Consider the following 55,718-nt stretch of genomic DNA (forward strand, 5'->3'; position numbering starts at 1 on the left):
TGCGATGGGCGGTCGGGTCGTCGACGATCACGCGCGACAGTCTGGCAGATTGGGCTGCCCGCGCAGCGGGGCGATGCCTGCTCAGGCGGGCAGGTGTGGCAGGCGGTCGGGCCTGGAGCGGCCGGCCTGGCGGCGGTTCTGGCTCAACCGGATCACCGCCCCGGTGTCGTGCAGCGGCGCGGCGAGGGTGCCCGGTCGGCCGCCCGAGCCGCGCTGCATCGCCGCGAGCAGGGTGCCGGACGGCATCGGCCGGGCGAACAGATGCCCCTGGCCGGCGACGCAGCCCAACTCCCAGAGGGCCCGCCGCTGCGGCTCGCTCTCCACCCCCTCGGCCACCACGTCCAGGTCGAGGCTGCGACCCAGGTCGAGGGTGGAGCGGATGACGGCGGCGGCCTCCGCCGAGCTCTCCATCGTCGTCACGAAGCTCCGGTCGATCTTCAGCTCGTGAACCGGGATTCGGGAGAGCAACGAGAGGGAGGAGTAGCCGGTGCCGAAGTCGTCCAACGCCAACCGGACTCCCTCGTCACGTAGTCGGCTGAGCACCCGATCGACCACGTCGAGTTGGCTGAGGGTCAGCGTCTCGGTCAACTCCAGGACCAGCCGGTCCGGTGGTAGGTCGTGGGCGCGGAGGCGGGCCAGCACCGAGCCCGGGAACCGCGCGTCGAGCAGGCTGCGCGGGGACACGTTGACCGCGACCGGTACGTCGAAGCCGGCGTCGCGCCAACTCACCGCCGCGATCAGCGCCTGGTCGAGGATCGCTTCGGCGAAGGCCGGTAGCAGCCCGGACCGTTCCACCGCCTCCAGGAACCGCAGCGGGTCGATCAGGCCGTGGGTGGGGTGGTGCCAGCGGGCCAGCGCCTCAGCGCTGGTCACCTCACCGGTGCCCAGGTCGACGATCGGTTGGAAGTTGACGACGAACTCGTGGTCGGCGACCGCGCGCGGTAGGTCACCGCCGAGGGTGAGGCGACCGAGGTCGGCGGTGTCGCGGGTCGGGGCGTACGTGGAGATCCGCTGCCCGGCCCGCTTCGCCTGGTACATGGCCACGTCGGCGCGGCGCAGCAACTCGGCCATGCCGCCGTTGGACGGGGCGCCGGAGATCCCGCCGCTGGCTTCGACGCTGATTCGCATGCCGTCCAGCTCGAACGGCTCGTGCAGGGCGGCGAGCAGCGTCTCGGCCCGGTGCGCGGCGACCGCCGGGGCCGGCAGACCGCGCATGAGTACGGCGAACTCGTCGCCGCCGAGGCGGGCCACCAGGTCGCTCGGCTGGGCCGCACCCCGCAACCGGTCGGCCACCTGCACCAGCACCTGATCGCCGGCGGCATGCCCGAGCGTGTCGTTGACCTCCTTGAAATGGTTGAGGTCGATCAGCACCAGTGCGGTCACCCCGTCGGCGTGGCGGGTGCTCAACTGTTCGGTGCCCTCGTCGAGGAGGTGCCGGCGGTTGGCCAGGCCGGTCAGCGCGTCGTGTGAGGCCGCGTACGCGTGCTCGTCGGCGACCCGGGCCAGTTCGGCGTACGCCTGGGCGTTGCGGACGGCCGTGCAGAGCGCGGAGGCGAAGGTGCGCAGGGTGTACTGCTCCCGCTCGGAGAGCTGCACCGGGCCGCGGAAGCGCAGTCGAAGCATGCCGACGTCGACCGTCCGGTCGTGGCCTTCCAGCGGCGCGCGGACGACCGTGCCGTCCACGTCGGTGGGCGTGCCGGTCGGGCCGTCGAAGGTGATGCCACCGGTGCCGCCTCGTACGGTGCGGCCGCCGTCGTGCAGCTCGATCTCGACCTCGTCGGCGGAGAACAGCTCGGCGGCCTGGGTGACGGCCGTGGTGAGGACGGTGTCCAGATCGACCACGTTGAGCGCGTCGGTGGTACGGGCGAGCCGCTGCCACGCCTGCTGCTCGGTGCGGCCTCGGATGCGCGCGGAGTAGGCCAGGTGCAGGCTCAGGACCAGGGGCGGAACGGCGAGCAGGAGCCGTGGGTCCATCTGGAGGGTGAGCAGGGTCAGGGCCGCCACCACGAACCGGACCGCGTAGCCGGCCAGGCGGAGATCCAGGTTGCTGCGGAACCGAGTCGAGATCTTGGTGCCGGAGGCGAGCGCGATCACGGGGATCGCCAGCACCTCGTCGAGGAAGGCGGCGAGGAGGTACGCGACCGACAGGACACCCACCAGCTGCGGGGCCTGCATGGCGGGCCAGGTCCAGCCGAGCAGTGCGAAGGCGATGCCTGCCCCGGCCGCGACGAGGATGTTCTTGCCGACGCCGAAGGCCAGCTTGATCGGCGGTAGCCGGGCCGAGGCGATGGTGATCCCGATGCAGGTGCAGAGCACCACCCATGGAACGGGGGCAATGGCAGCCGCGATGACGATTGCCGCCTCGCTCCAACTGATCAGGTGCACAGTGGACCGGACACGCACGCGCGTCTTGACGAACGCACCCAAGGCGATCATGGCGGTCAGCGTGACCAGGGTTGCTCCGTCGGGTGTCGGAGCCTCGGCCGCAGGGAAGGTCAGTCTCAGGGAGGCGAGCGCAACGATCGTGGCAGCAACGACGAGGAGACCGACGATCAGCCGTAGCCGTCGATCGGTCCCGTCATCGCGTCGTTGTGAAGAGGCCACGCAACTCCTGGATTACCTCGCCTGTCGTACCCGCAACCATATCGCTGAGCGATGCAGAAGTCCTGCACCGATGTCAGCCCCACTCGTTTCCGCGCATTTCACCCACCCTCTCCTTCGTGAGGTTGTCGGACTCCGTTGGAGCCGGCTCTCTACGAATGGAGCTTAAATGGGGTTGGCCCTAGTTAGGGATGATAAATGTCGTTATCCTCAACATTAGTTAATCCTGTACGCATAAGTGACATTCTGTTTGCGTTCCGGTGCGGAGAGCGCTGGGATGCTCGCCTGTTGCATCCGGTCCGTTGCGGAATGTCGTGAGCGGTGTCGAGTGATTAGACCGCGTCCCCAGTGTGGGTGCTGTGGTGCCGCAACTCATCCGCCGATTCGGTCGACCGCTGGTCAGCTTCAGCCAGTTGGCCCCTTCGTCGACTGTGGGGGTAACCGTTCCCAGATGAACATTGATGATGGTGGCACTGCCCCGGGCCGTTCCCGGGGTTCGGACCCGAGGTCGGTACCGAAACCACTAGTTGGGGGCTTTCGCTCCAATCTCTCCGTGCTGCGGCAGGAGTCGGGAACGCTGACGCAACCGGTGGTTCTTGCAATGTTCGCATTGCACTCGTCGGCCCGTCGCAGCGGACGGCCGCCTGAGCGTTCGCAGCGGCAGCCTGATTGGCATCAGCCGTTACATCCGGTGCCCGTAAGCTTCGTTGCGTGATCGGCTGAATACCCCGCTGAAGCAGGGGGACGGGTGGAGATTCAACTTCTCGGCGGCCTCTCGGTGCAACTGCTCGGTCGCAAGCTGCACCTGGGTACGCCCAAACAGCAGGCTGTCCTCGCGATGCTCGCGGTCCAACCCGGGCAACTGGTGACCGTCGACGACCTGGTCGACGAGCTGTGGCCGGACGGCCCGCCGCGCTCCGCGGTGGCGAACGTACGGACCTACGCCGCCAATCTGCGCCGAACCTTCGAGGCTTTCGAGTCCGGTCGGGGTGTCCTCGTCAGGCAGCAGAGCGGCTACCGGCTCACCCTTGGGCCGGAAGCTATCGACGTGTTTCGCGTCGAGATGGAGTGTGCTGCGGGTCGCGAAGCCCTGATAGCCGGCCACGTCAACCGCGCCCTGGAACGGTTGGGGTCCGCCGTGGCGCGCTGGCGGGGTGCGATGCTCGCCGGCATAGCGCTCGGGCCTGTGCTCGGCGCGCGCGTGGTGGCCGCCGAGGAGGAGCGCCTGCTGGCCGTGGAACTCCTTGCCGACGCGCAACTCAGGGCGGGACGGGGCGACCAGGCGATCCCCCTGTTACGGGAGGTCATCGCCCGTCATCCCCTCCGGGAAACGGCGTACGTCCTCCTCGCCCGGGCGCTGCACGAGCGCGGCGACCACGCGGGCGCGCTCGTCACGTACGACGAGGTTCGGACGAAGCTGATGGCCGAACTCGGCGTCCTCCCGGGTTCCGACCTCCAGGCTCTCCACCGCACGATCGTTTCGGCGGTGCCATCTCGGCGACCGGCGAACCGCGCCGCATCCCGTCCGGCTGGCCAGAGCGCCCGCCCTGATACGAACTCAACTTCCACAGCCGGTGTCCTGCTCCCCGTAAGAGCGCCTCAGCCCGACCTGGTGGATCACCTTCCCCGAGCGGTCACCGACTTCGTCGGCAGGGAGGACGTGGTGTCGCGGCTGCTGGCGGAGACCTGGCGGGTCGAGGAGCGGGTGCCAGCCGTACACATCATCGACGGCATGGCGGGTAGCGGCAAGACGACACTCGCCGTGCACCTCGCCCGCCGGTTGGCCGATCGATACCCGGACGCCGCGCTGTTCATCGACCTGTGCGGGCACGGCGGAAAGAGCCGGGTGGAGCCGGCGAGTGCTCTGGTCTCCCTGCTACGGCAGTTGGGCGTTCCGGCTGGCCGTGTACCAATGGAGTCCGACGACAGGATGGAGTTGTGGCGGCAGGAGTTGGCCCGGCGGCGGTCGGTGATAGTCCTCGACAACGCGGCGAGCAGCGAGCAGATCATGCCCCTGCTGCCGGTCGAGCCGACCACCGTCGTGCTGGTGACCTCGCGGCGGCGTCTGACCCATCCGCATGTCGGGCCTTCGCAGACACTTCCGCTGCTCAGCCCTCGGGAGAGCGTGGAACTCCTCAGCCTGAGCGTCGGTCGGGACAGGGTCGAAGCCGAGCCGGAGGCGGCAGCCGAGGTGGTGCGCCGGTGCGGGTATCTCCCACTGGCGATTCGGCTGGCCGGTGCCAGGCTGGCGCATCGGCGCGGCTGGCGGTTGGCAGACCTGGTCGAGCAGATGGCTGGCGATGCTCCGGTGCTGCACCACCTGGCTCAGGAGGAGAGCACTGTCACCGGGGCCTTCGCTGCCTCCTACGAGCCGCTTCCACCGCCGACCAAGCGTGTCTTCCGATTCCTGGGTCTGTACCCCGGCAGCCGCTTCAGTGTGCCGGCGGTCGCCGCACTGACCGGTCTGACGATCGCCGAAGCTCGCGCGGCGCTCGACGACCTCGTCGACAGCAATCTGGTGGAGGACCTGGACTCGACGCGATATCGACTGCACGACCTCATTCGGCAGTACTCCATCGAACTGTGTTCGCGTATCGACTCCGCGAGCGACCGAAAGGCCGGGCTGGCTTACCTGTTCGATTTCACTCTGGCGGTGGCACTGAGGGTCGCCAAGACGCTGGAGTTCAACGACCTGGGATCCCGCGTCACACATCTCCCGTTCGGGCGACCCGAGTTGATCGACGCGATCGGGGAACCGACCGCCGACTGGTTGGAGACGGAGCGGGCGGACCTGGTGACGATGGTGCGGTCAACCCTCGATGAGGGCTTCCACGAGCACTCCTGGCGACTGGCCCGCGCTCTCTGGCGATTGTGTTACATCCGTGGATACTTCGAGGACATCATCACGACCCACCGGCACGCGCTGACCGCAGCGGAAGCATCCGGGGACGTCGGCGCAACGGCATTGATGAACAACTACCTTGCTTCCGGATACGTCCGCACCGGCGACAACCGGGCAGCGCTGCACCATCTGACTCGCGCTGTCGCCCTCGCCGGAGACGCACGGGACGTGCTGAACGCCGCCCGATACCGCGCCAATCTCGCCGCCGTCTACTGGTGGAGCGGCAATCTGGCCGAAGCGGTGACAGTCGGTCTGGAGTGCCTGCGTGACTACAAGGGGTACGGCAACGTCAGGGTGCCGATGGTGCTGCCGAATCTGGGCATCGCACTGACGTCCCTGGGGCGTTACGAGGAGGCGTTGCGTATACACCGCCTGCACCTGGCGTGGGCCCGAACGAACTCCGACGAGTTCCACACGCTCAACGCTCTCAGCCACATCGGCGCCGTACGCCTCCGAATGGGTGACCTTCCGCAGGCGATCCGAATTCTCCTGGCCTCGTTGGCGCTGCGCGATCGCACCGGCCACCGGTATGCCGAGGCCGAGGTGCGCAACGACCTCGGGATCGCCTATCGCGGTCTGGGTCGTCTGGTGGAGGCCCAGCAGGAGCACGAGTTGGCCCGGAAGCTGTCGGTCGGTTCGGGGGAGCGACACGTCGAGGCGGCTGCGCTGAACGAACTCGGCCGCACCCTGCTGGCGCAGGGGCGAGGTGGCGAGGCATTCGAGGTGCACCAGGAGGCGTTGCGGTTGGCCACTCGGATCGCGCACCCCCACGAGCAGGGCCGAGCGCTGGCCGGGCTCGCCGAACACTTCGCCCGTATCGACCCGGCCGAGGCGCGGCGGCACTGGGAGCGGGCGTTGGCGATCTTCCGACGGATGGGTGTGCCGGAGCGCTTCGAGGCCGAACGTCGCCTCGCCGAGTTGACTGGAGCGGCAATGGTCGCAAAGCGCTGACCAGCCTGAACGGCGCTTATCGATTTCTTATCGGCAGGCCCGGTAACTTGGCGGCCGTATCGGCGAACGGGGGAGGTTCTGCCAGTGGGCAGAACCGGGTCGTCGACACGCGCCCGCTGCCAGGGCCCCCCAGCGACCTCGGCGGCGGGTCGGTGAGGGAGGAGCGGCGTCGGGACCGTTGCGCCGTCAGCACCCGGTGCGTCGTCAGCGTGACGCCGCTCCTTCCGACCGCCGTCGTACCGCACCGATAGGCTCACGACCGTGACCGAACCCGCGCAGCTCAGCCACGTCGATCGCGCCGGCGCGGCCCGCATGGTCGACGTCTCTGCCAAGGCGGTGACGGGTCGGTTGGCCGTCGCGGCCGGCCGTTTGCGGACCACGCCCGAGGTCATCGACCTGTTGCATCGCGACGGGCTGCCCAAGGGTGACGCGTTGGCCGTCGGGCGGCTCGCCGGAATCATGGGGGCCAAGCGCACCCCTGATCTGATCCCGCTCTGCCACCCGATCGCCCTGCACGGTGTCACCGTCGACCTGGGGCTGACCGCCGACACCGTGGAGATCACGGCCACTGCCCGCACCGCGGACCGGACGGGGGTGGAGATGGAGGCACTGACGGCGGTTGCTGTCGCCGGTCTCGCCCTGGTCGACATGGTCAAGGCGGTCGACCCGGCGGCCTCGGTGGAGGCGGTCCGGGTCCTGCGCAAGGAGGGCGGCAAGACCGGCGAGTGGGTCCGTCCGGAGGACCGGCCGTGATCCGGGCTCGGGTGATCGTCGCTTCCAACCGGGCCGCCGCAGGTGTCTACGCCGACACCAGCGGGCCGCTGCTCGTCGCCGGCCTGCGTGAGCTGGGCTGCCAGGTCGACGACCCGGTGGTGGTGCCCGACGGTGAGCCGGTCGGCGACGCTCTGCGGGCCGCCCGCGCCGACGGTGTCGAGGTGGTGCTGACCAGCGGTGGCACCGGAGTGACCCCGACGGATCGGACACCGGACGTGACCCGGGGTCTACTGGATTACGAGGTCCCCGGCATCGCCGAGGCGATCCGCGCGCACAGTCGTGACCGGGTGCCGGCGTCGGTGCTGTCCCGGGGCCTGGCCGGGGTCGCTGGCCGGATGCTGGTGGTCAATCTGCCCGGCTCGACCGGCGGTGCCCGGGATGGCCTGGCCGTTCTCGGGCCGATCCTCGGGCACACCGTCGACCAGCTCCGCGGCGGCGACCACTGACCGCTTCGCGGCGGCGACCACTGACCGCTTCGCGGCGGCGACCAGTGACCGGTGCGCGGTGGTGACCAGTGACCGGTGCGCGGTGGTGACCAGTGACCGGTGCGCGTCAGGCCCGGGCGGGTGTCGGTCCGTGCCGATAGGCTCGGTCGGTGAGCACGGAAACCGCACCCACAGCGGATCGGGTCACCGCCCCACCGCCAGCCGGTTGGGAAGAAGCCCGTTCTCGGGTCTACGCGGTCGGTCTGGCCGCCGCGCTGCCAGCCGCCACCCGACCACTTGTCGACACCGACGGGTCGACCCTGGCCGAGCCGTTGACCACCCGCACCGACCTGCCGGCGTTCCCGACCTCCAGCGTGGACGGCTGGGCGGTGCGCGGCAGTGGGCCGTGGCGCGTCGTCGGCCGGGTCCTGGCAGGCAGCACCCCCGCGCCGCTCACCGAGGACGACACCACCGTCGAGATCGCGACCGGCGCGATGGTGCCCGAGGGCGCCACCGCCGTGCTCCGCGTCGAGGAGTCCACCGCATCCACCACCGGCCTGATCAGCGGCACTCCCCGGGAGACGCCCGAGTGGCGGAACCCCGGCGAGGAGGCGTACGCCGATGAGGAGTTGTTGCCGGCCGGCACGCCGGTCGACCCGGCGGTGATCGGCCTGGCCGCCGCCTGCGGGCACGACACGCTGCGGGTCCGGCGGGCGCCGCGCGCCGCGCTGCTGGTCTTCGGCGACGAACTGCTGACGGCGGGCCCGCCCGCGGCCGGTCGCATCCGTGACGCGCTGGGCCCTGCGGTGCCGGCCTGGCTGCGACGGTACGGCTGCCAGGTCCGCCCATCCGACGTGGTCGGCCCGGTGGCCGACACGCTACCCGCGCACGTGGCGGCCCTACGCTCGGCGCTGGGCCACGCCGATCTGGTCTGCACCACCGGCGGCACGATGAACGGCCCGGTCGACCACCTGCACCCGACCCTGGAGGCGCTCGGCGCCGACTACGTGGTCAACACGGTGGCGGTCCGCCCGGGCTTCCCGATGCTGCTGGCCCGGCTGACCGGCCCCGACGGGCGAGCTCGGTTCGTGGCCGGGCTGCCGGGCAACCCGCAGTCGGCCATCGTCGCGCTGGTGTCGCTTGTCGCCCCGCTGCTCGCCGGCCTCCAGGGCCGGTCGATGCCGGTGCTGCCGCAGGTCACGCTGGCCGAGGCGGTGCCCGGTCGCGGTGACCACACCCACCTGGCGTTGGTCCGACTGGACCGGTCCGCCGGCGTCGCGTTCCCGGTTCGTCACGTCGGCTCGGCGATGCTGCGGGGCCTGGCCGGCGCGGACGGGTTCGCGGTCATCCGACCCGGCACCAGCGGTGAGCCGGGCGACCGGGTGCCGATCGTGCCACTGCCGTTGTTTCCCGGGGAGCGTGCATCGTGACCGCACCAGCGATCACCTTCGGCGAGGTCACCGACCAGCCGCTCGACCTCGCCACGCACGAGGCGGCGGTCGCTGACCGCCGGGCCGGCGCGGTGGTGTCGTTCCAGGGCGTGGTCCGCGACCACGACCACGGTCGCCAGGTCACCAGCCTGGAGTACGAGGGGCACCCGAGTGCCGCACAGGTGCTGCGCGAGGTGGCAGCCGAGATCGCCGCGGAGCCCGACGTCTACGCGGTGGCGGTCTCGCACCGGGTCGGCCCCCTGGTGATCGGCGACGTGGCGCTGGTCGCAGCGGTGAGCACCGCGCACCGGGCGGCGGCCTTCGCGGCCTGCGCCCGACTGGTCGACGAGGTCAAGGCGCGACTGCCGATCTGGAAGCGGCAGGTCTTCACCGACGGTACCGAGGAATGGGTCAACTGCCCCTGACCGCTCAGCGGCGGCCGTTGACCGCCACGGCCCGGGCGAGCCGGTCGCCGTAGAACGCCGGCTCCGCGCCTGGCCGCCAGGGCAGCGCGGCGACCAGGACGATCAGCGCGAGCGCGAGCGAGTTCTCCATCAGTGCCCCGAACAGGCCATCCTGGTAGTGCGACATTTCCGGCAGTTGGTGCTCGTACGGCCAGATCGGGGAGATCAGGAAGAGCAGGTAGAGCCCGATCGCGGCGAAGCCGTGGCGGAGCCCGGTCAGCGTCGGGTACCAGATCGGCGGGCGGAGCCCGTTGACCCCGGGTAGACCGCCGAAGGCCGACCCCTGGCCGGAGCGCTGCGGCATCCCCCGGCTCGCCTCGCGGCGACGCACGGCGGCGTCGGCCAGCACGATGATCGCCGGGATCACCCAGACCAGGTGGTGCGTCCAGGAGATCGGGCTGATCACGTTCGCGGTGAGACCGACCAACGTGAAGGCGGTCAACTCGTCACCGTCGGCGCGGGAACTGGCCGCCCGGGACAGGCCCAGCGCCAGGACCAGCACCGAGAAGGCGAGCCACAGCAGCCCCGGGGTCTCGATCGAGTCGTACAGTCGGGCGAGGAGGCCGGCGAGGGACTGGTTGGGCGTCATGTCCGCCGCGCCGACCCGTTCGGTCTGCCACAGCACGCTGCCGAAGTAGGTCCGCGACTCGTCACCGACGATCGCGAAGGTCCCCAACGTCACGCCGATCGTGGTGCCGATGGCGGTGGCCGCCACCCGCCACTGGCGGGTGATCAGCAGGTACGCGATGAACAGCGCGGGGGTGAGCTTGACCGCGGTGGCGAGGCCGATGCCGGCCCCCGCCCAGGCCCCGCCGTAGATGAAGCGCAGCAGCGGGCCGTCGGTGGCGGCGTAGTGGGTGCCCCGCCGGGACCGCCAGCGAAGGCCGATCAGGTCAGCCATGATCAAGGCGAACAGCAGGATGTTGACCTGGCCGTAGCCGAGCGTCTCCCGACCTGGCTCGATGGCGACGGCGAGCGGCACCGCCAGGGCCACCGTGAACCACAGTGGCCACCCCAGTCGGTCCACGATGGGCCGGAGCAGCCCGGCCAGCACCAGCGCCAAGGCGGCGATGCTGGCGGCGGCGTTGACCAGGCCGGCCGCGCCGATCGGCAGCTGCGCCATCGGCAACATGACCAGCCCGGCGAAGGGCGGATAGGTGAACCCGAGTGTGGTTTCGGGCGCGATGAACTCGTAGAGCTCGTGACCGCTCGCCCACCACACCACGGCACCGTGGTAGATCTTCATGTCGAAGAAGTTGTACGGCCGCCCGAAGGCGCCGATGGCAAGCCATGCGGCATAGGCGACGGCGGCCACGATGGCGCCCCGTACGACGTTCCTGCGATCGATCCCGCGCGTCACGCGGTCGATCCCGCGTGTCACACGTTGGATTGGGGCGAGGCGGTCCGCCCGTCTACCGACATCCGTCGGCATGGCGTGGCCACCCCCGTACCAAGGTCGTCCTACCCGTCCAGGTCCTGCACGGAGCCTAGAACGGCGCCTCACGTCAGTGCCTCCCGCGTTATGCGACCGTGTCCGATCCCACACATGTTTTTGACATTTCCACCGCGTTAACGCCTACCGGGTGGTTCAGGTAATTCGTGGCCTTAGCGAGGGGTGTGGGTGAGACGGAGACGGATCGACGCAGGTCAGCCGGGGAGTCGACGTGCGGTGGAGGCGGAGCGGACGGCGATTCGGGCCTCGCGGCGGGCGGTCCGGACGGCGCGTTGCATGGAACGTCGAGAGTGGCCGATGCGATGGCCCGTCCGCCACCGCAGACCCGGCTTGCCGCCGGTGTCCGCCGCGGCGAGCAGCAGACCGCCGAGGAGCCCGAGGTTCTTCAGGACATGAATCTGATTGTTGTTCTTGGCGATCGGGTCGTCGTTGTTCCAGAAGGGATGCCCGGCGATGGTGACCGGGACCAGCGTGCCGGCCAGAACCAGCGCGGCGGGTCGGCTGAACCGGCCGGTGGCCAGCATCAGACCGGCGCTGACCTGCACGGCCGCGTTGAGCCGGATCAAGGTCTCGGTCTCGGTGGGGAAGCTCGGGTGTGCCTTTTTCAGCACCGGTGCGACCCTGTCGGTCACCGGTTTGGCGGTCACCGCGAGCCGGCCGGGGTCGCGTAGGTTGCGATACCCGCTGACCACGAAGATGCCGCTCAGCATGGCGCGGGCGAGGGAGCGTACGGGCGTCATGGATCAGTCATACCCCGTCGCGACGTTTGCTACCCCGTCAACCGCAGGATCGGATTGGTGTTCGTACACGTACGCCACGCCGAATCGAGCGACCGTCACGGATGGACGGGCGCTGGCGGGTAACGTCGCGCGGGTGACCACGCTGCGGCTACGCCCCGAGGACCCGGCCGACGCCGGCCCGGTCCGCCGCGTACTGGCCGCCGCCTTCGCCCGCCCGGACGTGGCGACGCCGCCCGAGGTCAGCCTGGTCGACGAGCTACGCGACACCACCGCCTGGTTGCCGGAGTTGGCCATGATCGCCGAGTACGGCGGTGAGGTGGTCGGCTACGCGCTGCTCACCCGGGTGCGGCTGCGGCCGGAGCGAGGCTCGGACGTGCCCGTCCTGGCCCTCGGCCCGGTGGCGGTCGCGCCGCACCGACAGCGTGTCGGGCACGGCACGGCGGTCGTGCAGGCTGCCCTGGACGCCTCCACCGAGCTGGGCGAGCGGCTGGTCGTCGTCCTCGGTGCTCCGGTCTTCTACCGCCGGTTCGGGTTCGGCCCGGCGAGTGAACTGGGCCTGACCGGCCCGTGGGCCGGCCTCGGTGAACCCTGGCAGGCGCTGGTGCTGCCGCCGTCCACCAGCGAGGAGGGGCCCCCGCCTCGCGGTGAGGTGCTCTTTCCGGCGCCCTGGTCCAAGGTCTGACCGGGTCGACGCGATTGTTGGGGGTCAGGCCGGCTGCGTCCGCAGGTACCGGCCGAAGTGCGGGACGGTGAAGGCGACAGTGCCCCGCTCACCGGAGTAGATCAGCCCCTTCTTGATCAGCGCGTCCCGGGCCGGGGACAGACTGGCCGGCTTGCGGCCGAGGGCACGGGCGATCTCCGCGGTGGGCACCGCGGCGTCCATGTCGTCGCGGATCACCGCGCCGGGCTCGCCCTCGACCGCGGACATCATGGCCATCGCCCGCATGTACTCGCGTTCGGCGGGAGTCGCCCGTTCGAACCGGGAACCGAAGAAACCGACCGCCAGCTCGGCCTCCGCCTCGGGCGCGGCGACCCGCACGTCGGCGGCGGTGATGGGCGAGCGTGGCGCGTGGTCCCAGGTGGCCTTGCCGTACGCCTGGACGAAGTAGGGATAGCCGCCGGACTTCTCGTAGAGCAGGTCGAGTGCCTTCTGCTCGTACTCGACCTCCTCGCGCTCGGCGGGCGCGCAGAGCGCCCGATCGGCGGCGATCCGGTCGAGCCGGTCGATACGTTGATAGCGGAACAACCGTTCGGAGTACGACTTGGCGGCGCTGAGCACGGCCGGCAGGTGCGGAAGGCCGGCGCCGACGACGATCAGCGGCGCGCCGAGCTGGGACAGCTCGTGGCAGGCGGCGCAGAGCGCCGACACGTCCTCCGGGCCGAGATCCTGCATCTCGTCGATGAAGATGGCGATGCCGGTGCCAACGTCACTGGCCACGGCGGCGGCGTCACTGAACAGTTCGACCAGGTCGATCTCGATGTCACCGGAGTCGGCCCGGCCGCTGGCGGCCGGCACGTCGATGCCGGGCTGCCACCTGTCGCGCAGCTTGGTGGCCGCACCGGCCCGGCCGGTCGGGTTGGACCGCTGGGCGAACGCCTTGAGGACGCCGAGGAACGCGTCGATCCGGTCCGGTGCGCGGTGGCGGGGGGCGAGCTCCCGGACCGCCATGTGCAGTGCGGCGGCGACCGGTCTGCGCAACGACTGGTCCGGTCGAGCCTCGATCTTGCCGCTGCCCCAGAGCCGGTTGATCGCCTGCGACCGGAGCGTGTTGAGCAGGACCGTCTTGCCGACGCCACGTAGCCCGGTGAGCATCAGGCTGCGCTCGGGTCGGCCCCGGGCGATGCGCTCGAGCACGATGTCGAAGACGTCCAGCTCTCGCCCCCGCCCGGCAAGTTCGGGCGGACGCTGACCGGCGCCCGGCGCGTACGGGTTGCGGACCGGATCCACGCATCGCAGATTATCGGGCCATCTAGCTGCGAGGCTAGACATGGATAGATGGGGCTACCGGCGTGTCGAGGCCATCGACCGTAAACTAGGGCTCTCTAGCGTCCACGCTAGACAGCCCTAGTTTTGGCAATCGGGCCACCGATCGGCCGGATCGGGCTAGCGCTTCTTCAGACAGAGCACGTAGTCGAAGAGGTCGACCGAGTTGTCGTGCACGTAGTTCGCGGTCGCCTGTGGCGCGAGCGTCTCGCACCGGTCGCCGTCCGTGGTCGCCGGAATTCGCAGCAGCACCTGATAGGTGTTCGGGCCGCAGGGCACCTTGCGGAGTTCCGCGTCGGTCTCACTGCCGTCGTTCACCACGCAGTCACCCCTGGCGAACTCCTCGCCCGGAGTCGGGGCGGCCGAGGTCGGGGAGTCGCTGGGCAGCGCGGGTGGAACGCCCGGGGCACTCGTCGACGGGGTACGAGCCGCGTCACTGCCAGCGTCGGCCACCTTCCAGACCGCCCATCCGGCCAGGCCGAGGCACGGACAGAGCACGAGCAGCACCACCACCGTGATGATGAGAGCGACGTTGCGGCCGGTCTTCTTCGCCGGCGCGACGGGCGGCATCCCATAGCCGCCGGCGGGCTGCTGACCCCAGGGCGCGGGTGGTTGACCCGGCATCGGCCCGGCCGGCTGGCCGGGCATCGGGCCCGCCGGTGGGTACGGCCCGGCCGGTGGGAACGGCCCGGGCGGTGGGTAACCCGGGCCCGAGGTGGGCGGCGGCGCCCACATCGGCGTGGTCGGCGGCTCAGGGTTGGTGGGCGGCGGCGCCCACATGGGTGCCGTCGGGGGCTCAGCGCTGATCGACGGCGGGCCCCACTGCTGCCGGGTCGGGTCGTCCGCAGGCTGCGGGGTGCTCTCCTGGGGCAGGGTCGGGTCGACCGGTGGTGAGCTGTCAGGCCCACTGGGCGGGCGCTGGTACGGATCGTCCGGCTGATCGGAACCCGCAGGTCCGTAGGTCGTCATGTCATCCCCGGGGGTGGGTGGTCTCAGCGTTGCTTGAGGCAGAGGACGAAATCGAGAGTGTCCAGCTCACTGTCGAAGAAATACCAGTTGGTGTAGCCCTCGACCTTGCCGCACTTGGCCTCGGCGTCCCGCTCGCCGCTGGTCGGGCCGTCGATCCGGCTCAGCACCTCGTACGACTTCGCGGTACAGCCGGTGATCAACAGCTTCGGCTTGCCGCCGGCGGTGCCGTCGTTGCGGACGCACTGGCCGACCTTCGCGAACCGGGGATCGGCCGACGACTCCGGCGCGGCCGCGCTCGGCGCGGGCTCGACCGCGTCCGCGCTGGGCTCACCGGCAACGGCCGAACTGCTCGGCGCGGCCACCGATGCCGGGTCGCTCTGCCCGCGGCGGAACCAGAACACGCCGGCGACAGCCACCACCAGCAGTACGACGGCCAGTACCGCGATCAGCGGCCCCCGACCGCGCCGGCCCGGTGCCGGATCCTCGCCGTACGGCTCGTCGGGCCGGTACGGCTGCCCGCCGTGCGGCGGGGTCGGTGGGGTCGGCTGGTACGAGCCGCCGTAGGGCGTGCGGGGCTCGTGGCCGTAGGGCGTGTCCGTCCCGCCGCCGTAGGGCGCGCCGGGCGCCGCACCGTAGGGCGGGTTGGGTGGCCCGCCGTACGGGCCGGGTCGTCCCTGCGGTGCGGGCGGGTACGACGGGACCGCCGGCGGGTAGGGCTCCGACGCGGGCGGGTAGGGCTGCTGCGCCGGTCGCCCGGGCGTCTCGTCGGGTCTTTGCCCACGCCACGGCCCTGGGTGGCCGCTCCCCGGTTGTCCGTAGTTCGTCATGCCGCCCTCCTGCACGAGTGGTGAGAGGCCGGCCACCAAAGCGCGACGCGGGCTCCGGGGCCACCGTAGCGTGGTCCACTGATGAGCTCACCTCCACCGAGCACCACGGCCCTCGCCGCCCGTCGTGCCAGCAGCACGCCGACCCTGATCTGGACCGCGTTGATCGTGGTCTACGTACTCTGGGGGTCGACCTACCTGGCCATCCGGATCACCGTGGAGACGATGCCTCCGCTGCTGTCGGCCGCCCTCCGGTTCGCCGTGGCCGGCCTGGTCCTGGCGGTGGTGCTGCGACTGCGTCGAGGCCCCGGCGCGCTGCGGGTGGACCGACGGCAACTCGGCTCGGCCGCGTTGGTCGGGGTGCTCCTGCTCACCGCTGGCAACGGCCTGGTGGTGCTCGCCGAATCGGGGCCGCCGGGAGTGGCGGTGCCGTCCGGGATCGCCGCGCTGCTGGTGGCCACGGTGCCGCTGCTGGTGGTGCTGTTGCGCTCGGCCACTGGGGACCGGCCGCCGATCTGGACGTTCGCCGGGGTCACAGTGGGCTTCGTCGGGCTCATCCTGCTGGTGCTGCCGGGAGGTAGTTCGGCCGCGGTGCCGCTGCTCGGGGCATTGACAGTGGTGGCGGCGGCCACCTCCTGGTCGGTCGGGTCGTTCCTGTCCGGACGGATCCGGATGCCCGCCGACCCGTTCGTGGCCACTGTGTACGAGATGCTGGCCGGCGCGCTGATGCTGGTGGCCCTCGCCGCCGGTCGGGGCGAACTGGCCGACTTCCACCCGGCGGCGGTGAGCGCCCGGTCCTGGTTGGCGCTGGGCTACCTCATGGTGGCCGGCTCGCTGGTGGCCTTCACCGCGTACGTCTGGCTGCTGCACAACGCGCCGATCTCGCTGGTGTCGACGTACGCGTACGTGAACCCGGCGGTCGCGGTGGCGCTCGGCGCGCTGCTGGTGGCCGAGCCGATCACTTCGCAGGTGCTGCTCGGCGGTGCTGTCATCGTCGCCGGGGTCGCCCTGGTGGTGACCACCGAACGGTCGCGTCAGGCGGGCACGGGATCACGATCGGGGGACACGCCGGAGCGCGACCGCCAGTAACGTCCGACCCATGTCGGCCGCCGCGCTGGTGCCGATCGCGCTGCTCGGCGCGCTGGTCGGCCTCGTCGTACCCCTGGTGTCGCGGCGCTTCGCCACGGCGGACGTCCGGCCATGGGCGTTTCCAGGGTCGCAGCCGATCCGACGGCCCTGGGTCGACCCGATGGTGGCGGCCAGCGTCTTTGTCGGCCTTGCCGTCTCCGTGGGTGACGACCCGGCGCTGCCGGTCTTCCTCGCGGTCGCGGCGGTCGGTCTGGTGCTGGCGCGGGTCGACCTGGCCTGCCTGCGGCTGCCCGACCCGTTGGTGCTCGTCGCCGGGTTGCTGGCCCTCGGAGGGCTGACCACCGCGGCGCTGCTGTCCGGCACTCCCGACCGGTTGCTCGGCGCGCTGGGAGGTGCGGCGGTCGCGGTCGCGGCGCACGTGATGCTGGCCCTGCTGCCCGGCTCACGGCTGGGTTTCGGGGACGTGAAACTCGCCGCCGTCCTCGGCCTGCCGCTCGGCTGGTTGGGGTGGGACGCCCTGCTGGCCGGGCTGCTCCTGCCGCACGTGCTGCACGGCGGTCTGGTGCTCGGCCTGCTCGCCGCCCGAAAGGTGCACCGGAACACCCTGCTGCCGCTCGGCCCGGCCCTGCTGGTGGGCGCCTGGCTCGCCTCCCTCCTCAACTGACCGCCCCCGCCCCGCCCCTCACCCTCACCCGTCCCCAGCTTCGTCGATCTTGCACTTTCTGCGCCGGCATAAGGTGCATCCCACGCACAACGACGACCGAAAGTGCAAGATCGACGGGGTGTGGGGTGTGGGGTGTGGGGTGTGGGGTGTGGGGGGCCGGGGTTAGATCAGGCGGAGTTGGCGGTCCTTGGGGCGGCGGGGTTCGGCTTCGCCGAAGCGTTCGAAGAGGCCGGGGTCGATGGTGCCGAGGAACGGTGAAGGTGCGCAGTCGCGCTCGGTGCCGTGCCGGGTGCGGCGGGCGGCGTGACTGACGTACAGCCGGTCCTGGGCCCGGGTCAGGCCGACGAAGAAGAGCCTGCGCTCCTCGGCGACGGCGTCCTCGTCGGGCGTCGAGCCCGGCCAGCGCAACGGCAACAGCCCGTCCTCGACACCGACCAGGAAGACCACCGGGAACTCCAAACCCTTGGCGGCGTGCAGGGTGAGCAGCGTGACCGCCTCGGCGCGCGGGTCGAGCGCGTCCACCTCCGCGCCGGTGGCCAACTGCGACAGGAAGGCCTCCAGGTCGTCACCGCAGCGTCGGGCCAGCGGGGTCAGCAGGTCCACGGCCGAGCGGACGTCCTCGGGACGGACCGTGCTGCCGGCGCCATCCAGGGTGGGTACGGCGAACCGCTCGGCGACCACCTGACCGGCCAGCCGCACCCGGGCGGCCAGTGAACCGGCCAGACCGTCGGCGTGCCGTAGTTCGCGGGCGATGGCGGCCACCCCGGGCCGATCCCGCAGCCGGTCGTGGGAACGCTTCTGCACGGGGATGTTCGCCCGGGTCAGGGCGTCCACGATCGGGGCGGCCTGCGCGTCGGTGCGGTACAGCACGGCGATGTCGGAGAACGACAGCGAGGTGGACCGGCCGTCGATGCGGCCCGAGTCCAGCGAACGGTGCGACAACCCGCCGACCAGATCGTCGACGGTACGCACCACGAAGTCGGCCTCCTCGGCCACCGACGCCGCCGGGTAGCGCCCGACCAGCGGAGCCTCCGGGTCGAGCCGGGCCGGGTCCAGTCGCCGGCCCCGGACCAGCGAGGACGGCGCGATGGCCTGCACGGCGGCGGCCAGGATCGGGGCCGACGAACGGTAGTTGCGGTTGAGCCGGACCAGTCGGGCGTCGGTGAAGTCCTCGGAGAAGCGCAGGAAGTAGCCGACGTCGGCGCCCCGGAACGAGTAGATGGCCTGGTCCGGGTCGCCGATCGCGCAGAGGTTGCCGTCCGCGGGGCTGAGCAGCCGCAGCAGCTCGTACTGCACCTCGTTGACGTCCTGGTACTCGTCGACGAAGATCCAACGCCAGCGGTCCCGGTACCGTTCCACCAACCTCCGGTCGGTCCGCAGCAGTTCCACCGGCAGGGTCACCAGTTCGTCCAGGTCGACCAGGTCCTGCTTGCGCAGCAGCGACACGTACGCGGCGCTGTCGTCGCCGGCCTCGGTGCGTGCTGCCGCCCGCTCGGCGTCGTCGGCGATCCGGAAGTCGGCCGGGAGACCCGCCGCGTCGGCGTTCTCCCGCAGGATGGTCAACCCCAACGCGTGGAACGTACCCACTGTGACGTCCTCGGCGACCGGGCCGAGCAGGCCGTCGAGGCGGTGCCGCAGCTCCTCGGCGGCCCGGCGGGTGAACGTGATCGCGAGGCAGTGCTCGGGGAAGACGTTCAGCTCCGCGCAGAGGTACGCGATCCGGTGGGTGAGCGTCCTGGTCTTGCCGGTGCCCGGACCGGCCACGATGAGCAGCGGGCCGCCGGGCGCGGAGGCGGCCACCCGCTGCATGGCGTCCAGTCGGTCCAGCAGGCCGGTGCCGACCTCCTCCATGCCGGAGAGCATCGGCTCGAACGGCTCGTGCGGAGACGGCGGCGACGCGATCGGCGGCGCGGGCGCCGGGACCGGCTTCCGCTTCGGCTCCGCCTTCGCCGCCGCCGGGCGCTTGGCCGCTACCCGGGGAGCCGACTCCGCGGGTCGTCGCTGGGCCGGCACCGGTACGTCGAACAGCGTCTCCTGCGCGCCCAACTCGGCCGGGTCGAAGAGCGTGATCACGCCGTACTCGCCGTCGTAACCGGGCACCCGGCGGACGTCTCCGCGCCGCAGCCGCCCGATGCCCTCCGCGAGCAGCTCACCACCGGCCTGCTCGATCTCGGTCAGCGGCGTCGTGGTCAGGATCTCCAGCTCGGGGCCGAGCGTGGCCAGCAGCTCGTTGAGCCGTCCCTCGACCTTCTTCGACCGGGCACCCACCTTGTTGATCTCGCCGAGGATCTCGGCCAGTGGCACCAGATGGTTGACGTCCCGGGCGTGCGCGGGCCGGTGCCCGTCCGGGCGGTCCGCCAACTCCTCGATCCGGCTGAGGACGCCCACGGTGAGGGGTTTGCCGCACTCGGGGCAGCGCCCGTCGGCCGCACGGGTGCGCTCCGGAGACCAGTTGATCCCACACAGCCGGTGCCCGTCCGCGTGGTACTTGCCCTCCTCCGGGAAGAACTCGATCGTCCCGGCCAGGCCGTCACCGGTACGCAGCGCCTCCCGAACGGCGAAGTAGTCCCGTTCGGCGGTTAGCACTGTCGCCTCCCGACCGAGCGCCGGCGGCGAGTGCGCGTCCGAGTTGGACACCAGCTGGTAGCCGTCCAGGCTGCCGACCCGCCAGTTCATCGCGGGGTCGGAGGAGAGACCCGTCTCCACGGCGAAGATGTGCTCGGCCAGGTCCGCGTAGCAGTCCGCGATCGCGTCGAAGCCGGACTTCGAGCCCAGCGCGGAGAACCAGGGAGTCCAGATGTGCGCGGGCACCAGGTAGCCGTCCGGGCTGGCCTCCAGGGTGATCTCCAGCAGGTCGCGGGAGTCCAGTCCGAGGATCGGCCGGCCGTCGGAGCCGAGGTTGCCGATCCGGCCGAGCGCGGTGTTGAACCGGGCCACCGCGTCCAGATCCGGCAGGTAGATCAGGTGGTGCACCTTGCGGGTCCGGTCATCCCGCTTGTAGATGGTGGAGATCTCCACGCTCAGCATGAAACGGACCGGGTCCGCCTCCGCGGTCTGTGCGAGCCGGGGTGGCAGCCGACGGGCGACGTCCCGTTCCGCCTCCGGGTCGAGCCGGTAGAGCCCCGGTTCGGCCGGGCGCAGCGTCTCCCGCAGGTGGTCGTACCAGGCGGGGTGGGTGAAGTCGCCGGTGCCGAGCAGGCCGATGCCCTTACGTCGGGCCCACCACGCGAGGTTCGGCAGGGTGAGGTCACGGCTGCACGCGCGCGAGTACTTCGAGTGGATGTGCAGGTCCGCGACGAATGGCGGTAGGCCACCGGGGGGTACGGCGCTGAACGGGGGCACGCCGCATCCTGTCACGCCCGCCGCGCCGGCCACCCGCCGCCACGCGCGGACGTGACCTCCGCTATGCCGAGCGCAGCTCGACCAGACTGATCTGCGGCTCCGCGCCGACCCGGACCGGCGGCCCCCAGAAACCGGCGCCGTTGGTCACGTAGACCTTGGTGCCGTCGACCTCGCCGAGCCCGCTGACCACCGGCTGCTCCAGCCCGACGGCCAGGTTGAACGGCACCATCTGCCCGCCGTGGGTGTGCCCGGACAGTTGCAGGTCGACGCCGTACCGGGCCGCCTCCTTGGCAGCCAGCGGCTGGTGCGCGAGCAGGACCACGGGTCGGCTCGGGTCGCGGTCACCGAGGGCGGCGGCGAAGTCCGGCCCGGCGGCGAGGCCGGTGCCCGCCCCGGTGAGGTCGTTCACGCCAGCCAGGTCGAGCACACCGCCCCGGGCCTGGATCTCCTGCCGCCGGTTCTGCAGCACCCGCAGACCGAGCCGGTCGACCTCCTGGACCCACTCCTCCACGCCGGAGTAGTACTCGTGGTTGCCGGTGACGAAGAAACTGCCGTAGCGGGAGCGCAGGTCGCGCAGCGGCGCGGCGGCCGAGCCGAGCTCGGCCACGGACCCGTCGACCAGGTCACCGACGACCGCGACGATGTCCGCGTCGAGGCGGTTGATCGCGGCGACGATCCGCTCGGTGTGCGCCCGGCCGCGCAGCGGGCCGAGGTGGATGTCGGAGACGGTGGCGATGCGCAGACCGTCCATGCTGCGGGGGAGTTTGGCCAGCGGGATCCGCACCCGGTCGAGATGCGGCGGGCCGAGCGCCGTGCGGATGCCGTACCCGGTGACGCCGGTGGCGGTGAGACCGGCGAAGATGGCCGCCCCACGGGCCAGCAGCAACCGACGGGACGGGTCGTGGTCCGGTGCCGCTACGGCGCCGGCTGCCGGTGGCTCGGTCGGCCCAGCGGCACCCACCAGCACCGGCTCGGGCGCGGCGGCGGTGGGCTCCGCGGCAACCACCCGGCGACGCAGCACCAGCCGGACGACCAGCATCGGGACTTCCAGCACGACCAGTACGACCAGCAGGTAGAACATCAGAGCGAGCCACAGGTAGCCCGGCCAGGCGAGCCAGTAGAGCCCGGCCTGCGTCCCGGCGAGGGTGACCGGCACGAGCAGGGCCAGCACCAGGGCGGCGATCCCGCCGATCCGTCGCCAGCGGCCCGGCGTGGTGGTGTCCCGAACGAGTCGCTTCCACAGGTAGAGGTGGATGAGACCGGTGACCAGCGCCAGGACAGCCACGAACCCCAGAACCGCCATCATGTGTGCGCCTCCCTCAGCCGCCCGCGAACGGGGGCAGGACATCGATCGTGGCCCCGGCCGGTAGGGGTGCCTGACGATCATGACAGGTGACGCCGTTCACGAGGAAACTCGCCACCCGCAGCACCCCGGCGAGCCGGTCTCCGTGGCGCTGGGTCAGCTCGGCCGTGACGTCGTCGAGTGACCCTCCGGCGGGGATGGGCTCCTCGGCGCGGCCGGCGGCGGCGCGGGCGCCGGCGAAGTAGCGGATGGTCAGCGGTGGCCCCTCCACGCTCAGCCTCCGATCGCGGACATCGGGCGGGTCGGCTGGAGGAAGCTGGGGTCGTCGATGCCGTGCCCGGCGCGCTTGCCCCACATCGCGGTACGCCAGCGCCGGGCCAACTCGTCGTCGTCCACGCCGGTGCGCAGCGCGGCGCGCAGATCCGACTCCTCGGTGGCGAAGAGGCAGGCGCGGACCTGGCCGTCGGCGGTCAGTCGGGTGCGGTCGCAGTCCCCGCAGAAGGGGCGGGTGACGCTGGCGATCACACCGACCCGGGCGGGGCCTCCGTCGACCAGCCAGGTCTCCGCCGGTGCCGCGCCGCGCTCGGCCGGGTCGGGGCTCAGATCGAAGACGGTACGCAGCGACGTCAGGATCTCCTCGGCGGTGACCATGGTGTCGCGGGCCCAACCGTGCTGGGCGTCCAACGGCATCTGCTCGATGATCCGCAGCTGGTAGTCGTGATCGAGCGCGAAGCGGAGCAGCGCTGGCGCCTCGTCCTCGTTGACACCACGCATCAACACTGAATTGATCTTCACGGGGCTTAGCCCGGCGGCCGCCGCCCCGGCGAGCCCGGCCAGCACCGCGTCGAGGCGGGGGCGGCGGGTGAGCTTGGTGAACCGGTCCGGATCCAGGGTGTCCAGTGAGACGTTCACCCGGTCCAGGCCGGCCGCTCGCAATGCCGGGGCCAGTCGGTCCAGGCCGATGCCGTTGGTGGTCAGCGAGACCCGGGGGCGGGGTTCGAGGGCGGCGACCGCCGTCACGATGTCGACCAGCCCGGGTCGGATCAGCGGTTCACCGCCGGTGAACCGCACCTCGGTCACGCCGAGCAGCTCGACAGCCACCCGGACCAGTCGGACGATCTCCTCGTCGGACAGCAGCTCCGGGCCGGCCAGCCAGGGCAGACCTTCCGCCGGCATGCAGTAGGTGCAGCGCAGGTTGCACTTGTCGGTGAGGGACACGCGCAGGTCCCGGGCGACACGGCCGTACCGGTCGACGAGGACGCCGTCGGTCCCCGGGGCGACGCTCACCTGTCGACCGTAGCGCGCTCGGCCCGGCTCAGGACGCCACGGGCGGTCTGGACGACCACATCTCGGAAGCTGACGCCGAAGAGTGCGGTGTGCACGAGCAGCAGATGCAGCTGATGCAGGGGCACCCGGTCACGCCAGCCGTCCGGTAGTGGCCAACTCTCCTGGTAGGCGGCCAGCACCCGATCCAGGTGGGGGATGCCGCCGAAGAGGGCGAGCTGGGCGAGATCCGTTTCCCGGTGCCCACCGTGCGCTGCCGGGTCGACGAGCCAGGCCCGGTCGTCGGCCCCCCACAGCACGTTGCCCGGCCACAGGTCGCCGTGGATGCGCGCGGGCGGCTCGTCGCCGCCGAGCCCGTCGAGGCGACCGATCACCTGCTCGACCAGAGCGGCATCGGCGCTGGTCAGCGCGCCACCGTCGACCGAGCGTCGCAGGTAGGGGGCGAGGCGCCGCTCGACGAACCAGGTCGACCAGCGCCCGCCGGTGGGGGTGTTGTCCTGTGGGAGCGAGCCGATGAACCCGGGCCAGGTGGCACCGAAGGCGGTCGCGCCCGCCCGGTGCAGCCCGGCCAACTCCCGGCCGAAGCGCTCCGCGGCCTCCGGCGTCGGTTCGCCGGGCTCCACCCAGTCGAGCGCCAGCAGCTCCGGCAACACCACGATCACCTCGGGTACGCCGACCGCGCCCGCCTCCCGCAGCCAGCGCAGGCCGGCGGCCTCGGCGGCGAAGAAGCCCTCCGGCGCCGGCCGGTCGGCGCCTTCGGGCCAGGATTTGGCGAAGACGGAGTGGCCGTCGTCGAGGGTGAGCCGGGCGGCTGCGCAGATGTTTCCGCCGGCGACCGGCGTCTCCCGGAGCCGCTGATGGGTCCGGAAGGTCGGGAGGTGTGCCGGATGCGCGCGCAGGTACGCCAGGTCCATCAGCGCACGGTAACCGCTCCTTACGACAGCCAGGTGTCGCCCGACGACATCGGCGCTCTTTCCGCACTCGTAGGTGTGGCGTGAGCAGGGAAAACACGTTCAGTGACTGTGGATAAGCCGTGTGTCGTCCACAGGGGTGGCAGGGCCCGGTACGCCCGCCGCAGGCTTCCGACATGACCTCGACCGAACGCCCTCAGCTCGCCGTCCGCTCACCCGCCGACCTGATCGCCGCTGTGCCGTACCTGCTCGGCTTTCATCCCACCGACAGCGTGGTCGCCGTGGCGCTGGTCGGTCGACAGATCGTCTTCGCCGCCCGCGCGGACCTGCCCGACCCGACTGAGCTGGGCGGATTGGCCGGGCACCTGGCCGGTGTGATCCGCCGGCAGGGCGCGGAGGCCGCCACCGTGGTGGGTTACGGGCAACCGGAGCGGGTCACCCCGGCCGTGGACGCGGTGCGCGACGCGCTGAACGACATCGGCCTGCACGTGCTGGACGCGCTGCGGGTGACCGACGGCCGCTGGTGGTCCTATCTCTGCACCGAGCCCGACTGCTGCCCGCCCGAGGGTCGCCGCTACGACCCGACCGTCAACCGGCTGACCGCTTCGGCGGTCTTCGCCGGTCAGGTCGCACTCCCCGACCGGGCCGCCCTGGTGGCGCAGGTGGCACCGGTGGACGGCCCGGCCCGGGAGGCGGCCCGCGCGGCCACCGCCCGCGCCGAGCTGAGACTGGCCGAGCTGGTCGAGCAGGCACCCGCGAGCGATCTGCTCGGGGCGCGGGCGCTGCGCGCCGCCGGGGTGGCGGCGGTCCGCGAGGCCCAGCGCCGGCAGCGGCGTGGTGAGCGGCTCGACGACGACGAGGTGGCCTGGTTGAGCCTGCTGATGACCCACCTGCCGGTCCGCGATCACGCGTGGGAACGCACCGACGGCCGGGACCGGGACATCGCCCTCTGGACCGACGTGCTGCGCCGCGCGGAGCCGGAGGTGGCCGCCGCGCCGGGTGCGCTGCTGGCGTTCGCCGCCTGGCGCGCCGGGCAGGGTGCGTTGGCGGCGGTCGCGCTCGAACGCACGCTGAGCCTGCACCCCGACTACTCGCTCGCCCTGCTCCTGGACGACCTGCTCCGACGGGGCGTGCCCCCGGCCGAGCTGGACGGCTGGCCGTCGGTGGGGATGCCAGGGGTCATCCGTCCGCGCAAGCGCAGCCGACGTGGCCGCCGCTGATCGGCCCCGCCGCGCGGTAATACCGTTGGTGCTACCGGAATTGATACGCTGGAGGACATGACAGTGAAGCGCTCCGTGAGCCTCCCCGACGACGTCGCGGAGTGGCTCGACCAGCAGCCCAACGTCTCGGCCGCCATCACCGCGGCGGTGCGGGCCCAGATGGACGGCACGCACCTCGACGAGGTGCTGCGGCGGGCCGGCATCGAGGTGACCGAGGCGGGCAGGGCGCGGTGGCGGGAGCGGCTGGCGACGCCCATTCCGGCGGACGCTCTGGCCGAGGGGCGCCGGATGTTGGGAGGCGCCGGATGAGCGAGCAGATCGCTGTCGTGTTCGACGCGTCGGCGTTGACGGCCTACATCGAGGGCAACGTCTCGGTGGGGGAGTTGATGCTGGAGGTCGCCGACGAGGGCCGGCAGATTGCCGTCCCTGCGACCTGTCTGGCGGTCGCCATCGCGGGCGCGGGCGACGAGGTGGGCACCGCGCTACTGGCCCTGATGACGACAGCCCCGATGATCCGACTGCTGCCGCTCGACGCCGAGGACGTGCGCGACACCGGCAAGCTGGCCCGCGCCGCGGCCGGAGACATCTCGTTCGGCCAGGCCGCCCGTGCGGCACTCACCCACGAGGCGCACTACGCGACAGTGCAACCCAAGGTGGCGGCGAAGGTGCTCCCCACCAACTGGAGCATTCTCGACCTGGCGTGACGGGTCCTCCGGCGACGCCTCCGTCGAAGGATGTACGCGTTGCTCCTGTCCACGGCCGACGCGGACGGGTCACCGCCGCCGGAGAATGATCTCGTGGCCGTTCTCCGCGTTGGTACGACATGACCCCCGAGTTGCTGCTGTCGCTGGCCGGGCTGGCGTTGATCGACAGCACCAGCATCGGCACCCTCTTCATCCCGGTCTGGTTGCTGCTCGCCCCCGGGCCGGTCAACGTCCGGCGGATCCTGGGCTACCTCGCCACCATCGCGCTGTTCTACCTCGCGGTGGGGCTGCTACTGGTCTGGGGAGGCAGCAGGCTGGGCGACGCGCTGGGCGGCGCTCTGGACAACCGGGGCGTCCTCTGGGCACAACTCGTCCTCGGCGTGGGAATGCTGGCGCTCAGCTTCCGCTACGACGGCAAGCGGCGTCCCCGTACCGGTGGTGTGTTGCGCTGGCGGGACCGGGCCACCGCCGGAGATTCCTCGGCCCGCTGGTTGGTCGGGCTCGCGCTGCTCGCGGCGCTTGCCGAGGTGGCGACCATGCTTCCGTACCTTGGTGCGGTCGGTCTGTTGGCCACCTCGGGGGTGGGGGCGGCGAGCGTGGTGGGGCTGCTCACCGGGTACTGCCTGGTCATGGTGCTGCCGGCGGTGCTGTTGCTGGGTGCCAGGGTGGCCCGCCCGCGACTGGTCGAGCCGGTGCTGGCCCGTCTGAACACCTGGATCGTCACGAAGGCGGGCAGCGCGTTGGGCTGGATCCTCGGCATCGCCGGTTTTCTGATCGCCCGCGACGCCGCCGCGCGGCTGTCTCTGTTCGACCTGATCGACCGGATCGGTCGCTGAGCGTCAGGCTGGCTGCTCCACCGTGATCCGGTGCGGCCCGGTGTAGACGTTCATGGTCCGCCCGCGCAGGAAGCCGACAAGTGTCATCCCCGCCTCGTCGGCCAGTTCGGCGGCGAGGGTGCTCGGGGCGGACACCGCGGCCAGCAGCGGCAACCCGGCCATCCACGCCTTCTGGGTCAGCTCGAAGCTGGCCCGTCCCGAGACCAGCAACAGGTGCCCGGCGAGCGGCAGCCGACGTTCCCGCACGGCCCAGCCGATCACCTTGTCCACGGCGTTGTGCCGGCCCACGTCCTCCCGGAGCACCACCAGCTCACCGTCGGCGGTGAACAGCCCCGCCGCGTGCAGCCCGCCGGTCCGGTCGAAGCCGCGCTGGGCGGCGCGCAACCGGTCGGGAAGCTCGGCGAGCAACGTGGCCGGCACGCTGAGCGGGTCCGCCGCGACCGGGAAGAGCGACCGGGTGCGTACCGCGTCGATGCTGGCTTTGCCGCAGACCCCGCAGGAGCTGGTCGTGTAGAAGTTCCGGGACGGGTCGGTGGTCGGTTCCGGTACGCCGGGAGCGAGCACCATGTCCACCACGTTGTACGTGTTCGGCGTCTCCGCGCCGGCGCAGAGCTGCGCGGTCAGCACGTCGTCGGTCGACCTGATCAGCCCTTCGGTCAGCAGGAACCCGATGGCCAGGTCCAGGTCGTCGCCGGGGGTGCGCATGGTGACGGCGAGTGGCCGGCGTCGGCCGGGGCCGGCCGCGCCGACCCGGATCTCCAGCGGCTCCTCCACGGCGAGGGTGTCCGGTCGGCGGACCGACCCGCGCCCGGCGGTCGCCGCGTCCAGGTCGATCCGGAGTACGCCCCGTCGATCAGTTGCCCGTCCCATCCCGCCATCCTCCACCCCGCCCCGGCACGCCCGCACGACCACCGGTCATCGGGCATCCGGCGGCGCCGTCCGACGGGCGCCCTCCGACCCGGCGTGCCGACGCGTGAGTGACGTCCGCGCCGGGAGGTGCGCCGCTCGGGACGTGATCCACTCGTGTTCCTTGAAGTCGGGGTATTCCCGGCACCGGGACACCGCGATTTCGGCAAATCCGAGTCGATCATGGCGCTCGTCCGCCGTGCCGGGTTCGCGCAGCCGTGTGACACCCGGGTGGGACCAGTCCCGGCTACCGTGACCGAGTGGGGACGTACGCCGCAGTGGTGCTCGCGGGTGGGGCCGCCCGACGGATGGGCGGGGTCGACAAGCCGGCGCTTCCGGTCGGTGGCCGGCCGATGCGTGACCGGGTGCTGGCCGCCGTCACCGACGCGACGCCGCGGGTGGTGGTCGGTGCCACCCACGCCGTGCCGGCGGGGGTGCGGGTCGTCCGGGAGGACCCGCCCGGCGGGGGCCCGGTCGCCGCTGCGGCGGCCGGCCTGGCGCTGCTGCCTCCCGACACCACAGTGGTCGCGCTGCTCGCCGCCGACCTGCCGCTGCTCACCCGGGCCGCGGTCGGTGACCTGCTGAACCACCTCGACCGGGAGCCCCCACCCACCGAACCGGCTCGCGACCGCTCTGCTCCGGCACCGCCGACCCGCGACGGCCTCGCTGCGCCGCTGGTCCGCGACGGCCTCGCTCCGGCACCGCCGGCCCGCAGCGGCTCCGGCGGCAGCGAGCGGGGACCGGACGGGGTGTGCTTCGTGGACGGGGACGGGCGGCGGCAGTCGCTCTGCGGCGTCTGGCGGGTCGCCGCGCTGCGGGCAGCGTTGGCCCGGCTGACCGTCGAGCGGGGCGGCACTCTGTCCGGAGCGCCGGTCCGGGCGCTGCTCGCGGGTCTCGTCGTGCGGGAGGTGGCCTGGTCCGGCGAGGGCCCGCCGCCGTGGTTCGACTGCGACACTGACGAGGACGTACGCCGGGCGGAGGAGTGGGCGCGATGACGGTGATGGACGACTGGGTCACGGCGGTCTGCGCCGAGTTGGATCTGGACCCGGCCGCGGTGCCGGTGCCGGCGGTGCTGGATCTGGCCCGGGACGTCGCCCACCAGGTGCTGCGTCCGGGTGCACCGGTCACCGCGTACCTCTTCGGGTTGGCGGTTGGCCGGGGCGCGGAGCCGGCGGACGCCGCGGCGCGGCTCAGTGCTCTGGCGGGAGCCTGGCCGGTCGGGTTGGACGCCGAGCCCGCGGACCCGACGGCCCCCTGACCGCCGCTGTCCGATCCCGGTCCGGGCTGATCCGGCCCAAGGGCGGCGTGGGTAGGGTGATCGTGACGGACGGAGGCGATCATGACGGCTGACCACCCCTCGGCGCCGCACGGTGAGCTACCCGGTGCTTCGACTGAGCCGGCGGAATCGATCCTGCTCGACGAGCCCAGCACCACCGACCTGCGGGCGAAGGTGACCGAGGCGTGGCGGGAGTTCGCTCGCGCACTCGCCGTACGGCTGCGGGAACTTCCCGTCGGCGCGCACCTCGACGTGACCCTGGACCCCACCGCCTCCGGCACCGGGGACGCCGTCTACTCGATCAGCGTCGACGTGGACGCGGACCGGGTGTTGTCCGCCCGCGCGGTCGGTAACGCCATGCTGCCGGCGGGCTACCGACTGGACCGGGGTGCGGTGGCGGACATGGTCGCGCTCGGCTGGTCTCCGCCCGGGGTGGTCGCCGGCTCCGGCGGTTCCTTCGGGTTGAACGCCACGACGGCCGAGTCGACCCAGGTCGCCACGTTGCTGTCCCGCACGCTGCGGGACGTGTACGGCGCCCCGCACCCGGCCTTCCTCGTCTATCTGGTGCACGACGCCGAGGGTGAACCGCTGGCCGTGGACCCGCTGGGCACCGCGCGCAGCGAGTTCGGCCCGGACGCCGATGTCGAGGCGGACCTGGAGGAGGCGTTGGCCGAGGCGGCTGCCGCGCAGGTCGAGCGGGATGACGTGCTCGACCTGGCCGACCGGGTCCGTACCGTGGTCTCCACGATGTTGAAGTCGGACACCGACCGGTTGCAGATCGACTCGGACGGCGACATCACCATCCGCGCCGGCTCGGCGATGGTCTTCGTGCGGGTGCGGGACAACCCGCCCCTGGTGGACGTCTTCTCCCCGGTGCTCACCGAGGTGGAGCCGACCGAGCGGCTCTACGTCAAGCTCTCGGAGCTGACGAACCGGATGCCGATCGGCCGCCTCTACTGCGCGGACGACACGGTGTGGGCGTCCATCCCGGTGTTCGGCCGCAACTTCCAGGCCACCCATCTGATGCTGGCGGTGCAGGTGATGACCGGTCTCGCCGACGAGTTGGACGACCGTCTGCACGGCGAGTTCGGTGGTAAGCGGTTCTTCGGTGAGGGTGACAAGCCGGTCCGGCGCGACGAGTCGGAGCACCGCACCGGCATGTACCTCTGAACCGACGCAGGGAGCCGGCAGGCTAGATCTTGGACAGTTTCCGTTCCGAGCTGACGGAAACTGTCCAAGATTGCCAGCTGAGGCGGATGCAGCGGCCTGGGTCTCAGCTGGGGACCGGTCAGGCGGACGGGCCGACGCCCGGCGATTCGACCAGCCGGGAGAGCACGATCGTGCTGCGGGTGGAGGTCACGAAGGACTCGGCACGCAGTCGCTCCAGTGCTGCCTCCAGGTGGGCGATGTCGGCGGCGCGCAGGTGCACGAGCGCGTCCGCCTCCCCGGAGACGGTGTACGCGCCGACCACCTCGGGGTGTCGGCGGGCGGCGACGCCGATCTGCGCCGGGGTGGTCCGGCCGGCGCAGAACAACTCGACGAAGGCCTCCGTGGTCCAGCCGACGGCGGCCGGATCAACGACGGCCGTGAATCCCCTGATCACGCCGGTGGCGCGCAGCCGGTCGACGCGACGCTTGACCGCTGGGGCGGAGAGTGACACCCGGGCACCGATGTCGGCGTAGGACGCACGGGCGTCCGCGACGAGTAACGCAATGATCCGCTGGTCTACCGCGTCTATCTGCAACGTTCCGCCTCTGGGAAGCAACGCTTGTGGCTGTTTTCAAAGTTCTACGCTACCTACTCTTGGTGACCGTGAACCAGCAGCGTTTCCCGCGAAAGCGGACATATCTCATGTGCTCGCCGGAGTACTTCGCGGTCGAGTACGCGATCAACCCGTGGATGGACGTGACCACCCCGGTCGACCGGGACCTGGCCGTCAAGCAGTGGGACCGGCTGCGCGAGACGCTTGTCGGCCTCGGCCACGAGGTGCACCTGCTCACCCCCGAGCAGGGCCTGCCCGACATGGTCTACGCCGCCAACGGCGGCTTCGTCGTGGACGGCAGCGTCTACGGCGCCCGGTTCAAGCACGAACAGCGGGCCGCCGAGGCCGCCGCCCACCATGCCTTCTACGAGGCGCAGGGCTGGCGGTTCATCGCACCCAGCGAGACCAACGAGGGTGAGGGCGACTTCGCGTACGTGCCGGAGGCGCACGGCGGGCTCATCCTGGCCGGGCACGGCTTCCGTACCGAGATCCCCGCGCACGCGGAGGCGCAGGAGGCGCTGGGCCGTCCGGTGGTGTCGCTGCACCTGATCGATCCCCGCTTCTACCACCTGGACGTGGCGCTCGCGGCCATCGACGACGCTAACATCGTCTACTTTCCGGGCGCGTTCTCGGCGGCCAGTCAGCGGGTGCTCACCCAACTCTTCCCGGACGCGGTGATCGCCGACGACGAGGACGCGATGGCCTTCGGGCTCAACCTGGTCAGCGACGGCGCGAACGTGGTGCTCAACAGCGAGGCCACCCGCCTGGTCGGCAAGCTCAAGGCGGCCGGATACAGCCCGGTCCCCATCGAGCTGGCCGAGCTGAAGAAGGGTGGCGGCAGCGTGAAGTGCTGCATCGCCGAGCTGCGGCACTGACCCGCGAACGTCTCGGGGCCGGCCTCCCACTGGGAGACCGGCCCCGAATCGTGCTCCCGGTGGGTGTTCAGCCCAGCGTGGCCAGCTCGTTGATCAGCACGTTCGACATGACCTGACCGTCGCGCTGCACCTCGCGCAGGTACCACTTCTGCTGCGGGGTACGCGGCTGGTTGAACTGCCAGATGCCGCGCGGGCTGTCGATCTGGCCGATCTTGCCGAGGGCCAGGTTGACCTGCTGCGGCGTTGGCTTCCCGCCGGTCAGCTGGATGGCCTGGTCGAGCACCTGCGCCGCGTCGTAGGACGCCATCGCGTACGTAGTGGGGGTGACCTGGTACTTCTTGCGGTACGCCGAGGCGAAGACCCGGTTCGACGTGTTGTTCAGGTCGGCGGAGTAGTTCAGCGCGGTCTGGATGCCCAGCGCGTTGTCCTTCAGGTTCTCCAGCACGGCGCCCTCGGTGAGGAAGCCGGGTGCGTAGATCGGCCCGGCGAACTTCTCGCGCAGCTGCTTGATGAACTCCACCGCCGCCGCTCCGGCGAAGAAGCAGAAGACCGCTGTGGGCTTCTTGGCCAGCGCCTTGGTGATGTCCGAGGCGTACGTCGTCTTGCCGGGGTTGGAGGTGGCGTTGGTGTAGGTCACCGGGTCGCTGATCCGCGGGTCGGTCGCGCCGAACTCCTGCCGGAAGCCGCGGACCACGTCCGGGCTGCCGACGTTCTCCGGCATGATGATCGCGACGCGGCCGTTCGCCGGCAGCTGGTCGCGCAGGTACCGGCCCAGCGCCCGGCCGGCCTCGTCGAGCACGTACGAGGTCCGCCAGATGTAGAAGACGCTCTGCAGGCTGCTCGGTGAGGCGTTGGAGCCGATCAGCGGGACCCGGGCCTGCTCCACGGTGTCCCGGATGCCGACCATCACCGCCGAGTTGACCACGCCGGTGAGTGCCAGCACGCCCTGCTTGAGCAGGCCCTCGACGGCAGCCTTGCCCGTCTTCGCGGTGTCGCCCTCGTCGGCGGTCAGCAGCTCCACCGGGTGGCCGCCGAGCCGCTGGTCGTGCAGGTCGAGGAAGAGCTGGAAGCCGTTGGTGATGTCGTCGCCGATGCTCTTGAAACCACCGGCCTGCGGCGTGATCAAACCGATCTTGATCGGGCCCCGGTCGGCGGTCGACTCGGCGTCACCGTCTGAGCCACACGCGGCGACGAACCCGGTGGTACCGAGCGCGGCCAACAGTTGGAGCGCCCGCCTGCGATTCATCTGCGACACCGAGTTCCTTCCAAGGGAGCGTTACAGGGCCGAACACCGCCCCTCCGGCGTTCTACCTGGTCCGCGACGCTGCGTCAATGGCTAGTGATCATCGTGCAGGGACCGCAACGCGGCGAGGACCTGAGGCCAGGCGACGGCCTCCGGGTCTATCAGCCCGAAATGCTCGCATCCGGGCAGTTCAACAAGGGAAATATCGGAACCTGTGGCACGGGCCGCCGCGACGAAATCCCGGCTCATCTCCACCGGAACCTGATGATCGTCCGAGCCATGAACAACTACTGTCCGTATTCGTATCGGTACCAACATCCGTGGATCCGCACTCGCGTACCGGGCCGGGACCTCCGCCGGTCCGCCGCCGAGCAGCGCGGCGACCGCGCCCGAGTCCAGATCCCGCCGGTACGCCTCACCCAGATCGGCCACCGGGGCCAGGGCGAGCACTCCGCTCACCGTCGCCGGGGCGGTGCCCGCCACGTACAGCGCCAGGTGGCCGCCGGCGGAGTGCCCCACCAGGATCGGCGGGGCCAGGCTCACCCGGCCGGGCAGCGCCTCGGCCGCCAGCACCGGCAGCTCGGCCACCCCGGTCAGTACGTCGGTCAGGGTGCCCGGCCAGCCACCTCCGGGCTGCCCGGTGCGGCGGTATTCCAGCTGCGCCACCGGGTAGCCCTCAGCGGCGAGGGCCGCGGCCAGCGGCCCGGTGTGCCGCCGGTCGTACTCGGCCCGCCAGAAGCCACCGTGCAGGACGACGACCAGCGGCCGGGCCGGCCCGTTCTCCGCCGGGAGGCGCAGATCGGCCACTTGATCGGGGTGGTCCCCGTACGCCACGGTCCGGTCGGGCTCCGGTGCGGGCCGGCTCAACACGGAGCGCGGGTCGACAGGCATGGCGCGACGGTAGCGCGCCCCGCCCGGGTGGTTCGGCCCCGGTAGTCGGTACCGGCCGGCATGGTTCGCGCCCACTGGGTAAAGATGGACCCCATGACCGAAGCGCGCTCCGCTGGACAGAACGACGAGCCCGGCCCCGACGACTCCGGCCACTCCGGCACCGTGGTGGTGGTTGGCCCGGACGGCCGGCCGATCGGCACCATGCAGACCGACGAGGGCCAGGGCGAGGACCCGACCCGCCTGGTCGAACAGCCGGCCAAGGTGATGCGGATCGGCAGCATGATCAAGCAGTTGCTGGAGGAGGTGAAGGCCGCGCCTCTCGACGACGCCAGCCGCAACCGGATGCGGGAGATCCACGAGCGGTCGATCGTCGAGCTCAAGGAGGGCCTCGCCCCCGAGCTGCGCGACGAGCTGGAGCGCATCTCGCTGCCCTTCGCCGAGGACAAGGCCCCCAGCGAGGGCGAGCTGCGAATCGCGCACGCCCAGCTCGTCGGCTGGCTGGAGGGCCTGTTCCACGGCATCCAGGCGGCCCTGGTGGCCCAGCAGATGGCCGCCCGGGTGCAGCTGGAGCAGATGCGCGGCGGCCGGCAGGCGCTGCCCAGCGGCCCCGGTGGGGTCGTCCCCGGCATGCCGGGCATCGGCCAGCCGGGCGGCGGCGAGGGTCACAACACCGGTCAGTACCTCTGACCTCAGTCCACCCCGAAGATCTTCTCCAGGTACGCCGCCACGCCGTCCTCGGTGTTCGCCGTCGTCACGTCGTCGGCGACCGCCAGGACGGCGCGGTGCGCGTTGGCCACCGCCACACCACGCCCGGCCCAGGTCAGCATCGGCACGTCGTTGGGCATGTCGCCGAAGGCCAGCACGTCCGCCGCGGCCACCCCGAGCTGGTCGCAGTACCAGGCCAGCCCCGCCGCCTTGGTCACCCCCGCCGCGGAGATCTCCACCAGCCCGGAGGAGGACGAGTGTGTGGCCTCGGCCAACCCCGCCACAGCAGTGGCGATCAGCTCGGCGAAGGAGTCCGGGTCCTGCTCGCCGGCTCGGGCGAGGAGCTTCACCGCCGGGACCGAGAGCAACTCCTCCGGCGTCTCGATCGGCCGGATGCCGTTGGCGTCGGCGTCCCAGCGCAGCGGGTAGTGCGCCTCGTGCCGCATCTCCCGGCTGTCCAGGATCTCCACGGCGAAGCTGATGCCGGGCACCTCGGCCCGTAGCCTCCGGGCGACCTCGGCCAGGTGGTGCGGGGCGAGCGGGTCAGCCCGCACCACCTCGTCGGAGAACGGGTCGTAGACCACGGCGCCGTTGGCGCAGACCGCCGGCAGCGGTCGGGCGAGCTGGTCGTACACCATCTTGAGCCAGCGGACCGGACGGCCGGTGACCAGGACGACCGGCGTGCCTCGCGCGGAGATCCGCGCGAGCAGGTCGGCGGTGCGTGGGCTGACGGTGTGGTCGTCGCGGATCAGCGTGCCGTCGATGTCGGTGGCAATGAGGCGGGGTGTGTCTCCCATTACCGGGACAGTAGCCGGTCCAGATACACCGCCACCCCGTCGTCGTCGTTGCGCAAGGTCACCTCGTCGGCGGCGGCACGCAGCGCGGGGTGTGCGTTGGCCACGGCCACCCGCGACCAACCGGCCCACTCGAACATCGACAGGTCGTTGGGCATGTCACCGAAGACCAGCACATCGGCCGGGTCGACCCCGAGGGTCTGCGCCACCACGGTCAGCCCGGTCGCCTTGTCCACGCCGGGCGGGCAGATCTCGATGAAGCCGAGACCGGCCTGGGTGAGCGTGGCGACCTGCGGCGAGACGATCCGGCGGGCCACCGCCAGCAGCTCGTCCACGTGGTGGTCGGCGGTCCGGGCGAACGCCTTGATCACGTCGCAGGCGAGGCACTCGTCGCGAGTGCGCGCCTCGAAGCGGTCCTGGTAGGGCCAGCTCTCGTGGTAGTCGCCCCACAGCGGGGCGTCGTGCTCGTCGGACGCCTCGACCATCACGGTCAGCGGGCCGACCTCCGCCTCCAGGTCGGCGAGGAGCCGGGCCAGCACCTCGGCGGGCAGCCGCTCGTCGCGGAGCACCACCGGGCCGCTCGGGTCGCTCTGGTCGACCACCCGTCCCCCGCCGGCCATCACCAGGAAGTCGGCAGCGCGGATGTCGTTGCGGGTCAACTCGGTCAACCGAGGGCCGCGTCCGGTCGCGCCGACCACCGGAATCCCGGCGGCGCGCACCCGGTCGAGCACCCCATGGGTGTACGCGGAGACGGTGTCATCGCTGCGGACCAGCGTCCCGTCGAGGTCGGTCGCGATCAACTTGGGCAGTCCCGGGCGGGTCATCGTTCCTCCTTCGCCCGCCGCCGTCGCACCTGCCGTGGCCAAGGAAACCGAGGCCCGGCGTGACGGCGGGCAGCAACCGTACCTCGCGGAACGGGTCGCATCCATGGCTTCCAGGCCAATCGGACGCCAACCTCGGGCACCCGCAAGCTGACCGCCCCGCGCTATCCCACTCCCCGCGCGATCTTGCACTCTTGGTTGCTGATTCGCGTGTTACGCACCCTTTGTCGGGACAGCAATTGCAAGATCGGCGACGCGAGGGGTGGCGAGGGTGGGGTGGGAGGGGAGTTAGGGCTGGGGGTCGGGGCGGGCGCAGGGGGCGGCGGGGGTGACTGTCAGGTCGGCTGGGGCCGGGAGGCCGTCCTCGACCGGGTCGGGGTTTCGGCGGCGGCGCCAGGGGCGCGGTGCTGAGGCGTCGGCGGGGCGGTCGTCGTCTGGTGGCCCGGCGAACACGCCGGACGGCGCGGCGGGGGTCAGCCGCAGGGCGGCCGCGAACAGCACACAGGCGACGAACGCCATCACCAGCCCACGGCCGTACTCGATGTGAAAGCCGTCCTCGAGCGAGTAGAAGAAGTTTCGCTGACCAGGGTTGCCGAGCCCGGCCGTGGCGGCCACCAGCAGCACCAGCAGGGCACCGGCCAGGGTGAGGCCGGCCAGCCGGGCGTTCGGCCGCACGGCCGCCGTGCCGCGCAACGTCAGCGCCACGGCGCAGACGAGGGCGAGAAGCCCGACCAGGTAGCCGGCCCCGAAGCCACCGACCTCGGACACCCCGGCGGGCACCTCGAACGTCGCGTTCCCCTCGGGCCCGCCGTTTGGCAGGCTCATCACCAGCCACTCACCGACGAGCGAGGCGATCGCGGCCACCGCGCCCAGACCGGCGAGCAGCAGGGGCAGCCGAGGATCCTGCGCGAGATCGGCCAGGGAGAAGGCGAAGCGGCGTCGCGGGGCCGGCTCGTCGGCACCCCACTCGATCACCGCCGGGGCCTCGGGTCGGTCGCCCTGCCGCGGGATTGGAAGCTCCTCGGACATCGGCCACCCTTCCGCCGGTCACGGACCTGTGTCGCATCATGGCACAGCAAGCTGGTGGTGACAGGGATCGCAGGGCTGGCGAGCGCGCCGGTCTGTCGCTCGGCGGTCGCCTTTCCGCTAGCGTTTGCCCCATGCCTATCCGTACCGCTTCAGCACAATGGCAGGGCAATCTCACCGAGGGCGCGGGCACCATCCGCACCGGTAAGGGCGGCCTGTCCGGCAACTACTCCGTCAAGTCGCGCTTCGAGGAGGGTGAGGGCACCAACCCCGAGGAGCTGATCGCCGCCGCGCACGCCGGCTGCTTCTCGATGGCGTTCTCCAAGGCGCTTGCCGACGCGGGCTCGACGGCCACCTCGGTCGAGACCACCGCCAAGGTGCACCTGGACAAGACCGACGCCGGCATGACCGTGACCCGGATCGACCTTGAGACGGTCGGCCAGGTCCCGGGGATCGACGACGCGGAGTTCCAGAAGCTCGCCGAGGCCGCCAAGGCCAACTGCCCGATCTCCCGCCTGCTCTCGCCGGGTGCCGAGATCACCCTCAACGCCCGCCTGGCTGCCTGAGCTAGCCGGCGCACACCGTACGTCCACGGAAGGAGCCTCCGCCCGGTCCCGGGTGGTCGCTTCTTCCGTGCATGTGCGGATGACGGTCACGCTCGTCCGGCAGGACCGGGCCGCCTGCCTCCGCGTCGGGCACAATGGGCGAGGTGCCGGTGGAGATGAGCCGTGAGCGCTTCGAGGAGTTGGTCGGTGAAGCCCTCGACGAGGTGCCCGAAGAACTACTCGGCCTGATGAACAACGTGGTGATCCTGGTCGAGGACGACCCGCCACCGGGAGAGGTCGACCTGCTCGGCCTCTACGAGGGGTATGCGCTCACCGAGCGCGGTTGGGACTATGCCGGCGTGCTGCCCGACCGGATCTTCATCTACCGCCGTCCGATCCTGCGAATCTGCGACAACGACGAGGACGTCATCGACGAGGTGGCGGTGACAGTGGTGCACGAGATCGCCCACCACTTCGGCATCGACGACGCGCGCCTGCACGCGCTCGGCTGGGGCTGAGCCCCGCGCTCGACCCGCCCGCGCCGCACGACCCGCCGCGCCGCGCCGTCCATCCGATGGCCGGTGCTTGCCGAGGTCGCCTACCGTCGGTGCAGCGAACGCGACCCTATTCAGGAGGCCCTTTCATGCGCAGCGAGCTGTTCTCCGCGGAGAATCTGGAGAAGGAGTCCGCGCAGCCCGGCATGCGGTTGCAGAACTCCAAGATGCTGAAGATCGAGCTCAACGGCGAGGCGATGGCCCGGGTCGGGTCGATGGTCGCCTACCAGGGGAACGTGCAGTTCCAGGCGTTGGGTTCAGGCGGGCTCGGCAAGTTCCTCAAGCAGAAGCTCACCGGCGAGGGCGTTCCGCTGATGAAGGTCACCGGCCAGGGTGACGTCTTCCTCGCCGAGCTGGCCAAGGACGTGCACATCATCGACCTGGAGCCGGGCGACTCCCTCTCCATCAACGGCAGCAGCGTGCTCGCCTTCGACTCCACCCTCCAGTACGACATCAGGATGGTCGGCGGCGCCGGGATGGCGTCCTCGTCCGGCCTCTTCAACTGCGTGTTCAGCGGCTACGGGCGGATCGCCATCACCACCAGGGGCACCCCGGTCGTGCTGAACGTGGACGCCCCGACGTACGTCGACCCCCAGGCCGCGGTCTGCTGGTCGGCCAACCTCCAGACCGGCTACCACCGGGCCGAGCAGCTCGGCCTCGGCACTTTGCTCGGGCGCCGCACCGGTGAGTCGTTCACCATGAGCTTCGCCGGTCAGGGCTTCGTGGTGGTGCAGCCGTCCGAGGAGCCGCCGGTCATGGGCAGTGGCCAGCAGCAGCAGGAGGGCGGTCTGCTCGGCGGTCTGCTGAGCTGACCGGGAGTGGCGCGGGGCGCACCTGATCTGTCGAGCTGACCGCTGCGGCGCGGGCGCTCCCGTTCTCCGGGGGCGCTCCGCGCCGATCAGGTCAACTCGCCGGTACGCAGGCGGGTCAGCCAGGCCGCCGCGTCGGCGTAGTCGACGTCGGAGAGGCCCGCTGGTGCGGGCACCGGGCGTTCGCCCGCCTCGGCCCACCGGTGCCGGGGGTAGGAGCCCAGGAAGCGGACGTCGGCACAGACCCTGCGGAGCCCCTGCAACGCCTCGCCCAGGCGTACGTCGGCCACGTGGCCCGTGCAGTCCAGGAAGAAGACGTAGCGGCCCAACGCCTCGCCGGTCGGCCGGGATTCGATCCGGGTCAGGTTGACCCCACGAACGGCCAACTCCATCAGCACGGACAGCAGTGCGCCGACCCGGTCGTGGGCGATGTAGACCGCGAGCGAGGTGAGGTCGTCACCGGTCGGCGGCGGTGGCGGCCCAGGGCGGGACACCAGCGCGAACCGGGTCACCGCGTCGGGGTGGTCGGCGATCTTGTCGGCGAGTGTGGTGAGTCGGTGCCGGGAGGCTCCGATCGGTGCGCAGATCGCCGCGTCGTACTCACCCCTGCCGGCACCGGCGGCGGCCGCGCCGTTGGAGAGCACGTCGACCACCACGGCGTCGGGCAGGTGGTCGCGCAACCAGCCCCGGCACTGGGTGGACGCCTGTGGATGGGCCGCCACGGTGCGGATCGAGGGCAGCGGGGTGTCAAGCCGCGCGGCGAGCACGAACTCCACCGACAGGACCACCTCCCGGGTGATCACCAGCGGCTCGCCCTCGGCCATTTCGTCCAGCGTGACGCCCACCGCGCCGCCGATCGAGTTCTCAAGTGGCACCAGCGCGGCGTCGGCGTCGCCGGCACGGACGCTGTCGAGCGCCTCTCCGACGCTGCGGGCGGGCGTACGGGTGCCGCGCTCGGCGGCGGATATGGAGCGCAGGGCCTGCTCGGCGAAGGTGCCCTCCGGCCCGAGGAAGACGAAACGTGTCGGCGGTGTTCCCGGCATGACGATCAGCCTACGCACCCGGTTCGTTGGCCGGGCCGGCGTCGCAGGCGAGGGCGCGAATCCCGGCCGGGCTGGTGGCGCGTACCTCGATGGTGCAGACGTCCGTGCCGGCGGTGACCAGCATCGGGGAACCGGGCTCGCCCCGGGTGATTACCTGGAGTTCCTCGTGCCCGGTCACCGTCAGCACGGTGAACTGCCAGTCGCCGGCGCAGAGCGGCCCGGTGCGGACCTGGACCCGGACGTTCGCCGGCAGCACTCCGGCCCGGCCGCGCAACAGTTGCAGCACCCGCTGGCCGGTCGGCCCGTTGCGGCAGGCCGTCGCGACCAACCCGGCGTCCGGGGTGGGCGTGACCGTACCGAGAGACGGCGCGGTGGTCGGCAGGGTGGCCGGTGGGGTGCTCGGACCGGACGGTGTCGGGGCCGCGGTGTGGGTGGGCACGCTGGTCGGCTCCCCCAGCCCGGGTGGGGCGCCACAGCCGGCCAGCGCCGCGACGGCGAGCACCATCGGCAGGATTCGGACGAGGCTCCGCGCCGGAACGCGGTCGGCTGCCCGGCCAGGAGTCGCCGGTGGGGGGTGGATCGTCGACCGCGGTGAGGGGGACGCGGGCGGGGGTGGGGTGAACGGCACGGGCCGATCCTCGGGACATCGGAGAATTCGTCGCGGCCGGGGTGGCCGAGCTCATCGTAGGGTGAGCGGTCGGTCGGGTGAAGGTCAGCCGGTGACGCGGTGCCCGGCGCGCTGGAGCGCGGCCGTGCCCTCGGTCAGCCGGACGGTCGGCACCAGCAGGTAGTCGGTGTCGAACGTGGAGAACGTGACGGCGCTGACCCGTGCCTCGGCGAGTGGGTCGACCAGCGCGGCCAGGCTGCCGGTGCCGGCCAGCGCCACCGGGGCGGTGACCCGTAGGCAGCGCCAGGTCGTCTCCACCACGGCCTGTGCCGGCGCCCGGTCGGTCGGGCAGATCACGGAGATCCCGTCGGAGGTCCAGCTCACCGTCACCACGTCCGCGCCGCGCAGCCCACTCGACAGCGTGTACGGCAGGGTGGTGCCGGCGGCCAGCCGGCACACAGCGTATTCCCCTGGCAGTAGAGCGATATCGAGCATGAGGGCACCCTACGGCCTTCGTACGGGCCCACCCCGGCAACGCCACGTGCGGCGAAGGACACACCGCGCCGCAGGTCAGACCTCGGAGAAGAAGGTGAGTGAGCCGGCGACGGTGCCGTCGGTGAGCACCGGGGTGGAGATCGCGTCAACTGTCGCGTCGGAGCTGTTCGCCGAGGCGGCCTGCACCCTGAGTAGCCCACGGGCGAGTCGGCCGGAGGAGAGCGCCAGCAGCGGCGGAATCTTGTCGATCTCGGCTTCGGTCAGCTCGCCCCGATTGGCGGTGAAGTCGAGCAGGCGCAGCCCGCCGTCGAGCAACGGTCGCCCGATCAGCCCGGCCGGCTCGCCGAGACAGAGCAACTCGCAACCGGCCGTGGAGATCGCGACCACCCGGGTGTCGGCGTCGATCAGCAGGCACGGCTCGTCGGCCCGGGAGACTGTCGACGACCATTGACCGACGTTGTCGGACTCCGGCTCTGTCGAGGCCCGCGCCGCCGGCACGAACGCTTCCGAGAGCGAAAGTTCGACGTGGGCCACCGCGCCTCCTATGTGCACCGATCGACTGTCCACGCTAGCGGGTCGCCGACGGAATCACCGAGCGCACCGGGTCACCGGGGCGCACAGCGTGAACCGAAGCGACCGGTGACGGCGCGGAGACCGGTGAGGTGAACGGGGGGACCGGAGCCGCGTGGCGTCGCCGGTGACGTTACCGGCGGTGGGCCGGCTTGTCAGCGGCCGTTCGGCCCTCGTCGTACCACCGGTAGTCGGCGGTTGGACGGTACGTGCCGTTCAGCCAGGTGCCCGGGTGCTGCGCGACCCGGGAAAGCTTCTCGGCGGTGGCGGGGCTGATCCGGCTGCCGCCGGCCACGAGCAACCGGTCCAGTTCCCGGTGGGTGGCCATCAGACAGTCCTTCGGAAGACCGTAGACGCTGATCACGCCCGAGCCGACGAAGGTCAGCACCGGCGTCACCGGAACGGGCAGCCCCACCGCCTCGGAGAGCGCCTTGCTGGCCCGCTTCGCGTCCCGGCGGGACTCGGCCACGTACGGGGGCCGCTTGCCGTTGATCTGGACCACGTCTCCGGCGACGAGCACCCTGGCTCGGCCGTGGTCGGCGATGGTCACGGCGAAGAGCCCACTCGGCCCGATGGCGAGGAACCCGGCTCGCTCGTCCTGACCGCGGTCGAGGACGTCTGTCACGTCGGTGCGCGGCCACTCGATCACGTGCCAGGCAGGCCCGAGGTGGTCGAGTTGGCCCAACGCCCGTGCCCCGGCCGCCTCCAGGCGGCGTGCACCCCGCTCAGCCCGACGGCGGCGGGCCCATTCGAGCGGTGTCGGACGGACCGGTTCGAGAACCCCCGGCGCCTCGACGCGGGGGTGTGGCACCGCGACGGGCGGCAGTGCCCGAGCGGACGGTACGGCTCGTCGTGCGGGAAAGACAGTCATCGCGACCTCCGGCAAAAGGTCCCTCGAAGTTATGTCCTCACTACCCTACGTTGCCACTACCGGTGTTCGGCAAGCCGGAGCGCCGGAGTGACTGTGGATGAATGCCATATTCATCCACAGTTCTTTTCTCGGATGCCGCTAAACCCTGCCCTACGCTGCGGGAGTGACCCACTACGTCGACAGTGAAGTCGGGCGGCTCGGCACCGTACTGCTGCACCGGCCCGGCCCCGAACTGGCCCGGCTCACCCCGCGCAACAACGACTCGCTCCTGTTCGACGCGATCCCCTGGGTGGGGCGCGCCCAGGAGGAGCACGACGCGTTCGCCGCCGCCCTGCGCGAGCGCGGCGTCGAGGTGCTCTACCTGGCCACCCTGCTGGCCGAGACGCTTGCCGTCGCGGACGCCCGGACCGAACTCACCGAGCAGGTGCTGCGCTCCCGGCGGCTCGGTGACACCCTGCGCGCCCGCGTGGCGGACCACCTCTCCTACCTGGACCCGGCCGCCCTGGCCGACGTGCTCACCGCGGGGCTGGCCCACGAGGAGTTGCGGATCAGCTCGGAGCGACCGGGTGGGCTGGTCTACACGCTGATGGACCGACACGACTTCGTCATCGACCCGTTGCCCAACCTGCTCTTCACCCGCGACTCGTCGCTGTGGATCGGCGACCGGGTCGGTGTCACCAGCCTGGCCATGCCGGCCCGCCGCCGCGAGACCACCCTGACCGACGCCATCTACCGCCACCACCCCCGGTTCGCCGGCACCGAATTCGTCTACCGCCCCAGCCTCGAGCACCTGGAGGGCGGGGACGTGCTGCTGCTCGCACCGGGAGTGCTGGCGGTCGGGGTGGGCGAGCGGACGACCCCGGCCGGTGCCGAACGCCTCGGCCGGCAGGTCTTCGCCGCCGGCCTGGCCCACACCATCCTGGTGGTGCCGATCGCCCAGAAGCGCGCCACCATGCACCTGGACACCGTGTGCACGATGGTCGACGTGGACGCCGTGCTGATGTATCCCAACATCGCGAGCACGCTCTCCGCGTACACGGTGATCGCCGGCGGGGACGGTGAGGACCCGCGGGTGGACGGGCCGGCGCCGTTCCTGCGGGCCGCCGCCGACGCGATGGACCTCGACCTGCTCCGGGTCATCGACACCGGGCTGGATCCGGTCACCGCGGAACGCGAGCAGTGGGATGACGGCAACAACACCCTCGCGCTGGCCCCCCGACTCTGCGTCGGCTACGAGCGCAACACGGAGACCAACGCCCAACTGGAGCGGGCCGGCATCGAGGTGATCCCGATCGCCGGCTCCGAGTTGGGCTCCGGTCGGGGCGGGCCGCGCTGCATGTCCTGCCCGATCACCCGCGACCCGCTACCGGTCGCCGGCTGAGCACGCGACGACCGCACCCGCCGTTCGGCTGAGCGGACCGACCGCGCCCGCCGCCCCGGTCGAGCGTGACGACCGCACCGCCGTCCGGCAGGGCGGGACGACGACCCCGGCTCAGCGCAGGGTGAGCTGGCGGCCGAGCAGCCCCTGACGGGCCCGGCGACCGGCGGCGTCGAGTGGGTCGGTGACGGTGAGCGCCTCGGCGTACCGCTTGGCGAACTGCGCCACCGGCTCCTCCCACTCGGCCGCCGGGGTCTCCTCCGGCAGGTCCCAGACCGGCACGAGTCGCCCGTGCGCGCGGAACATGCCGGCGAACTTGGTCTGCTCGCCGAGGGTCAGCGTGCCGGCCGCGCCGAGGCGGGCCAGCGCGTCCAGGGCGGCGTCCTCGTCGTCCGGCAGCACCCAGCGCACGTGAGCCTTCTCCGGGACCTGACACCAGTACGCGGCCTTCGCCGCGGTCAGCCGGACCGTCGGGTAGATGGCCGCGTTCGCCCGCTCCAGCGACGCCTGGACGGTCGGATCGTCGGCGGCCCCCGGGTCGAGCCAGAAGTCGAAACCGTCGTGCATTGTGATGTCCAGCGGACCGTCCACGAGGATGTCCTGGAGCCGGGGCCCGGGGCCGGGCAGTGGCGGCACGGCCACCTGGCCACCCGGCTCGGCACGCAGCGCGCTGAGCAACGCGTCGGCCAGATCCCGCGACACGTCACCGGACTGCTGGTGGCGCTGGAGACCGATCAGCACCCGGCCGTCCGGCTTGGTGATCGCCGGGGCGGCCATGGGCAGGACCGTGGCGAGCGTCGCCGTCCGGTCGCCGAATTCCTCGACCAGAGCGGGCGCCAGCCGCAGCGGGGCGGAGGCGGCGGGCACCAGTTCGCGCAGCGCGATCCATTCGGACTCGTCGACCAACCCGTCGAACGGACGCGGCACGAAGACGTCCCGCACCTTGTCGCGGCGGGGGGTGGTGTCGGCGGCGGTGCGCTGGCTCTTTCGACGCTTACTCACGGCGTCACAGCCTAGAGCCCTGAGCGGCTCGCCGTGACCGGGACCCGCCCGAGCCGTCCTCAGCCCGCTGGCACCAGGTCGGGTCGGGGTGTCGGCGCCGGGTCGAACTCCGCCCAGACGCGCTGACCCATGCCGTCCTGCTCGACGCCCCAACGGGTGGCCAGGCCGGCCACGATGTGCAGCCCTCGCCCGTCCGCCGCGTCCGGGCTGGCCGTCCGGAGCCGTGGCCCGGCGCTCGCGCTGCCGCCGTCGGTGACCCGCAGCTGGATCAGTGCGCCCTCGGCCGAGGGCCGCAGCTGCCAGGCAACCCGGATCACGCCGCCGGGCAGCGGTCTGGCGTGCCGCACCGCGTTGCCCACCAGCTCCGCGAGCACAGCGATCAGGTCCGCGAGGAGCGTCGGGGGTACGACGTCCGCCAGCTCGGCGGCGAGCCGGTGTCGGGCCAACCGTGCCCCGCCCGGGTGGTGGGGAACCACCACGCACCAGGCTCGATCCCTCGTTGCCGCTGCCACCGTCGCCTCCACGTCGCGCCACCCCTGGTCAACCGCGTGGTAGCCGCACCTCTGCGACCGTACCGCCGCCGGTCCTCGGACGTAGGGATACCCATCCATTCTGCTGTTCAACGATCCGGCGGACGAGATAGAGGCCGAGCCCGGCCCCCGGGTAGCCGCGACGGTCGCCGGACTCGCCCTGCCAGAACCGGTCGAACGCCCGTTCCACGTGCTCGGGTCGGATGCCGATGCCCTGGTCGCTGACCCGGAACGCCACCAGATGACCGTCGCCCGAGGCGGTGATCTCGATGGGAGAACCAGGTGCCGAGTACTTACCGGCATTGGTCGTCAACTCGGTCAGCACGGTGGACAGGCTGGGCCGGTGACCGAGCGCCTTGGGCAGATCACTCGGGAGGCGGAGCACCAGCCGGCGGCGCAGCTCCGCCGGCAGGTCGACGACGGCGGAGCGCAGCGCCTCGCCGAGATCGAACGGGGTGGGAGGGTCGTCGCCCGGCCCCACCTCGGCCGCCGAGCTGAGCAGACGATCGACCAGCCGGGCCAGCTCGTTGGCGCGTTGCCCGATCACCCGGGCCGCCTGCCGTCGGTCGACGTCGGTCAGCGACTCCCAGTGGTCGGTGAGGGTGTCCGCGTACCCCTTGATGACGGTGACCGGGGTGCGCAGCTCGTGGCTGGTCACCGCGACGAACAGTTCGCGGTCGTGGTCGCGGCGCTGCTGGTCGGTGATGTCGCGGAAGGTGACCACCCGTAGTGTTCCCGGGCCGGGCAGGTCGCCGGAGGTGATCCGCAGCCAGCGGCCGTCCGGCATCCGGTGGTCCCGAACCTGCCCGGAGGGTGGCAGCGGGAGCGGCAACGGGCGGCTCAGCGCCTGCTCGACCGTCCGGCCGGTGACCTGGGCGGCGGCCGGGTTCCAGAGCCGGACGTGCCCGTCCCGGTCGACGACGGCCAGCCCATCGGCGAGAGCCGCCACCACCGGGCCGTCGCCGTGCACCGGCAGGCCACTCTGGTCGCCGTACATGTGCCCGACGCAGGAGGCGAGATAGGCGATCACCCCCTGCTGCTCGGTGCCCGGCTCGTCGTCGCCCGGATAGAGCGCGTGCAGGCTGCCGACCGTGTGACCGCCGATCTCGGCTCGGGAGACGACCATCCGGCGCAGGCCGCTGCCGGCCAGTTCGCCGGCGAGTTTGCCGTTGAGGTCGCTCACCCGCGCCTGGCGTACCCGTGGCCCGGAGAGCAGGCAGACGGTGTCCGGGTCGTCGACCGCCAGTGGTCGGCCGAGGGCCCATTCCGCCGCGCCGGTCGCGGCGATGACGCGACCGCCGGTCGGACCGAACTCGACGAACGCCATCCCGGTCGCGCCGAGCGCCGGCTGGGCCACCCGGAGCAGCTGGGTGAGGACCGGCAGACCCGCGTCACCAGAATTGATCATCTCGATCACGACGGTGTGGCCGGCGATGAGAGCGGGGAAATCGATACGCTCCGGCATGTGCCGAGTCTGCCCCGCCGACCCGGTTTTGGGCACCCCCGCCCGGTCGTGGGTCAGCGGTCCAGCCGGGCGAGGGCGTACGCGGGCCGGTCGGTGATGATCCCGTCCACCCCGGCGGCCAGCACCAGCTCCAGGTCGGTCGGCTCGTTGACCGTCCAGACGTACACCTGGTTGCCGGCCGCGCGCAGTGCGGGCAGCAACTGCGGGCGGGCCCGGACCAGGCCGATGCCCGGCCCGGCGATCCGGGTGCCGAACGGCAGCCGACCCAACCGCAGCCAGCGCGGCAGCACCTCCAGCAACAGCACTGTGGGCAGCGTGGGGGCCAGCTCGCGCACCCGACGGACCGCCAGCGGGGAGAACGACATGACGGTGACCTGCACCGGGTCGTCCGGCGCGGGGTCGGCCAGCCCGTACCGGCGCAGCAGACCGACCAGTCGCCGTTCCACGTTCGAGCCGTAGCGGGACGGGTGCTTCGTCTCCACCAGCAGTCGGACCGGCCGCCCGGCGGCGAGCACCGCGTCCAGGAGCCGGGCCAGGGTCAGCAGCCGGGTGTGCGACTCGTCCGGTGGCAGGTCGCCGTTCGGGGCGCTGCCCGGGTGCCACGAGCCGAAGTCCAGGGCGTCCAGCTCGGCGAGCGTACGCGCGCTGACCAGACCGCGACCGTTGCTGGTGCGGTCGAGTCGTCGGTCGTGCACGCAGACCAGGTGCCCGTCCCGGGTCAGCCGGACGTCGCACTCCAGGCCGTCGGCGCCCTCGTCGAGGGCGCGCAGGTACGCGGCGAGGGTGTGCTCGGGTAGGTCGAACGAGGCGCCGCGATGCGCGAAAACCAGTGGCCCGCCCATTCCGCCGGCCTCAGATGACCTGGCCGGGCTGCCCGTTCGCGTCGACCACCGGTCGGCCGACCGCAGCCCACTGGCGCATCCCGCCGTCGGCGTTGCGCACCTGCTCCCAGCCGTTGTTGATCAGGTAGGCGACGACCTGGGCGGAACGCCCGCCGGAACGGCAGACGACCGCCACCTCCCGGTCGGTGGGCACCTCGGCCAGCCGGGCCGGCAGCTCCATCATCGGCAGGTGGTGGGCGGTGGGCGCGTGGCCAGCCGCCCACTCGTCGTCCTCCCGCACATCCAGCAGGTAGGTCTCGTCGGCGATCTCAGTCACGGGCACTGTGGGAACCTGGGGTCCGAACACAGGAAGCAACACTAGATCCTCGCGGCCCGGTTCGGCACCGACCGGGCCGTCGGCACCGTCACAACCGGGTCACCCAGCGGGGGTTGGCCTGCGCCCAGGCCGGCACCCGGGTGCCGCGGAGCGCCTCGAAGAGCCCGTTGCCGCCGTTGTCCAGCACCACGTACGAGACCTCGTCGATGGTCTGCGGCGAGGAGGGCACCTGGACGCCGCGCATCCCGTCGGGCGGCAGCGCGCGCAGCGCGAGGAGCAGATCCTCCAGGGGTACGCCGTTGGTGTCGACGGTCAACGAGCCGCCGACCGCCCGGAGTACCTGGTCCAGTTTGACGGGGTTGCTCCGCAGGTCCGCCCTGCCGGCGCTGTCCAGCATCGCCCGGAGCAGCTGCTGCTGGTGGTGCTGCCGGTCGTAGTCACCGCCGGGCAGGTCGTAACGCTGTCGGACGTAGTCCAGCGCCTGCGCCCCGTCCATCTGGTGGCAGCCGGTGGTGAAGACACGGTTGGTGTGGATCGAGCGGACCTCGGTGTCCACGCACATCTCCACCCCGCCGAGCAGGTCGATGACCTTCCGGAAGCCGGAGAAGTCGATCAGCGCGGCGCCGTCGAACCGGATTCCGGTGAGCCGGTGCAGGGTGGCGGAGAGCAGTTGGGCGCCGGCCTGCCCGCCGCCGCCGTGCTCGTACGCGGCGTTGATCTTGTCTTGGCCACCGCCGAAGCCGTTCGCCGGCGGGATGGCGACCAGCAGGTCACGCGGGATGGAGACCAGGTACGCCTCTCGCTGCCCGGCGGGGACGTGCACGATGAGGATGGTGTCCGAGCGTTGGTCCGGGCCGCTCTCGCCCGGGCGCCGGTCGGAGCCGACGAGGAGGTAGTTGAGCGGTCCTTCCAGGTCGGTGCGCTCGGTGCGGGCGTCGGCGTCGAGTAGTTGCTCCTTGGTCACCGTGCGGTCGTAGCGGTGAGTGAGCGTCTTCAGCCCGGCCACGGCGAGCCCCGCCAGCAGGACGAGAGCCAGGCCGATGCCGAGCAGGATGCGCGGCCAACGGGCGCGAGGCGACCGGGCGGACGGTGTCGTTCCGGCCCGGCCCGCTGCGTTCCGTCCCCACCTGGACGTGACCGCCTCCCCGCAACCGATACGTGAAATCTGCTCACGTCAGGCTACGGGCGGTGACGAGGCCGTCGCTGGCTTTCCGCGACTTCCGGCCTCACTTGCGGGTGGAGATCACCTCGGGGTGGGTGAAGACGAACTCGGCGAGTTTGTCCTGCTTGACCGCCTGGAACATCGCCATCGTCTCTTCGCTCAAGCCCTCGGTGTTGTTGTTGTTGGCGTGGAAGGTGCCGTTGTTGGTCTTGAGCATGGTCAGCTCGTTGCCGGTGACCCCGCGCATGGTGAAGATGAAGTCCTCGATCGGCACGCCGCCGGTGTCCAGCACGAACGCCTTGCCCGCTGCCTTGATCAGGTTGTTCATCTTGGCCGGGTTGGACAACATCCCACCCTCGGTGGCCTTCTTGGCCATTGCCTTGATCAGCTGCTGCTGGTTGGCCTGCCGGTCGTAGTCGCCGTTCTTGAGGGACTTGCGCTGCCGGGAGTAGTCGAGCGCGGCCCAACCCTCCATCTCCTGGCAGCCCTTCTTGTGCACCACCGGGGTCCGCTGCTTGCCGGTCTTCTTGGCGTCCGCGTTCCACATCGGCTTGCCGTCGACGTACGACATGTGCAGCGACTTGACCTCCTGGCTGACACAGATCCGCACCGTGCCCAGGGTGTCGATGACGTTCTTGAAGCCACCGAAGTTGATGATCGCCGCGCCGTCGAAGCTGATCCCGGTGAGCCGCTTGATCGTCTGTGCCATCAGCTGGGCGCCACCCTCCCAGCCGCCACCGTTGGCGGCACCGGCCTGGAACGCGGCGTTGATCTTCCCGGAGCCGCCGCCGTAGCCGCTCTTCTTGAACGCCGGGATCTGCGCCTCGGTGTCACGAGGGATCGAGATCAGGTACGCCTGGTCGTGCGTGGCCGGAATGTGCAGGATGATGATGCTGTCCGAGCGGACGTCGTCGGCGGCCCAGCGCTCCCGCGCGTCCACGCCGAGCAGCAGCATGTCGATCGGGCCGTCCAGGCTCGCACCGCCCTCGGCGTCGGACTTGCCGGCATCACCCAGCAGGTTGCCCTTCGCGATGCCGCCGGTCGCCTGCCCGATCAACGCCTTGCTGCCGACGATGGCGACCCCGCTGCTCAGCATCAGCACGGCACCGAAGACGACGGTCAGCCTGGCCCAGAGCGGGTCCTTGCGCTTGGTCCGCTTCTTCGACCCACCGCCACCCGGGCGGTCGCCGCCACCGCCGCTGCCGGGCGGACGCGAGCCCGGCCCGCCACCCGAGGGGCGTGCCTGCACGGGTATGGCCGCAGCGACTCGACCGCTGGGGGCGGCGGACCCGGAGGAAGAAGGGCGACGACTGGCCTGAACCGGCATGCATGCTCCAGCTCGTGATCAGGAGGGGGCGGCACCACTGTACGTACATCAAATCGACTTGGCGAGTTCATCCCGGGTCAATCCGGACGTCGAATTTCGCAGACTCAGTCGATCGTCGCTGCTCGATGACCCGAACGGCTGGTGCCAGTCGGGCTGCGGTCAGCCGCCGTCGTTGCTCTTCGGCGGGTTCGCCTTGACCCAGTCGGCCATCGTGTCCGCGGACATGGCCTGGTACATCGCGAGCGCCTTCTCCCGGTCCGACACCACCACCGACTCGCCGTTGATGGTGTCGCTGCCCGAGTTCGGGCTGGTCACAAAGGTGAGGTTCTGGCCGCGCAGGTTACGGAACTGCAGCGCCATGTCTGTAACCGAGAAAGTCTGGTCGACGGTTACGGCCGCGGTCACCGACTTGAGGAAATCGTTGAGCTTCTTCGGGTTCGCCAGCGTGCCGGTGCTCGCCGCCTTGTCCATCAGTGCCCGAAGGAACTCCTGCTGGTGCCGCATCCGGGCGAAGTCCCCGTCCGGGAACTGCTTGCGCTGCCGGATCCAGTCCAGCGCCTCCGCGCCGTCCATGTGGTTGGTGCCCTTGGTGAAGGTCCGGTACGGCTTGTGGATCGAGGTGATGGTGCGCTCCACCTTCAGGTCCACCCCGCCGAGAGCGTCGGTGACCTCTTTGAAACCGCCGAAGTCGATCGCCATCACGTGGTCGATCCGAACGTCGGTGAAGCACTCCACGGTGCGTACCGCAAGCGGCAGCCCACCGAACGCGAACGCTGCGTTGATCTTCGCGCGGGAACCGGAGCCGCAGTCCGCGCCGGCGCTCTCCGGGATCGGCACGTACAGGTCGCGGGGGATGGAGACCAGGTAGGCCTCCTGGTGGTCGGCCGGAATGTGCATGACGATGATCGTGTCGGCGCGCCACTGGCTCTTGCTGTCGACCGGCGCGTCCGGGTCCCGTGAGTCGCTGCCGACCAGCAGGATGTTCAGCGCGCCATCGACGGTCTTGGCGGGCCGACCACCGGTGATCTCAGCGAACGGGTCGGTGCGGGCCAGGTCACCGTTGAGGTTGCGGGCGTACAACCAGGCGCCGACGCTGCCGAGCAGCGCCAGCACCAGCACCACGGCCCCGGCCACCAGGGCGATCCGACCCCAGCGCGGTCGCGGGCCTCGCCGCCCCGGACCACCGGTGCCACCCGGACCGCCGGGCCCGGTGGGCCCCGCCGGGCCGCCGGAGCGAGGCTGCTCCTCGTCGTACGACGGATAGAAGCGCGCCTCGGTCGGACGGGCACGCCCGGAGGCGCCCCGGTCGGGGCCGGGCACCGAGGCGCGCCCGGCGCTGCGGTGCAGGTACGGATGCGGGACGCCGGCAGACGAGGTCGCGGACATGTAACTCAGGGTACGTAGCGGGAGCCACTGCCGCCTTCAGGCGACACTCAGCGGCAGGCGGTACGCGAAAATCTGGTTACCCTAGCCGCGACCGGAAGTACTCGATCGTGCGTCGCAGGCCATCTTCGGGCACGACCGACGGCTCGTATCCGAGCAGTTCACGAGCGAGCGTGAGATCCGGTCGACGCATCTCCGGGTCATCCGAGCTGCGGGTGACATAGGTCACCTTCGAGGTGCTGTCGGAGAGCGACACGATCAACTCGGCGAGTTGCCGCATGGTCAGCTCGTGCTCGGTGCCACAGTTGACCGGGCCCGTCTCGGTCGAGTCGAGCAGCAGCAGGATGCCGCGCACCAGATCCTCGACGAAGCAGATGGACCGGGTCTGGTTGCCAGTGCCGTGCACGGTGATCGGCTCGCCGCGCAGCGCCTGGGAGATGAAGGTGGGGATGGCGCGGCCGTCGTCCGGGCGCATTCGCGGGCCGTACGTGTTGAAGATCCGGACGATCGCCGCGTCGAGCCCGCGGTAGCGGTGGTACGCCATCGTCGCGGCCTCGGAGAAGCGCTTGGCCTCGTCGTAGACGCTGCGGACCCCGATCGGGTTGACGTTGCCCCAGTAGGTCTCCCGCTGCGGGTGCTCCTTCGGGTCTCCGTACGCCTCGGAGGTGGAGGCCATCAGGAACCGGGCACCGTCGGCGACCGCGCGCTCCAGCAGGTGCAGGGTGCCGACCGAGCCGACCCGGAGGATCTCCACCGGCAACTGGGCGAAATCGGTGGGGCTGGCCGGAGAGGCCATGTGCAGGATCGCGTCGAACCGCTCGGCCAGCGCCGGGTGGTGGGTCGGCAGACCATCGGAGATGTCCGCTTCGACGAGGGTGAAGGTCGGCCGATCCAGCAGGTGGGCGACGTTCTCCTTGGAGCCGGTCACGAAGTTGTCCAGCGCCACCACCGTGCAGCCTCGGGCGATCAGGGCGTCCACCAGGTGCGACGGGACGAAGCCAGCTCCGCCGGTGACGAGGATGCGGTGATCGGAACCAAAGCGCTCAGCAACCTTCATACGGCTCAGCCTACCGACCGCCGAATTCGCGGAAGGGGTCCCCTGTTGACGTCGCACGTCAACCGGGGACCCCTCGACAGGTGCCGCGATCAGTGGGCGCCAGCGCCGGTGAGGGCGCGCACCTCCAGCTCCGCGTACTTGTCCTCGTCGTGCTCCTTGGAGATGACGGTGCCGATCCACCCGCAGAGGAAACCGAACGGGATGGAGAGGATGCCCGGGTTGGACAGCGGGAACCACTGCCAGTCATGGTCCGGGAACATCGAGGTCGCCGCACCGGAGACCACCGGCGAGAAGAACACCAGCAGCACGGCCGAGAGCAGCCCGCCGTAGATCGACCACACCGCGCCGGAGGTGTTGAACCGCCGCCAGAAGAGGCTGTAGAGGATCGCCGGCAGGTTGCCCGAGGCGGCGACCGCGAAGGCCAGCGCCACCAGGAACGCCACGTTGAGGTTCTGCGCGTAGATCGACAGGGCGATCGACACCGCGCCGATCCCCAGGGCGGAGATCCGGGCGACCCGCACCTCCTGCCGCTCCGACGCCTCACCCTTCTTCAGCACGTTCGCGTAGAAGTCGTGCGCCAGGCTGGACGACGAGGCCAGCGTCAACCCGGCGACCACCGCGAGGATGGTGGCGAAGGCGACCGCCGCGATGATCGCCAGCAGGGCTGCCCCGCCCAGTTCGCCGCCGAAGAAGTCGATGCCGAGCGCTTCGGCCAACTGCGGCGCGGCGGTGTTGCCGGCCTTGTCCTGTGCCGTGATCGCCTGGCTGCCGACCAGCGCTGCCGCACCGAAGCCGAGGGCCAGGGTGAGCAGGTAGAAGGTGCCGATGATGCCGATCGCCCAGAGCACGCTCTTACGGGCCGCCTTCGCGGTCGGCACCGTGTAGAAGCGGATCAGGATGTGCGGCAGACCGGCGGTGCCGAGCACCAGGGCGATGCCCAGGGACAGCAGGTCGACCTTGTTGTAGAACGTCTGTGTCGAGTTGCCGGCGACCTCGACGCCGTACCGGAGCCCGGGTTCGAGGAACGCGCTGCCCTTGCCGGAGGCGGCGGCCGCCTGGCCGAGCAGCTCCGACAGGTTGAAGTTGAACTTCGCCAGCACCAGGATGGTCATCAACAGCGCGCCGCCCATGAGCAGGAACGCCTTGACGATCTGCACGTAGGTGGTGCCCTTCATGCCACCCACGGTCACGTAGATGATCATCAGCGTGCCGACCATGATGATGGTGGCCACCTTCGCGGTGTCCGCGTCCATGCCGAGGAAGGTCGTCCCCGGCCGGATGCCGAGCAGCAGCGCGACCAGCGCGCCGGCGCCGACCATCTGGGCGAGCAGGTAGAAGATCGACACCGTGATGGTGGAGACCGCCGCCGCCGTACGCACCGGACGCTGACGCATCCGGAAGGCCAGCACGTCCGCCATCGTGTACCGGCCCGAGTTCCGCAGCAGCTCCGCGACCAGCAGCAGGGCCACCAGCCAGGCGACCAGGAACCCGATCGAGTAGAGGAAGCCGTCGTAGCCGTACAACGCGATGATGCCGGCGATGCCGAGGAACGAAGCGGCCGACATGTAGTCGCCGCCGATCGCCATGCCGTTCTGGAAGCCGGAGAAGGACCGGCCGCCGGCGTAGAAGTCGGTCGCCGTCTTGGTCTGCCGGCTGGCCCAGATGGTGATGCCCAGGGTCACCGCCACGAAGACCAGGAAGAGCGTGATGGTCAGGTTGCGGGCGGTGTGATCGCCCGCCTCAGCCGCGAGGAACGTCTCAACCGCGTGAACCGTCTTCACGGGTCACCTCCCCGATCTCGGCGCGGATCCGGTCCGCGATGGGGTCGATCTTCCGGTCCGCGTACCGGGAGTAGAGCCAGGCGATCAGGAACGTGGAGACGAACTGGAGCAGGCCGAAGACCAGTGCGACGTTGATGTTGCTGCCGAACAGCTTCGTGCCCATGAAGTCCCGGGCGTACGCGGAGAGAATGACGTAGAGCGCATACCACAGGAAGAACGCGACGGTCATCGGGAAGACGAAGCCGCGCAGCGCACGCCGCAGCCCGGCGAACTCGTCCGACCGTTGTACGGCCAGGTACTTGTCCGACTGGGAAGCAGCCGGAGCGGGTGTGTCCGTGGACATCTGTGGATCACCACCTTCACAGGCGTCAGAGGAGTTTCGCGCACCGTAAAGAGCGCACTCCCCGGCAGGGAAGGCTGAGATCGACGCCGGTCGGCAAGTGCGCCGAGCGGTTGGCTGGCTGCGCCAAGTGACTCAGGTCACTGCGGTGATCGGTCGCCCCTGGCGAGGCGTCCGTTCAGGCCGGCAGCTCGTGGTAACGACCGCGGTAGTGCAGCAGCGGGGTTGCCTCCTCGGCCAGGTCGACCGCCTCGATCGTGGCCTCGACCAGCAGGCCCCAGCCGTACTCCCGGGCGGTGTCCAGCCGGCACCCGGCCCAGCCGCCGGCGTCCGCCGGAACCGGCCCGTACGGCGTCTCGTTCCACGCGCCGGTGGCGAAGAGCCCGCCCGGGGCGGGGAAGAGGCCGGCGAACCGGTCGGCGAGTTGCCGGTGCGGCGGGCCGAGCGGCGTGACCGCGAACCGACCCGACTC

General features: G+C 71.2%; 56 protein-coding genes and 1 pseudogene (2 of these 57 only partly in view). 21 read left to right on the plus strand and 36 right to left on the minus strand.

Annotated features, from left to right (window positions below; genetic code table 11):
* Positions 1-31, minus strand: the 5' end (the start) of a protein-coding gene (locus ACIA47_RS10665; protein WP_396707094.1) for a glycosyltransferase 87 family protein. It extends 1,349 nt beyond the left edge of the window; 31 of the gene's 1,380 nt are visible here — the first part of the coding sequence; it begins with the start codon at positions 29-31; its stop codon lies off the left edge, out of view.
* Between the two features lie 50 nt (positions 32-81).
* Entirely contained in the window at positions 82-2,604 is a 2,523-nt protein-coding gene (locus tag ACIA47_RS10670; protein ID WP_396707096.1) for a putative bifunctional diguanylate cyclase/phosphodiesterase, read from the minus strand.
* Between the two features lie 745 nt (positions 2,605-3,349).
* On the opposite strand from ACIA47_RS10670, the gene ACIA47_RS10675 reads away from it, so the two are divergent.
* The 5 genes from ACIA47_RS10675 to ACIA47_RS10695 all read left to right on the plus strand — a co-directional run bounded on the left by ACIA47_RS10675 (position 3,350) and on the right by ACIA47_RS10695 (position 9,508).
* Entirely contained in the window at positions 3,350-6,454 is a 3,105-nt protein-coding gene (locus ACIA47_RS10675) for an AfsR/SARP family transcriptional regulator (protein WP_396707098.1), read from the plus strand.
* 261 nt (positions 6,455-6,715) lie between these two features.
* Positions 6,716-7,207: a cyclic pyranopterin monophosphate synthase MoaC gene (gene moaC, locus ACIA47_RS10680; RefSeq protein WP_203125903.1), complete on the plus strand. Its 492-nt coding sequence runs from the start codon at positions 6,716-6,718 to the stop codon at positions 7,205-7,207.
* A complete protein-coding gene (locus tag ACIA47_RS10685; protein WP_203125902.1) occupies positions 7,204-7,674 on the plus strand; it encodes a MogA/MoaB family molybdenum cofactor biosynthesis protein in 471 nt (156 codons plus the stop codon). The genes moaC and ACIA47_RS10685 overlap by 4 nt, the downstream gene beginning before the upstream one ends.
* A gap of 149 nt (positions 7,675-7,823) precedes the next feature.
* Positions 7,824-9,083: a molybdopterin molybdotransferase MoeA gene (locus ACIA47_RS10690; protein WP_396707101.1), complete on the plus strand. Its 1,260-nt coding sequence runs from the start codon at positions 7,824-7,826 to the stop codon at positions 9,081-9,083.
* Complete coding sequence (locus tag ACIA47_RS10695; RefSeq protein WP_091396665.1) at positions 9,080-9,508, plus strand: molybdenum cofactor biosynthesis protein MoaE; 429 nt, start codon at positions 9,080-9,082, stop codon at positions 9,506-9,508. The genes ACIA47_RS10690 and ACIA47_RS10695 overlap by 4 nt, the downstream gene beginning before the upstream one ends.
* Positions 9,509-9,512: 4 nt before the next feature.
* Here ACIA47_RS10695 and ACIA47_RS10700 read toward each other — a convergent pair whose 3' ends face one another.
* Positions 9,513-10,979 carry a glycosyltransferase 87 family protein gene (locus ACIA47_RS10700; protein WP_396707103.1) on the minus strand — a complete coding sequence of 489 codons (1,467 nt, stop codon included), beginning with the start codon at positions 10,977-10,979 and terminating at the stop codon, positions 9,513-9,515.
* Positions 10,980-11,194: 215 nt separating this feature from the next.
* Complete coding sequence (locus ACIA47_RS10705) at positions 11,195-11,740, minus strand: DoxX family protein (protein ID WP_396707105.1); 546 nt, start codon at positions 11,738-11,740, stop codon at positions 11,195-11,197.
* A gap of 133 nt (positions 11,741-11,873) precedes the next feature.
* Here ACIA47_RS10705 and ACIA47_RS10710 point away from each other — a divergent pair, with 133 nt between their 5' ends.
* Entirely contained in the window at positions 11,874-12,422 is a 549-nt protein-coding gene (locus ACIA47_RS10710) for a GNAT family N-acetyltransferase (protein WP_396707107.1), read from the plus strand.
* A 24-nt stretch (positions 12,423-12,446) separates the two neighbouring features.
* Here ACIA47_RS10710 and ACIA47_RS10715 read toward each other — a convergent pair whose 3' ends face one another.
* The 3 genes and pseudogenes from ACIA47_RS10715 to ACIA47_RS10725 all read right to left on the minus strand — a co-directional run.
* A complete protein-coding gene (locus ACIA47_RS10715) occupies positions 12,447-13,688 on the minus strand; it encodes an ATP-binding protein (RefSeq protein WP_396707109.1) in 1,242 nt (413 codons plus the stop codon).
* Positions 13,689-13,844: 156 nt separating this feature from the next.
* Positions 13,845-14,294 carry a hypothetical protein gene (locus ACIA47_RS10720; protein WP_396707363.1) on the minus strand — a complete coding sequence of 150 codons (450 nt, stop codon included), beginning with the start codon at positions 14,292-14,294 and terminating at the stop codon, positions 13,845-13,847.
* Between the two features lie 422 nt (positions 14,295-14,716).
* Positions 14,717-15,175: pseudogene (locus ACIA47_RS10725) on the minus strand (hypothetical protein); the annotation flags it as partial.
* Between the two features lie 426 nt (positions 15,176-15,601).
* On the opposite strand from ACIA47_RS10725, the gene ACIA47_RS10730 reads away from it, so the two are divergent.
* Complete coding sequence (locus ACIA47_RS10730; protein WP_396707111.1) at positions 15,602-16,606, plus strand: EamA family transporter; 1,005 nt, start codon at positions 15,602-15,604, stop codon at positions 16,604-16,606.
* Positions 16,607-16,616: 10 nt separating this feature from the next.
* The gene (locus ACIA47_RS10735; protein WP_396707113.1) at positions 16,617-17,270 is read left to right on the plus strand and encodes a prepilin peptidase; all 654 of its coding nucleotides are present in this window, start codon (positions 16,617-16,619) and stop codon (positions 17,268-17,270) included.
* Between the two features lie 162 nt (positions 17,271-17,432).
* On the opposite strand, the gene ACIA47_RS10740 is transcribed toward ACIA47_RS10735, so the two are convergent.
* From ACIA47_RS10740 to ACIA47_RS10760, 5 genes are all read right to left on the minus strand, one after another.
* Positions 17,433-20,612: a UvrD-helicase domain-containing protein gene (locus ACIA47_RS10740; protein ID WP_396707115.1), complete on the minus strand. Its 3,180-nt coding sequence runs from the start codon at positions 20,610-20,612 to the stop codon at positions 17,433-17,435.
* Positions 20,613-20,673: 61 nt separating this feature from the next.
* Entirely contained in the window at positions 20,674-21,918 is a 1,245-nt protein-coding gene (locus tag ACIA47_RS10745) for a metallophosphoesterase (RefSeq protein WP_396707117.1), read from the minus strand.
* 13 nt (positions 21,919-21,931) lie between these two features.
* A complete protein-coding gene (locus tag ACIA47_RS10750) occupies positions 21,932-22,186 on the minus strand; it encodes a MoaD/ThiS family protein (RefSeq protein WP_396707119.1) in 255 nt (84 codons plus the stop codon).
* 2 nt (positions 22,187-22,188) lie between these two features.
* Positions 22,189-23,202: a GTP 3',8-cyclase MoaA gene (moaA, locus tag ACIA47_RS10755; protein WP_396707121.1), complete on the minus strand. Its 1,014-nt coding sequence runs from the start codon at positions 23,200-23,202 to the stop codon at positions 22,189-22,191.
* Positions 23,199-24,113, minus strand: coding sequence for a fructosamine kinase family protein (locus ACIA47_RS10760; protein ID WP_396707123.1), 915 nt, complete (start codon positions 24,111-24,113; stop codon positions 23,199-23,201). Before ACIA47_RS10760 ends, moaA begins: the two co-directional genes overlap by 4 nt.
* A 173-nt stretch (positions 24,114-24,286) precedes the next feature.
* On the opposite strand from ACIA47_RS10760, the gene ACIA47_RS10765 reads away from it, so the two are divergent.
* The 4 genes from ACIA47_RS10765 (at position 24,287) to ACIA47_RS10780 (ending at position 26,870) form a co-directional block, all read left to right on the plus strand.
* Positions 24,287-25,330: a DUF4192 domain-containing protein gene (locus tag ACIA47_RS10765; protein ID WP_396707125.1), complete on the plus strand. Its 1,044-nt coding sequence runs from the start codon at positions 24,287-24,289 to the stop codon at positions 25,328-25,330.
* 57 nt (positions 25,331-25,387) lie between these two features.
* Complete coding sequence (locus tag ACIA47_RS10770; RefSeq protein WP_203126272.1) at positions 25,388-25,639, plus strand: hypothetical protein; 252 nt, start codon at positions 25,388-25,390, stop codon at positions 25,637-25,639.
* Positions 25,636-26,034, plus strand: coding sequence for a hypothetical protein (locus ACIA47_RS10775; RefSeq protein ID WP_396707127.1), 399 nt, complete (start codon positions 25,636-25,638; stop codon positions 26,032-26,034). The genes ACIA47_RS10770 and ACIA47_RS10775 overlap by 4 nt, the downstream gene beginning before the upstream one ends.
* Before the next feature lie 119 nt (positions 26,035-26,153).
* Positions 26,154-26,870, plus strand: coding sequence for a GAP family protein (locus ACIA47_RS10780; RefSeq protein WP_203126276.1), 717 nt, complete (start codon positions 26,154-26,156; stop codon positions 26,868-26,870).
* Between the two features lie 3 nt (positions 26,871-26,873).
* On the opposite strand, the gene fdhD is transcribed toward ACIA47_RS10780, so the two are convergent.
* The gene (gene fdhD / locus ACIA47_RS10785; RefSeq protein ID WP_396707129.1) at positions 26,874-27,740 is read right to left on the minus strand and encodes a formate dehydrogenase accessory sulfurtransferase FdhD; all 867 of its coding nucleotides are present in this window, start codon (positions 27,738-27,740) and stop codon (positions 26,874-26,876) included.
* Positions 27,741-28,036: 296 nt separating this feature from the next.
* Here fdhD and ACIA47_RS10790 point away from each other — a divergent pair, with 296 nt between their 5' ends.
* From ACIA47_RS10790 to ACIA47_RS10800, 3 genes are all read left to right on the plus strand, one after another.
* The gene (locus tag ACIA47_RS10790) at positions 28,037-28,771 is read left to right on the plus strand and encodes an NTP transferase domain-containing protein (protein ID WP_396707131.1); all 735 of its coding nucleotides are present in this window, start codon (positions 28,037-28,039) and stop codon (positions 28,769-28,771) included.
* On the plus strand, positions 28,768-29,034 hold the full coding sequence (locus tag ACIA47_RS10795; RefSeq protein ID WP_396707133.1) for a DUF6457 domain-containing protein: 267 nt from the start codon (positions 28,768-28,770) through the stop codon (positions 29,032-29,034). Before ACIA47_RS10790 ends, ACIA47_RS10795 begins: the two co-directional genes overlap by 4 nt.
* 81 nt (positions 29,035-29,115) lie before the next feature.
* A complete protein-coding gene (locus ACIA47_RS10800; protein ID WP_396707135.1) occupies positions 29,116-30,222 on the plus strand; it encodes a T3SS (YopN, CesT) and YbjN peptide-binding chaperone 1 in 1,107 nt (368 codons plus the stop codon).
* Between the two features lie 118 nt (positions 30,223-30,340).
* Here ACIA47_RS10800 and ACIA47_RS10805 read toward each other — a convergent pair whose 3' ends face one another.
* Positions 30,341-30,796, minus strand: a complete 456-nt coding sequence (locus tag ACIA47_RS10805; RefSeq protein ID WP_203151143.1) for an Lrp/AsnC family transcriptional regulator — start codon at positions 30,794-30,796, stop codon at positions 30,341-30,343.
* Between the two features lie 59 nt (positions 30,797-30,855).
* Between ACIA47_RS10805 and ddaH the strand changes: the two genes are divergently transcribed.
* Positions 30,856-31,689, plus strand: a complete 834-nt coding sequence (gene ddaH / locus ACIA47_RS10810; protein WP_396707137.1) for a dimethylargininase — start codon at positions 30,856-30,858, stop codon at positions 31,687-31,689.
* 67 nt (positions 31,690-31,756) lie between these two features.
* On the opposite strand, the gene ACIA47_RS10815 is transcribed toward ddaH, so the two are convergent.
* Together ACIA47_RS10815 and ACIA47_RS10820 are read right to left on the minus strand one after the other, a co-directional pair.
* Positions 31,757-32,944, minus strand: coding sequence for an ABC transporter substrate-binding protein (locus tag ACIA47_RS10815; protein WP_396707139.1), 1,188 nt, complete (start codon positions 32,942-32,944; stop codon positions 31,757-31,759).
* An 81-nt stretch (positions 32,945-33,025) separates the two neighbouring features.
* Positions 33,026-33,823 (minus strand): alpha/beta hydrolase family protein, encoded by a 798-nt coding sequence (locus tag ACIA47_RS10820; protein WP_396707141.1) that lies wholly within the window; start codon positions 33,821-33,823, stop codon positions 33,026-33,028.
* A gap of 84 nt (positions 33,824-33,907) precedes the next feature.
* Here ACIA47_RS10820 and ACIA47_RS10825 point away from each other — a divergent pair, with 84 nt between their 5' ends.
* The gene (locus ACIA47_RS10825) at positions 33,908-34,510 is read left to right on the plus strand and encodes a bacterial proteasome activator family protein (protein WP_091396749.1); all 603 of its coding nucleotides are present in this window, start codon (positions 33,908-33,910) and stop codon (positions 34,508-34,510) included.
* A gap of 2 nt (positions 34,511-34,512) precedes the next feature.
* Here ACIA47_RS10825 and ACIA47_RS10830 read toward each other — a convergent pair whose 3' ends face one another.
* The 3 genes from ACIA47_RS10830 to ACIA47_RS10840 form a co-directional block, all read right to left on the minus strand.
* Positions 34,513-35,325: an HAD family hydrolase gene (locus tag ACIA47_RS10830; protein ID WP_396707143.1), complete on the minus strand. Its 813-nt coding sequence runs from the start codon at positions 35,323-35,325 to the stop codon at positions 34,513-34,515.
* Positions 35,325-36,146: an HAD family hydrolase gene (locus ACIA47_RS10835; RefSeq protein ID WP_396707145.1), complete on the minus strand. Its 822-nt coding sequence runs from the start codon at positions 36,144-36,146 to the stop codon at positions 35,325-35,327. Before ACIA47_RS10835 ends, ACIA47_RS10830 begins: the two co-directional genes overlap by 1 nt.
* 285 nt (positions 36,147-36,431) lie before the next feature.
* A complete protein-coding gene (locus ACIA47_RS10840; protein ID WP_396707147.1) occupies positions 36,432-37,172 on the minus strand; it encodes a hypothetical protein in 741 nt (246 codons plus the stop codon).
* Positions 37,173-37,303: 131 nt separating this feature from the next.
* On the opposite strand from ACIA47_RS10840, the gene ACIA47_RS10845 reads away from it, so the two are divergent.
* From ACIA47_RS10845 to ACIA47_RS10855, 3 genes are all read left to right on the plus strand, one after another.
* Positions 37,304-37,735, plus strand: a complete 432-nt coding sequence (locus ACIA47_RS10845) for an OsmC family protein (RefSeq protein ID WP_396707149.1) — start codon at positions 37,304-37,306, stop codon at positions 37,733-37,735.
* A 149-nt stretch (positions 37,736-37,884) separates the two neighbouring features.
* Positions 37,885-38,232 carry a metallopeptidase family protein gene (locus tag ACIA47_RS10850; RefSeq protein ID WP_181518411.1) on the plus strand — a complete coding sequence of 116 codons (348 nt, stop codon included), beginning with the start codon at positions 37,885-37,887 and terminating at the stop codon, positions 38,230-38,232.
* Between the two features lie 125 nt (positions 38,233-38,357).
* Positions 38,358-39,080, plus strand: a complete 723-nt coding sequence (locus ACIA47_RS10855) for an AIM24 family protein (RefSeq protein ID WP_396707151.1) — start codon at positions 38,358-38,360, stop codon at positions 39,078-39,080.
* 86 nt (positions 39,081-39,166) lie between these two features.
* On the opposite strand, the gene pheA is transcribed toward ACIA47_RS10855, so the two are convergent.
* The 5 genes from pheA to ACIA47_RS10880 form a co-directional block, all read right to left on the minus strand.
* Positions 39,167-40,120, minus strand: a complete 954-nt coding sequence (gene pheA / locus ACIA47_RS10860; protein WP_396707153.1) for a prephenate dehydratase — start codon at positions 40,118-40,120, stop codon at positions 39,167-39,169.
* A 10-nt stretch (positions 40,121-40,130) separates the two neighbouring features.
* Positions 40,131-40,625 (minus strand): hypothetical protein, encoded by a 495-nt coding sequence (locus ACIA47_RS10865; RefSeq protein WP_396707155.1) that lies wholly within the window; start codon positions 40,623-40,625, stop codon positions 40,131-40,133.
* 207 nt (positions 40,626-40,832) lie between these two features.
* The gene (locus ACIA47_RS10870; RefSeq protein ID WP_396707157.1) at positions 40,833-41,222 is read right to left on the minus strand and encodes an ACT domain-containing protein; all 390 of its coding nucleotides are present in this window, start codon (positions 41,220-41,222) and stop codon (positions 40,833-40,835) included.
* Positions 41,223-41,297: 75 nt separating this feature from the next.
* Positions 41,298-41,756: a hypothetical protein gene (locus ACIA47_RS10875; RefSeq protein ID WP_112583869.1), complete on the minus strand. Its 459-nt coding sequence runs from the start codon at positions 41,754-41,756 to the stop codon at positions 41,298-41,300.
* A 169-nt stretch (positions 41,757-41,925) separates the two neighbouring features.
* Positions 41,926-42,663 (minus strand): hypothetical protein, encoded by a 738-nt coding sequence (locus ACIA47_RS10880; RefSeq protein ID WP_112583868.1) that lies wholly within the window; start codon positions 42,661-42,663, stop codon positions 41,926-41,928.
* 163 nt (positions 42,664-42,826) lie between these two features.
* Here ACIA47_RS10880 and ACIA47_RS10885 point away from each other — a divergent pair, with 163 nt between their 5' ends.
* A complete protein-coding gene (locus tag ACIA47_RS10885) occupies positions 42,827-44,044 on the plus strand; it encodes an arginine deiminase (protein ID WP_203118998.1) in 1,218 nt (405 codons plus the stop codon).
* A 111-nt stretch (positions 44,045-44,155) separates the two neighbouring features.
* Here ACIA47_RS10885 and ACIA47_RS10890 read toward each other — a convergent pair whose 3' ends face one another.
* The 12 genes from ACIA47_RS10890 to ACIA47_RS10945 form a co-directional block, all read right to left on the minus strand.
* On the minus strand, positions 44,156-45,043 hold the full coding sequence (locus ACIA47_RS10890) for a DUF5926 family protein (RefSeq protein ID WP_396707160.1): 888 nt from the start codon (positions 45,041-45,043) through the stop codon (positions 44,156-44,158).
* A 59-nt stretch (positions 45,044-45,102) separates the two neighbouring features.
* The gene (locus ACIA47_RS10895) at positions 45,103-45,522 is read right to left on the minus strand and encodes an ATP-binding protein (RefSeq protein WP_396707162.1); all 420 of its coding nucleotides are present in this window, start codon (positions 45,520-45,522) and stop codon (positions 45,103-45,105) included.
* A 61-nt stretch (positions 45,523-45,583) separates the two neighbouring features.
* Complete coding sequence (locus ACIA47_RS10900) at positions 45,584-47,038, minus strand: sensor histidine kinase (RefSeq protein WP_396707164.1); 1,455 nt, start codon at positions 47,036-47,038, stop codon at positions 45,584-45,586.
* Positions 47,039-47,091: 53 nt separating this feature from the next.
* Entirely contained in the window at positions 47,092-47,880 is a 789-nt protein-coding gene (locus ACIA47_RS10905) for a glycerophosphodiester phosphodiesterase family protein (RefSeq protein ID WP_203119006.1), read from the minus strand.
* Between the two features lie 10 nt (positions 47,881-47,890).
* Positions 47,891-48,226: a rhodanese-like domain-containing protein gene (locus tag ACIA47_RS10910; RefSeq protein WP_030487745.1), complete on the minus strand. Its 336-nt coding sequence runs from the start codon at positions 48,224-48,226 to the stop codon at positions 47,891-47,893.
* A gap of 58 nt (positions 48,227-48,284) precedes the next feature.
* Entirely contained in the window at positions 48,285-49,202 is a 918-nt protein-coding gene (locus ACIA47_RS10915) for an LCP family protein (RefSeq protein WP_396707166.1), read from the minus strand.
* Between the two features lie 220 nt (positions 49,203-49,422).
* Positions 49,423-50,685 carry an LCP family protein gene (locus tag ACIA47_RS10920; protein WP_396707168.1) on the minus strand — a complete coding sequence of 421 codons (1,263 nt, stop codon included), beginning with the start codon at positions 50,683-50,685 and terminating at the stop codon, positions 49,423-49,425.
* A 159-nt stretch (positions 50,686-50,844) separates the two neighbouring features.
* Positions 50,845-52,071: an LCP family protein gene (locus tag ACIA47_RS10925; RefSeq protein ID WP_396707170.1), complete on the minus strand. Its 1,227-nt coding sequence runs from the start codon at positions 52,069-52,071 to the stop codon at positions 50,845-50,847.
* 76 nt (positions 52,072-52,147) lie between these two features.
* Complete coding sequence (locus ACIA47_RS10930) at positions 52,148-53,125, minus strand: NAD-dependent epimerase/dehydratase family protein (protein WP_396707172.1); 978 nt, start codon at positions 53,123-53,125, stop codon at positions 52,148-52,150.
* 89 nt (positions 53,126-53,214) lie between these two features.
* Complete coding sequence (locus ACIA47_RS10935; RefSeq protein WP_203119010.1) at positions 53,215-54,906, minus strand: cation acetate symporter; 1,692 nt, start codon at positions 54,904-54,906, stop codon at positions 53,215-53,217.
* Entirely contained in the window at positions 54,884-55,249 is a 366-nt protein-coding gene (locus tag ACIA47_RS10940) for a DUF485 domain-containing protein (protein ID WP_088950720.1), read from the minus strand. Before ACIA47_RS10940 ends, ACIA47_RS10935 begins: the two co-directional genes overlap by 23 nt.
* A gap of 175 nt (positions 55,250-55,424) precedes the next feature.
* On the minus strand, positions 55,425-55,718 hold the end of the coding sequence (locus tag ACIA47_RS10945) for a flavin reductase family protein (protein WP_396707365.1). It continues 366 nt past the right edge of the window; 294 of the gene's 660 nt are visible here — the last part of the coding sequence; the start codon falls outside the window, past its right edge; its stop codon occupies positions 55,425-55,427.

This window comes from Micromonospora sp. NPDC051227, from assembly GCF_044455385.1.
In the GTDB taxonomy this organism is placed as follows: Bacteria; Actinomycetota; Actinomycetes; order Mycobacteriales; family Micromonosporaceae; genus Micromonospora.

What these genes read in the sequence shown, in the direction of transcription:
- pheA (WP_396707153.1), bottom strand. Translation starts at nt 40,120, where the DNA reads ATGCCGGGAACACCGCCGACACGTTTCGTCTTCCTCGGGCCGGAGGGC.
- ACIA47_RS10775 (WP_396707127.1), top strand. Translation starts at nt 25,636, where the DNA reads ATGAGCGAGCAGATCGCTGTCGTGTTCGACGCGTCGGCGTTGACGGCC.
- ACIA47_RS10900 (WP_396707164.1), bottom strand. Translation starts at nt 47,038, where the DNA reads ATGCCGGAGCGTATCGATTTCCCCGCTCTCATCGCCGGCCACACCGTC.
- ACIA47_RS10795 (WP_396707133.1), top strand. Translation starts at nt 28,768, where the DNA reads ATGACGGTGATGGACGACTGGGTCACGGCGGTCTGCGCCGAGTTGGAT.
- ACIA47_RS10865 (WP_396707155.1), bottom strand. Translation starts at nt 40,625, where the DNA reads ATGGTGCTCGCCGTCGCGGCGCTGGCCGGCTGTGGCGCCCCACCCGGG.
- ACIA47_RS10705 (WP_396707105.1), bottom strand. Translation starts at nt 11,740, where the DNA reads ATGACGCCCGTACGCTCCCTCGCCCGCGCCATGCTGAGCGGCATCTTC.
- ACIA47_RS10770 (WP_203126272.1), top strand. Translation starts at nt 25,388, where the DNA reads ATGACAGTGAAGCGCTCCGTGAGCCTCCCCGACGACGTCGCGGAGTGG.
- ACIA47_RS10870 (WP_396707157.1), bottom strand. Translation starts at nt 41,222, where the DNA reads ATGCTCGATATCGCTCTACTGCCAGGGGAATACGCTGTGTGCCGGCTG.
- ACIA47_RS10820 (WP_396707141.1), bottom strand. Translation starts at nt 33,823, where the DNA reads ATGCCTGTCGACCCGCGCTCCGTGTTGAGCCGGCCCGCACCGGAGCCC.
- ACIA47_RS10760 (WP_396707123.1), bottom strand. Translation starts at nt 24,113, where the DNA reads ATGGACCTGGCGTACCTGCGCGCGCATCCGGCACACCTCCCGACCTTC.
- fdhD (WP_396707129.1), bottom strand. Translation starts at nt 27,740, where the DNA reads ATGGGACGGGCAACTGATCGACGGGGCGTACTCCGGATCGACCTGGAC.
- ACIA47_RS10925 (WP_396707170.1), bottom strand. Translation starts at nt 52,071, where the DNA reads ATGTCCGCGACCTCGTCTGCCGGCGTCCCGCATCCGTACCTGCACCGC.
- ACIA47_RS10930 (WP_396707172.1), bottom strand. Translation starts at nt 53,125, where the DNA reads ATGAAGGTTGCTGAGCGCTTTGGTTCCGATCACCGCATCCTCGTCACC.
- ACIA47_RS10920 (WP_396707168.1), bottom strand. Translation starts at nt 50,685, where the DNA reads ATGCCGGTTCAGGCCAGTCGTCGCCCTTCTTCCTCCGGGTCCGCCGCC.
- ACIA47_RS10780 (WP_203126276.1), top strand. Translation starts at nt 26,154, where the DNA reads ATGACCCCCGAGTTGCTGCTGTCGCTGGCCGGGCTGGCGTTGATCGAC.
- ACIA47_RS10855 (WP_396707151.1), top strand. Translation starts at nt 38,358, where the DNA reads ATGCGCAGCGAGCTGTTCTCCGCGGAGAATCTGGAGAAGGAGTCCGCG.
- ACIA47_RS10840 (WP_396707147.1), bottom strand. Translation starts at nt 37,172, where the DNA reads ATGTCCGAGGAGCTTCCAATCCCGCGGCAGGGCGACCGACCCGAGGCC.
- ACIA47_RS10835 (WP_396707145.1), bottom strand. Translation starts at nt 36,146, where the DNA reads ATGACCCGCCCGGGACTGCCCAAGTTGATCGCGACCGACCTCGACGGG.
- ACIA47_RS10845 (WP_396707149.1), top strand. Translation starts at nt 37,304, where the DNA reads ATGCCTATCCGTACCGCTTCAGCACAATGGCAGGGCAATCTCACCGAG.
- ACIA47_RS10825 (WP_091396749.1), top strand. Translation starts at nt 33,908, where the DNA reads ATGGACCCCATGACCGAAGCGCGCTCCGCTGGACAGAACGACGAGCCC.
- ACIA47_RS10905 (WP_203119006.1), bottom strand. Translation starts at nt 47,880, where the DNA reads ATGGGCGGGCCACTGGTTTTCGCGCATCGCGGCGCCTCGTTCGACCTA.
- ACIA47_RS10745 (WP_396707117.1), bottom strand. Translation starts at nt 21,918, where the DNA reads ATGATGGCGGTTCTGGGGTTCGTGGCTGTCCTGGCGCTGGTCACCGGT.
- ACIA47_RS10720 (WP_396707363.1), bottom strand. Translation starts at nt 14,294, where the DNA reads ATGCCGCCCGTCGCGCCGGCGAAGAAGACCGGCCGCAACGTCGCTCTC.
- ACIA47_RS10800 (WP_396707135.1), top strand. Translation starts at nt 29,116, where the DNA reads ATGACGGCTGACCACCCCTCGGCGCCGCACGGTGAGCTACCCGGTGCT.
- ACIA47_RS10735 (WP_396707113.1), top strand. Translation starts at nt 16,617, where the DNA reads ATGTCGGCCGCCGCGCTGGTGCCGATCGCGCTGCTCGGCGCGCTGGTC.
- ACIA47_RS10765 (WP_396707125.1), top strand. Translation starts at nt 24,287, where the DNA reads ATGACCTCGACCGAACGCCCTCAGCTCGCCGTCCGCTCACCCGCCGAC.
- ACIA47_RS10730 (WP_396707111.1), top strand. Translation starts at nt 15,602, where the DNA reads ATGAGCTCACCTCCACCGAGCACCACGGCCCTCGCCGCCCGTCGTGCC.
- ACIA47_RS10830 (WP_396707143.1), bottom strand. Translation starts at nt 35,325, where the DNA reads ATGGGAGACACACCCCGCCTCATTGCCACCGACATCGACGGCACGCTG.
- ACIA47_RS10880 (WP_112583868.1), bottom strand. Translation starts at nt 42,663, where the DNA reads ATGACTGTCTTTCCCGCACGACGAGCCGTACCGTCCGCTCGGGCACTG.
- ACIA47_RS10700 (WP_396707103.1), bottom strand. Translation starts at nt 10,979, where the DNA reads ATGCCGACGGATGTCGGTAGACGGGCGGACCGCCTCGCCCCAATCCAA.
- ACIA47_RS10940 (WP_088950720.1), bottom strand. Translation starts at nt 55,249, where the DNA reads ATGTCCACGGACACACCCGCTCCGGCTGCTTCCCAGTCGGACAAGTAC.